This is a genomic window from Paraburkholderia sp. 31.1 (assembly GCF_014397645.1).
GTDB classification, from domain to species: domain Bacteria; phylum Pseudomonadota; class Gammaproteobacteria; order Burkholderiales; family Burkholderiaceae; genus Paraburkholderia; species Paraburkholderia tuberum.
Genome location: NZ_VZQN01000006.1, coordinates 170,494 through 216,295, shown reverse-complemented (window position 1 = coordinate 216,295; position 45,802 = coordinate 170,494). Strand labels below are relative to the sequence as shown.

Below are 45,802 nucleotides of genomic sequence, written 5' to 3'. Positions count from 1 at the left end.
TCTTTGGAATGAGACGGTGTTTGCCTGGTAACAACCATCGTATCAATCCCTGGATCAGCCCCCTCCCTTTCTCTTCAAGCACTTACCCGCGTCTTCTCCTCCATGTAGGCTTAAGTAAGTGCCATTCGCTCTAAGTCTTCATCGACCAGCACGGGAGCGAACGTGGCCGACCCTGATCATCCTGGTAGCAAGCCGAGGACGGCGCACATCATCGCCGCGCAGGCGAGCCCGTGCGACGAGCTCGTCATCCGCACGCAGCCCGTCACGACCGGCCGCCCGTGCCAGCGCAAGCGCCTCGCGCTGGCTGCGACGATCGGTGGTTCGAGCATGGCGTTCATCGATGGCTCCGTCGTCAACGTCGCGCTGCCGGCCATTCAGAGCGAACTCGGCGCGAGCGTCGCGGCGATGCAGTGGGTCGTCAACGCGTATCTGCTGTTTCTCGGCTCCCTCGTGCTGGTCGGCGGATCGATGGGCGACAAGCTCGGCCGGCGCACGGTGTTCATCGCGGGCGTCGCGCTTTTCACGCTGGCGTCGGCCGCTTGCGGGTTTGCACCGAATACGTTTGCGCTGGTCGCCGCGCGCGCGGTTCAAGGCATCGGCGCGTCACTGCTGGTACCCAGCAGTCTCGCGATCATCGGCGCGGTGTTCGACGACGCAGCGCGCGGACGGGCAATCGGCACCTGGGCGGGCGTCGGCGCGATCACGTCGGCCGTGGGGCCGGTGGCGGGCGGCTGGCTCGTCGACGCGTGGTCGTGGCGCGCGATCTTCTTCCTGAACGTCCCGCTCGCGGCGCTGACGATCGCGCTCGCCATATCGGCGGTGCCCAACAGCCACGGGGCCGATGCGCCTGGACAGCTCGACTGGCCCGGCGCACTGAGCGCAGCCACGGGCCTCGCCGCGCTGACGTTCGGCCTGACCGAAGCATCGGCGCGTGGCTTCGCGCATCCGCTCGTATTCTGTGCGATTGGCGCCGGCGTGCTGATGCTCGCCGCATTCGTGACCATTGAGGCGCGCAGCCCCAACCCGATGATGCCGCTCGACCTGTTTCGCTCGCGCGACTTCGCCGGCGCCAACCTCGTCACACTGCTGCTTTACTTCGGCCTTGGCGGCACGTTCTTCTTCCTGCCGTTCACGTTGATCCGCGCGCATGGCTACACCGCGACCGAAGCGGGGGCGGCGCTGTTGCCGGTGCCTTTCATCATCGGTTTGCTCTCGCGCTTCACTGGCGGTGTGACTAGCCGCTTCGGTTCGCGCACGCTGCTGACCGTTGGCCCGGGCGTCGCCGGAGTCGGGTTCACGTTGCTGGCGCTGCCGTTCGTGCGCGGCAGCTATTGGGCTGAATTCTTCCCTGCGCTCGTCGTGCTTGGGCTCGGCATGACGATCACCGTCGCGCCGCTTACCACGACCGTGATGGGCGCGGTGCCGAGCGACCGCACAGGCGTGGCGTCCGGCATCAATAACGCCGTTGCGCGCGTGGCGGGCCTGCTGGCGATTGCGGTGCTCGGCATCGTATTCGTGTGGTCGCACCACGCGGCGCTATCGGCGCGCCTCGACGAACTGCATGTGCCGCAAGATACGCGCCAGATCGGGCAATTGCTGGCGCCGGTCGAGCACGCGGGAGGGGCGGCGGGCGACTCGCATACGCCGAGCGAGACATCCGTGGCGCGCGCGCAAGCCGATGCGATGACCGACGCGCTGCGGGCCGTCGCGCTCGTCTGCGCCGCGTGTGCGTTCGCCGGAGCGGGGCTTGCGATGGCCACCATCCAGCCGCTGAAACGGCCGGCGGTGGCGCGCCCGGAGTGAGATACGAAACTCAGTGGTGAACAGGCCGCGCCGGGGACCCCGTCGGCCGGATCACCGCGGCCGCTCGCGCCTCGATTCTTGCCGCCGACGAAGTCGGCTGATGTGGCGCGCTGTCGTACCCGTTCATTTGTTCATCGACGACGAAATCCGCGACTCTCATCGCGTCCATCGAGTTGCCGTCCACGTCGTTCCACTCGCGAATCGCGCGATTGACCTTGGTTAGTGCGGTGACAGCAAGCAGTATGGCGTCGGTCTCGGTGATCTTGCCTTCGAGATCATCTACGAGGTAGTCCGCAACACGTAGAGCCGCGCCGATCAGATTACTGTCGTCGCTCAAGTCCGTCAGTACCGCATGAACCACTGCGAGGCAAGCATCTTTGCGTGCAAGTGCGATGTCTGTCATGAGGTTCTCCATAGTCCAGGTGCAAACACAATTTATTCCGGGTGCTCCCTGCATGTCGAATGCGCCCACCGCGAAGCCGCCACCGCGTTGCCTTTACCAGCGCTGATGGACGTGCGGCGCGATATGGCGCTGATAGACATCCCGGACCCGTTGCATTACCTCGTCGGACAGCGGCGCGAGGCTCGCGGCCGAGGCGTTCGACGCCGCCTGGGCCGCGTTTTTACTGCCCGGGATGATGACGGAGACGGCATCCTCCATCAGGATCCAGCGCAGAGCGAGCTGCGCCATGGAGGCGTTCGCGGGTACCAGGCCGCGCAGTTCATCGACCGCTTGCAACGCGACGTCGTAGGGCACGCCGGAGAACGTTTCGCCGACGTCGAACGCCTCGCCATGCCGATTGAATGCACGATGGTCGTCTGATGCAAAAGTCGAATCCGCGGACATCTTGCCCGTGAGCATGCCGCTGGCCAGAGGCACTCGCGCGATGACCGCAACGTCTTTCTTTTGCGCTTGCCTGAAGAACAGATCGGATGGACGCTGACGGAACATGTTGTAGATGATCTGCACCGAAACCACGTTCGGATATTCGATCGCCTTCAGCGCCTCTTCCACCTTTTCGACCGACACGCCGTAGTAGCGGATCTTGCCGGCGGCGACGAAGTCGTCCATTGCGTCGAACACCTCGGGACGGTAGTAAACCTCCGTCGGCGGGCAATGCAGCTGGACCAGGTCGAGCGTGTCGACGCCGAGATTCGAGCGACTCCGGTCGATGAAAGCTTCGAGCTCGCGCTTGTTCAGATAGCCGCTGGTCACATGCGGGTCGAGTCGGCGCCCGAGCTTGGTGGCGACAATCGGACGTTCGCTGCCTCGTTGCCGCAGCACGTCGCGGATGATCCGTTCGGAGCGACCATCGCCGTAGACATCGGCCGTGTCGATGAACGTGACACCGCTATCGAGCGCGGCATTTAGCGCGGCCTTGGCGTCATCTTCCGCAACACTGCCCCACGAGCCGCCGATCGCCCATGCCCCAAAACCGATTTCCGACACATTCCAGCCGGTACGACCAAATTTTCTCGTCGAAAGCGTCATTTGGATGCTCATCCTCTGTTTTTTTTGCGAAGTTGCGTCGCAGGTGGCTCATGACCCTTGCGGGAGCGCCGGCGACCTTTGTACATAGTGTAGCAAGCGGACAGGGCCGTTGAAGTAGGGTATGCGTCCGGGCGGAATCGATGATCGCCCGCGCGATGCGATGAAGTATGATTTCCACGGCATCGAAGCGGCTGCTCCGACAACAGGACGTGGAACCCGGATAAAGGTGGCGTAATGACAACCAACGCAGGTTCTGACGGCATCGCGAACGACGGGCTCAGCGGCACTCGCGCGAGTGCACGGATTCCGGCCATCGCACCATCGCGAACCGCGCTTGTCGTCATGCACTACCAGACCGACATTCTCGGACTGTTTCCGTCGGTCGCGCCCGCCTTGCTCGCCAATACGCGCAGCTTATGCGACGCGGCCCGGGCCAAAGGCGTCAGCGTCTATTTCGCCAACCTCAGGTTCAGTCCGGGCTATCCGGAAGTCAGCCCGTTGAACAGGAATGGACAGGGAATCAAAAGTCTCGGCCTCTTCCTCGCAGACCGGATCGCGCCAGAGTTGGGCCAGCAGGCCAACGAACCGCTCGTCATCGCGCATCGTGCGAGCGTGTTCTTCGGCACCGATCTGGAGGCGAAGCTTTCGGAGCAAGGTATCGATTCGCTGATCATGGTCGGCATCGCGTCGACCGGAGTCGTGCTCTCCTCGGTCGCGTACGCCAGCGACGCGGACTTCCGCCTGTATACGGTGAAGGATTGCTGTTACGACCCGGACCAGGTGGTCCACGAGCATCTGTTTTCTACCGCATTCGATTCACGCACAACGGTGCTGTCACTGGCGGACGCGTTACTGCTGCTCGCGTAGACCAATATCGCCAGTTCGATTACGTCTTTCCCCGGCGTTCCGTTGGTTTCGCTACGAACAAACCCCGCTATCGCACCAGCGCTTTCGGGCCGCCCGGCGTGACCGAGTAACCGTCGTTCAACGTCTGCAGGAATGCGATGACGTCGCGAATCTCGGCCTCGTTCAGCGCGGGCTTGCCGCCGAGCTTCCGGTCCATCGGCGCATCCGCGAAGTCGACGTTGTTGCGATAGCGGCGCGGCAGATCGTCGAATTTGTCGACCTTGCCGTTGGCCCCCTTCGGATACCACTTTGCCGGATTGGTATCGCGCTCGACGTAGAAGCGCATCACGTCCTCAAGCTTATGAAAGCGGCCGTTGTGGAAAAACACCGAGCGCGTCGCAACGTTGCGCAGCGTCGGTGACTTGAACATGCCGCAGAAGCCGGTTTCCTTCGCCAGATCCGAGCGATAGGGGCCGCACAGCCCAAGGTCGAAATACGTCGGATCGCGATTGGCCGGAATTTCCGGGTTGCGCGGCACCCCGAGCGCAATGAACGAAAAGTCGGCGAATTGCGCCGGCCGTCCGCCGGGCCCAGGCGCGTCCAGATGGCATTTTGCGCAATTGCCCTTGTCGGGGTTGTTGAACAGCGCGTAGCCGCGCAGTTCCTGCGCCGTGAAGTCCGCATTGCCCGACATCGCCGCATCGAACTTGCTCGTGTACGGATGGAAGCTCATGTCTTCGGCCTGAAACGCTTCGAGTGCTTCGCCGATGTGCGCGAATGCCTTGTCCGTCTGCGAGAAGACCTGGGCGCCGAAGACTTTTCTGAAGGTGTCGGCATAAGCGCTGTGCCGCAGCTTCGCGACGACTTCGGCCGCGCTGCGGTTGGCCATCTCGTTCGGATTGAGCAGCGGCATCGACGCCTGATCGTGCAACGATGCGGCGGCGCCGTCGCGCATGAAGCCGCCCGTCGGTCCTTCGTCCTCGGTATCTTCCGAGGCGGGCGTATAGAAGTGCCGGCTGAACAACGGCGTGAAGCTCAGATAGCGCAGCGACGGCACCGAACGCGTACCCGGCTGGCGCATGTCGGCGCCGCCCAGTTGCACGGCAAGGCCGTTCGGTGGACCGTAGGCGTGCTCGGGACTATGGCAGCTCGCGCATGACATCTTTCCCGAGGCCGATAGCGACGCGTCGAAGAATATCTGTTTGCCAAGTTCGGCCCGCTGGCTCAACGCGGCAGAGCTCGCGGGGTAGCGAACCCATCTTTGCACCGAGACTTTGGCGGCCGCCTTGGGCACCGCTTTCGATGCCGCGGCAAAGCCGCCCGCGGCGGCCGTCAGTCCATTGCTCGACGGTGCGTGTGCCGTGGCTGAAAAGCTCGCACCCAGCGTGAAGGCGGCGAAGGCGGCAATCGTTGCAGCGCCCAATCCACTCGCCACTTTGAAGCAATCTCGAATCATCTGCATGCGTGCGTCGTTTCAACGGAAGACGGTGGAGCGAAGGCCCCACCGTTTTTTCGATGCTCTCGTCGATCAGAAATTGAACATCGCCATCAGGTCGCCGATCGAAGTCGTGTTGATCGGCAGATACGGGCTTTGCGTCGAGGTGACCGGATTCGGCAGACGGTCGCGGCTACGCGTCGACAGCGGCTGCAGGCGCCAGTTGCGTTCGATGAATTTGAGCACCGACGCATGATCGTAGTACGTGTGGTCGACCATCCCCTTGCGGGCATACGGCGACACCACGAGCATCGGAATGCGCGGACCGTCGCCGAAGAAATCGAGGTTCTGGATCGCGCCGGTGTCGAAGTGGCCGCCGCCTTCGTCGGTGGTGATCAGGATCGCCGTATGCGCCCACAGCGTCGGATTGGCCTGAACGTTGGCGATCACGGTCTTCAGGAACGCCTCATAGGTGGCCGGTGCCGAATAGCCGGGGTGACCGCTGTCGAGGTTCTTCGGCACGACGAACGACACCGCGGGCAGCGTGCTGTTCTTGATGTCGTTGGCGAACGTCGTCAGATCGGTCAGGTTCGCCTTCAGCGCGGGCGTGCCCATCACCTTGCTCGACGCGACCAGCGGGTCGCCGATGACGTTGTACTGCGCCGACTGTGCAAGCGCCGCCGCCTGCGCCGCCGGCAACCCGTCCGCGAGTTCCAGCAGCTGGGTTTCAGCTGTAAGGTCGCTGGTGGTGCGCCCGCCCGTATACCACTTCCACGACACGCCCTTGGCGGCCAGCGCCTCGGCGATGGTGGGCACGGTCTGCGGCGGGTAGTTGTAGTTGTTCGGACCGATCGGCTGGACGTTGCCGTTCAGGTCATAACCGGGGTTGTAGTTGTTGACGAGATAGTACTTGCCCGCGTCGCAATTGCTTGCGACCTTCTTCGCGGCGAGGAAATTGAGAATGGCTGACACGCCGGCCTGGCTCGCATCGGAACAGTTCACGTAGGAGCCGCCTTCGTAGCCGTCCTGGGTGTAGAAGTTCGCCGTTTGCGCCATCGGGTCAGGATTTTCGATCTGGTTGGCCGGCGGTGTTGCGACCGTGCCGGCCGTGTTGAAGTACGGCTCGTCGGCCGTCGCGATCGAGAAGAAGTTCGCGCCGGTGCCGCCCATGATCGACTGGTGATAGTTGTCGCTAACCGCGTAGGTTTGCGCGAGTGACTGGAAATACGGCGCATCGCCGGTCGACATGTTCATGAAGCCCATCAGTTCGCCGCCCTGCGACGGATTCTGCGGCGTGATGCCGGTCGTATCGCCACCCTGGCCGACCGTGGTGGCCACCCACGTGAACATGTCGTGCTTGCTGTTGTCGCCGCCGGTCTGCTGCCACATCTGGAAGAAGCGATGGACCGGGTCGCCGGTCATCGCGTAGAGCGTCAGCAAGGGCGCGACGGCCGTGACCTGCTGCGCGTACGGTACGTACCTGGTGATCTGGAACGGGCCGTTAGGCAGCGTGGCAGGGAAGCGCGTGTCGGCCGTGCCGCCGCCGGTCGTGAAGGTCTGGAGGTTTTCGATGCCGATCTGTTCCGGCTGCGGCAGAGTCGCGTACGCCGGGCCGCGCGTCGGGTTGATCGTGTAGGCCGTTTGCGTCGTGCCCTGGTTCTGGGCAGCCTGCGCGAAGTTCGGACCCGGCGTGCCGTCCGCGTTGATGATGCCTTCCGACAGCAGGTTCTTGACCGTCTGGCCGTCCGGCGCGACGTAGCCGCCGAACAGGCCGTCGAAAGTCTGGTTCTCGCCGACCACGACGATGACGTGCTGAATCGGCGTCGTGGTCGCGCTGTTGCTCAACGCGAGCGCCGAGCTCACGGCGGCGGCCGGCATCGCGCCGGAGACCGCGCCGGTGGGCGGGATCGAAACCTGCGCGCGGCTGGCGTCGACACCGGCGGCGACCGTGCCGGCGTGCACCGTGAAGCGCGCGATATCGAACAGGTTATCGAGCGGGTTACTCGCATTCGCCTGATAGGGCGTGCCGATCGGGTCCGCGACGGTATTGACCGGCACGCTGAACGCGCTGAACAGTGGCTGCAACGCGCCCGCGACGGCCGCGTCGGCCTGGGCGATGCTGCTCGCGGAGATCTTCGCCGACGCGATCTGCGCGCTGGTCGGCCCGCCATCGGGCACGATCCCCAGCACGCGCTGCGTGAGCAGCGACGTCAGCGGATTCAGATTGGCGACCACGGACACGGCCGCACCCGACGACGCGGGCGCGGGATCGATGACCGCGGACAGGGTGGCCGGCGTGCCGTCCGCATCGTTGAATGGCGCGGTCAGAACGAACGGCGCCTTGCCCGTCATCGACACGGTGAACTTGCCGGTCGCGTCGGTGAGGCTCGACTGCGTGCTCTTCCCGTCGCTGTCCGTCACCGTGACGGTGACGCCGACGATGGGCGCGCCGGCGGCGGCGATGCCCGTCGCGGTGACGCTGGTGCTGGTATTCGCGCTGGCACTCGAGCCGGTGGCGGGCGAGCTGACATTGTCGGGGCCGCAAGCGGCGAGCGAAAGCATGACTCCCAAACCGGCGAGTGTCGAGGCGCTTCTTTTCATGGTCGTTGGGTCGTGTGGGTTGTCGGTCGTCGTTTTTTTTCTGTGCCGCAAGACGCAAGACCGCTCGACGTCGCGGGCCTGAATGGCGCCGCGATCTTCCCAACGCCATATGACAAGGCCGTGATGACGTCCCGCGGCTCGATCGACGGTTCTCTCTAATTTGCTACGACGGCGCGGTCGATATGGCTCGACCGGCGACGCCCTGCTTGTGCAAGCGGGCCGACTTCCTGCATGCGAGCATGATTCACGCCTCGTGCATGCCGTATTCGGCGATCACGATGAGTTACTCGCCACATCGGCATATGATTTGCTGGCTGATACTGGAAGAGAAACCAACCGGATGACAAAACGTGGCGCCGAAAACAACGGGCATCGCCCCGCTCCAGATGTTCGAAAGCGTCGTCATCCGGTTGTACGACGGCGGCGTCCTGTCGCCGGCCGTGCTCGAACGTGTGATCGGCGCCTTCGCGCAAGCGGATGTCGACTGGCATGACACGGTGGAGGGCCGCTCCGTCGACGGTCGTTCACTGCACGAAATCGTCGCGCTGACGATGCTGCCGGGACAACCTGTCCGATCGGCATCGGCATCGTTCATGACTGTGATCGAACACATCGCGGGCGTCGCGCCGGATACGGACGAGAAAGCAGCGCAGCCAAAAACCGCGCGACGCAAAAAAACCGCGCCGCCCGTGGATGAAACGGACGCGGAGTCGGAGTCCGAATCGCAAGAACTGCTTGCGCAATTGTCGGGCGACGGACGATCCAGCAAGCGCCGCCGCGCGACCGAACAGGATCGGCCGGCGGGTTCGCGCGGCTATAACCCGTTCGTCAACGCACGGCCTCCGCGTTCGAAGAAGCCGTGACGCTGGTTGCCTTCGTCGACAGGAACGGTCGTTGGCCCGACGCGATTCCCCCCTGCCGTACACTATCCGCTGGCCGCATCGCCCGCTGCCCGCCAGCTCCAACCCATGCCCACTTCACTCAGTCCCGCCAACTGGCTAATCGCCCGCCGCGACGCCGAAACCGGCATCGAGAGCCTGCGCGCGCATTTCGGCGGCCACGCCTACGATCCGCACGATCACGACGACATGTTGATCGGCTATACCGAGCAGGGCGTGCAACGCTTCCAGTGTCATCGGTCGTTGCACACGAGCGTGCCGGGCCGCGCGATCCTGATCGAGCCCGGCGCGCTGCACGACGGTCACGCGCCAGAGGCGGCCGGCTTCACCTACGCGATGCTGTATCTGCCGCAAGCCTGGGTCGAGCGCGCGGCGCGGCGGCTCGATCTGCCGGGACTGGCCGGCGTCGAGGCGGCGTTCGGCCATACGCTGGTCGACGACTGTGCGCTCATCGATGCGATCGGCCAGGCCTTCGCCGCGATCTACGGCAACGAGGGCAGGCTCGCGCGCGACCAGACGCTCGATCGTCTGCTGCTGCAACTCGGCGCCCAGCTACGCGATGCGCCGCTGACCGGCGACCCCGCCGCGTCACCTGCGATCACGCGGGTGCGCGATCTGTTGCACGAACACATGGACGGCAATCTCGGGCTCGACGAACTCGCCGAAGTTGCCGGCATCGACCGGTTCAGGTTGACGCGTCTGTTTCAGCGCGCGTTTGGCACCTCGCCGCACGCGTATCTGGTGCGCTTGCGCCTGCGCGCCGCGCGGCGCCTGCTCGCGACCGGCCGCACGCCCGCGCAGGTCGCCGCCGAAGTCGGCTTCGCGGATCAGAGCCATCTCGGCCGCTGGTTTCGTCGGGCGTACCGCATGACGCCGGCGGCGTACCGGCAGATGTGCACAAACGTTCCAGACTGATCGCGCGGCATCGTCGATCATGAGCGGCTCAACGAGGAGTCATCATGTTCGATACCAAAGTGGCGCTGATCGTGCGCAGCGATCTCGCGGTCTGGCAGAAGCTCAATGTGGTCGCGTTTCTCGCTACCGGTGTCGCGGCCGCGGCGCCCGATGCGCTGGGCGAGCCCTACGAGGATGCCGCCGGGCACCGCTACGGCCGCATGCTCGGCCAGCCGATGACGGTGTTCGCCGCCGACCGGTTCGGTCTGCAGGGCGCGCATCGGCAGGCGCTGTCGCGCGAGCTCGGAATCGTGCCGTATGTGCACGCGATGTTTTCGACGGGGCATGACGCGGCGAATCGCGCAGTCTTTCGCGCCGAGGACGCGGCGAATCTCGATCTCGTCGGTCTCGCACTGCACGGACCGAAGAAAGCCGTCGATAAGGCCGTGAAAGGTTTGGCCTTGCACGAATGAGTCAACGAGTGCGCGAGCCGCTCGATTGTCGACGGTACTCGCGCCGAACTCTAAAAGAAAAACGTTTGCCGCGCCGGACGCGAATTGCGTTTAAACAAAAAAGGCTTATTCGGCGAATGCACGGGGCATATCCAAAGGGCATGGATCAGAAAGGCACAAGTAACGCACCCCCTCAATAGCGGATCGTGCCGCCATCGTGGCAATGCGATTGCAAGTCGTTGTCGAGAAACGAATTGTCGGCGATTGCCCCCGCGCGCTCGCCAACTCGTTTCAAATGGTTCTTTGCAAAAACGGCTTTCTACAGCACGGACATGCTCGCAAGAAATCCTTGCATATACGTTTCATCCTGAATTTGAACTCAGTCAGAATTGAACGTGTTGATGTTACACTGCAACCCGCTGGAGCCATTCTGGCAAAGGGCTTTGGTGTTTCCAGCTCAACTGTGGTTTGAAACGCGTCCACGACTTGTCGCCGGTGTCGTGCGTGCGGCAGCCATTCACTGGACTTCTCCAACACCCTGCTGCGTTCCCGGATTCCTCAGGTACTAATACCGTGTACTCTCAAACGCAAATCGACCCGGTGATCAGCTTCCGCAACTCGCAGCGCGAGCACGTGCGTGGGACGATCATTAACCTCCAGAGAAAGTCTTTGGTCATGGAGGTCTATAACCCCTATTCCATCGTGCAGGTCAGCGAGGTGTTAAGCGAGCTGAGCGTGCGCATGGGCACCAAGAATGCCTATCTCGGCAAGGCGGTGGTGGTGAGTCTGGTGAACACCGGTCTGACCGCGGTGGTTTCGCTGGCACTCATCGACGAATGGCGCGAGCTTAGCGTTCTGCCCAATGAAGCGAAGTCGGTCGGCCGGGAAGCAGAACTCTTTATTAGCGACTGGGACGCGCGCTTCAATATCCGGCGCGACTATCAGATCGTCGTGAACGAGATGCGCGCATTCCTGTCGGAAGTGTCGCGCTGGGTCGAGCAGGTCGACCTGACCGAGAGCTTGCCGAAGACCGAAGAAGGCAGGCTGCGCGAGGACCTGTTCTACGAGCTCGCCACGCCGATCATGCTCAAGATCAAGTTCTTCCTCGACCGCCTGGAGGAGGAGGCCGAGCGCGTCGACGCCGAGACCGCACCCGTGCATCGCACGTATGCGCAAGCGGCACTGCATCCGTTGCTGCTGCGCGCGCCATTCGTCTACCGCACGTTCACCAAGCCGCTCGGCTATGCCGGCGACTACGAGATGGTCAACCAGATCCTCAGCGATCCGCAGCAGGGACCGACCACATACTTCCAGATCGTCAATACCGCGTTCCTGCACGCGGCGGTCGCAACTGCGCACCGCAACCGCATCACGCTGCTGATCGACTTTCTGACGCGTCAGGCCGAAGCGGCGCGCGCTGCCGGCAGGCCGTTGCGCATCCTCAACGTCGGTTGCGGGCCCGCTTTCGAGATCCAGCGCTTCGTGCGCGAATATCCGCATCCGGAGCTGCTGTCGTTCGAGCTGGTCGACTTCAGCGAGGAAACGCTGGCGTTTACGAAGGACGCGATCGAAAGCTCGGCGAATGCCGCGGGCCATAAAGCCTCGGTGCAAATGGTGCATCAGTCGGTGCACGATCTGCTCAAGCGTAAAATTTCAACGGACCCCTCCGCGCGCGAATTCGACGCGGTGTACTGCGCGGGTCTGTTCGACTATCTGTCGGACAAGGTCTGCGCGCGTCTCCTGAGTTACTTCGCCGCTCGCACGCGAGCTGGCGGCCAGTTGCTGGTCACCAACGTCCATTCGGCGAATCCGGAGAAGTACGGGATGGAGCATCTGCTCGAGTGGTATCTGATTTATCGGAACGAAAGCGGCATGAGCTCGCTGCTTCCCGCCAACTCCACTGACCAGAAGCTCTACGTCGACGAGACCGGGGTGAATGTGTTCGCGGAAGCCACGATCCTTTGAAACCGTGTCGACATCCCTGTTCATGACTACCAGTCCCCTGCAGAGCGGCTATCAAACCGAGCTGGCCGACTTTCGCGTCACGTTCAGCCGGGGCGGCGCGTGCACAGCGATTGCGCTCGTGCTGCTCGGCGTGGGGCTGGATTACGCGCAGTATCCGCAGTATCAGACGTCGTTCGCGCTCGCGCGCCTGCTCGTGTCGTTGATGATCGGCGGCATCATCGCCTTGCTCGACACCAGCATGGGGCGGCGGCTTACTCCATGGCTGACGCTGTCCTGGCTGCTGCTGCCGCAGGCGATGATTTCATGGATGATCTGGCGCACCGATGGTGTTCTGTCGCCCTACTACATGGGCCTGAATCTGGCCATCTTCGCGTCCGGCATTGCGTTGCCATTCGGTCTGTGGCAAAACCTCGTGTTCGGCGTGCTGTCCTGTTTTCTGTATCTGCTGGCCTGCCTGTTGCCTCCGCATGACGGCGTGCCGCTCGGCACGATGACCGTCAATGTTCTGCTCCTTCTGTTCGCCGCTGCCGCAAGTGCCGTCTACACGTTTTTCAACGAACGCGTGCGCTTCATGCTGTTTCGCCTGAAGGCCCAGGTGTCCGAGAAAAACGCGGAGGTCTCCGCGAAGAACGCCGAACTCGAAGTGATCAATCGGCAGTTGCTCGACATCAAGGGCCAACTGCTGCAGCAGGAAAAAATGGCGGCGATCGGTACGCTCGCGGCCGGCCTGCTGCATGAAGTGAACAACCCGGTGAACTTCTGTCTGATGGCAATCGAGGTTGCGCTGGAAGAGCCGATCTCGAAGAAGGAGCCGACGCTGCAGGAATGTCTGGTCGATGCGCGGCAGGGCATGCAGCGGATCCAGCACATCGTGTCGGACCTGAAGACGTTCGCGTATCGCAAGCCCGGCGCCGAGGCGGAGCTGGGCACGCCGTTCCTGTTCGAAAAGGCGCTCGATTCGGCGATCCGGCTCGTCGGGCATGAATTGCGCGGCGTCACCGTCACGCGCGAGCTGCCCGCGGATACGCTGGTGCAGGGCGACGAGGCGGCCATCATCGGCGTGCTGATCAACCTGCTGTCGAATGCGGTGCTGGCGATGCGCAAGGCGGGCACGCCCGCGCCGGCGATTCACGTCAACGTCAGATGGACCGAAGACCGCCTGCATGTGACGGTAAAAGACAACGGGCCGGGCATCGCGCCGGAGCATCTCGCGCGCGTGTTCGAGCCATTTTTTACCACCCGCGAAGTGGGACAGGGCCTGGGCCTCGGGCTGTCGATCAGCTATGCGGTGATCGAGCGTCATGGCGGCCTGCTGTTTGCCGAGAGCGAGCAGGGAAGTTGGGCTTCATTCAGTTTCGATCTGTCGCCCGCACCCTGAGAAATACCATGAATGACATCCGACAGACACAGCCCACTCTTCTCTACGTCGATGACGAAGAGTTGGCCTGCAAATATTTCGCGCGCACCGTAGGTGCCGATTACGAGGTCCTGCTCGCGACGAGCAGCGACGAGGCGATCGCTATCCTCGAGCAGGACAACGCCCGCATCGCGGTGCTGGTCACGGACTTCCGCATGCCGGGGCGTGACGGTGGCGACCTGCTGCGCCAGGTGGCGCTGGAATATCCGCACATCGTGCGGATTCTGGTCACTGCTTATGCAGACGTCGAGATGTTATTGCAGACGGTCAACACCGGCGAGGTGTTCCGCATCCTCGAAAAGCCGCTGAAGCCGGCGGCAGTGCGCGATACGCTGCAACTGGCGTTTGATCGTTACCACGAACGCACGATGCAGAATCAGCGCCTGATCGCCATCGACGAAACCCTGGCGTTCATCGCGCACGAACTGAACACGCCGCTCGCGGCGATCGCGCTGAACGCGCACAGCATCGAAGATCGCATCGACGCGGAGCGCGATGCGGAAGGCGAAATTCTCGGCGCCGCGAAATCGATGCGCGAGAGCGCGCAGTACTGCATGGCGGTGGTGTCGTCCTTCTGGCGCTCGGTGCACAACGGGCGGCGCCGGCAACTGGAGGGCGACGAGGCGCGCATCGAGAGTACCGCGCATGGGCTGATCTCGGCGTTGCTCGATACGTATCCGTTTACGACCGCGCAGCGCTCGTGGGTGCAGGTCGACGTCGACAGCGACTTTGCCGTGCTCACGCAGCCGAATTGCGTGGCGCTCGTGCTGTCGTCACTGTTGTCCAACGCGTTGCGCGCGCTCGCGGATGTGCCGTCGCCGTCGGTGCGCTTTACCGTGACAACGGAACCCCACCCGAGCATCGGCATCTGCGACAACGGGCCGGGAATTCCGCCCGAGATCAAAGACCGCCTGTTGACGGACCCAATTACAACGCACGCGAAATCCGGGGGGAACGGCTTGGGCCTGATTCTATGCAACCGTGTCATGCAGTCCTGTGGCGGCGGACTCAGGATCGAGTCCACGTCGTGGGGAGGCACCACCGTCGTGCTGGATTTCCCCCATATCAAAGGTCAAACGCACAGGAGTTGTTGATGAACGAAGCAAAAGCCACAGAGGAGTTGGCGCCGGCGATCATCTTCGTCGATGACGAAGCTACCGCCGTAAAGTACTTCCAGCGTGCCATCGGAAGCCTGGCGCCGGTCCTGACTGGCGGCTCGGTGGAAGAGGGCAAGGCGCTGCTCGACGAGCACGGCGACAGGGTGGGGGTGCTGGTCTCCGACCAGCGTATGCCGGGCGAGTTCGGCAACGAGCTGCTGCGCTATGCGAGCGAGCGCTTTCCGCATGTCGTGCGAATTCTGACCACCGCGTATTCGGAAATCGATCAGACCGTCGCGGCCGTCAACCTCGGTCATATCCATCGCTACATCAAGAAGCCTTGGGACATCACGGCGCTGCGCATGGAGCTGAAGCAGGCGCTCGAGCTTGCCGAGCTGCGCAAGGAGCGCGACACGCTGGTGCGCGAGAAGCTGGGCGTGCTGCAAAAGCAGGTGGTCGCCACTCGCATCGGTCTGGTGCGTTCGCTGTCGGCCACGCTGATCGGGCCCGAGCGCTTTCAGCCGGTCGAGACGTATCTCGCCGCAGCGGTACTCGCCGACGTGCCGAACTCCGAGCCGGACTGGCTGCTGCAGGACTACTCCGATCTGATCGCAGCCGAGAGTGCCCGCAGCGGCGCGTTCGGTCATACGGTGGCCGCGCACCTCGCCACGCTGCGTAACCGTCACGGCAGCGCGAGCGTGACCGCGAGCGACGCACTGACGACGCTGGTCGGGGTATTTTCCGAGGCAGGCATCAATGTGCGCCGCGAAGGCGATGGTCTCGTGTGCGACCAGCCGGCCACACTCGCGGAGTTTCTCGCGGAGCCGGGCAACAACGCGGTGTCGAGCGGGCACGCGGTATGGCTGGCGAGCCTTCTGTGGCTCGACGGCAATGACGTTGCACTGCAGCCGGCAAGTGAAGGCAATGCGATCGCGTTCCGGCCGGCGCAGCGCGGTAGCGAGTTCACCGCCGATCGCCTCGCCACGTGGATCGAGCAGTTCTGATTACCTTGCTTCGAGGGCGCGGCGTCTGACGCGCCCATCCTGCTACCGGCTTCGCGCTGCAGCCCGCCGCGGCTAGCAGCGCGACGCTGCAAGCGTTGCCTGTCAGGCCTGACTTCTCAAGCCTGAACGCGCGGCGCGAAGCGCCGCGTGCGAATCCATTTGGTCGCCACCCACTTGTCGCCCGTGCGCAGCGGCGTGCTCGCGTGCAGCGAGCTCGGATCGCACAGCCCGTAGCGGTTGCCGTATTCGAAGTAGAGCGCGTGCCCGCGCTGCGGTGCGACCGACCAGCCAAGCTGCGGAAACACCGTCTCACCGCCGCCTTCGACATCTTTCAGATACATCAGCAGCGTGCCCATGCGCTGGCCGCTGCGCGCGATCGACTCGCGATTCGCTTCATTGCTCGTCATCAGATAGTCGACGTGCGGCGTCGATTCCGCGCCTTCCTCATAGTGCAGCATTTGCAGGCCTTCGCCGTTCTCGACCGGGGTTGCCGTGAGTTCCGCGATGCGCGCCTCGATGCGCGCGATCAACGGCGTCTCGCCCAAACGGAAAAACATCCCGTGACTGCTGCGATGACCGGCGATCACATCGCGGCCGGTCACTGGATCGACGACGGCCGACCGGTCGAGCCGCGGCTGTGCGAGCGCGATCAACTGCTCGCATTCATCGGCACTCAGGAAATTGGCGATGTGCACGGCGGCCGGTCGTTGCAGCCGCGACAGCACGCGCACCTTGCGCTCGCCGAGTTGGATCAGCGGAGCGTCGGGCACGCGCAGCGGCTCGGGCTGGTAGCTGAGCGGCGCGCTGCCGACTTCGAGCTTGTCGCCGGGCAGCGCCATACCGTACAGGAACGCCGATGCGACCGCATCGACCATCGCCGACGCGAGCTCGGCCGCGTTGTCGCGGTTCACCAGTTCGTTGACGATCGCTTGGGGCGCGACGCCGCGCGAAAGGTTGGCGGCGATCCAGTCGCGGACTTCGGCTGGGAAATTGACGGTGATGGACATCGGGGCGAGGTTGTGGGGTGTCGTGACAGTCGCGGCGCGCGCGACGCTGGCTCGCGATGATAGCGGACGATCGTGACGATTCTGGACGCACGGCCCGGTTGTCAGTTGGCTGTCGTCTGTTACCGCATATTGCGATGTCCCGCCGCGCCCATAACTCTGCCCATGCGGGTATCCGCCCCCACGTGCCCCCCGATCGATGCCCCGGACTCTTCCAGCGGCCAACATGTTGCGCCCCTGTAACTCAAGGCCGGCGCAAGCCGGTTACATTCACGCATGCCCGTATTCAAGCCCTCGCCCCACTTCCTTACGTCTTCATAACAACACGTCCGGAGGCGTTCGACTGATGACAACGCGCGTGAACCATGGCACTTTTGCGCAGTCCCGTCAGCGGACGAGCTTCCAACCGAGTATCGACACCAATATCCGTTCCCGGAGATCAACATGAGCGAAACCGTGTCCCCGCCGCCAAAGCGCTCCCGACGCGGGCTCATCGTCTTCGCGGTTGTCGTGCTCATGCTGGTCGCGCTCGTCGTGGTTCATCTGATGACGCGCAAGAAGCCGGTGCGCGAGAACGCGGCGATCGTCGTCACCGTCGCGCAGGCGACGCTCGGTTCGATGCCGGTCACACTGAGCGAGCTCGGCACCGTCACGCCGATCGCAACCGTGACCGTGCTGCCGCAGCTGAGCGGCTATCTGACCGAAGTCGGCTATCACGAAGGCCAGGAGGTGCAAAAAGGCCAGTTCCTCGCGCAGATCGATCCGCGCCAGTATCAGATCAGCAAGCAGCAGGCGGAAGCGACGCTCGCGAAAGACCGCGCGTCGCTCGCGCAGGCGCGCGCCGATCTCGAGCGCTATACGCAGTTGAACGAACGCAAGTCGATCGCGCAGCAGACCTTCGCGGATCAGCAATTCCTCGTGCAGCAGGACGAAGCGGCGGTGAAGGTCGACCTCGCCAACATCGCCCAATTCGATCTCGACCTCGCCTATTGCCGCATCACCGCGCCGATCGCGGGCAAGGTCGGCTTGCGGCTCGTCGATCCGGGCAACTATGTGACCGCGTCGTCGTCGACGGGCATCGTCGTCATCACGACCGTGAAGCCGACCACGGTGCAGTTCACGGTGCCGCAGGATTCGCTCGCGTCGATCGTGCAGCGTCTGGCCACCGGCGCGAAGCTGCCGGTCACCGCGTATTCGAGCGATAACTCGCGCGAGATCGCGACCGGCACGCTGTACGCGGTCAGCAACCAGATGGCGACCGCGACCGGCACCGTCACCCTGCGCGCGACCTTCGCGAACGACGACGAAACGCTGTTCCCGAACGAGTTCGTCAACGTGAAGCTGCTCGTCAACACGATGCAGAACGCGGTGCTCGTGCCGACCGCCGCGGTACAGTCCGGCGCGCCGGGCGACTTCGTCTATCTGGTCAATCCGGACAGCACGGTGTCCGTGCACAAGGTCAAGCTCGGACCGAGCGACGGCAAGAACACGGTGATCGTGTCGGGACTCGCGGCCGGCAACCCGGTCGTGACGGACGGCATGGATCGACTGAACGACGGCGCGAAGATCCAGCCGGCGCATCCGAAGTCCGCCGCCGGCCCGAAAGCGCCCGCCGCCGCGTCCGAAGCCGCGCCGGCGTCGAGCGCGGCGGCATCGCCTGCGCCGGCCGCGTCCGAAGCCGCCTCGTCGTAACGGACCCCCGCGCCGATGAACATTTCCCGCCTGTTCATTCTTCGCCCGGTCGCGACGCTGCTGCTGATGATCGCGCTCGTGCTCGTCGGTCTGATCGCGATGCGCGTGCTGCCGGTGTCGTCGCTGCCGAACGTCGACTATCCGACGATTCAGGTGCAGACCTTTTATCCGGGCGCGAGCCCGACGGTGATGGCGACCACCGTGACCGCGCCGCTCGAGGTGCAGCTCGGCGAGATTCCGGGCCTGCAGCAGATGACCTCGTACAGTTCGGACGGGGCGTCGGTGATCACGTTGCAGTTCGATCTGTCGCTGAACCTCGACATCGCCGAGCAGAACGTGCAGCAGGCGATCAACGCGGCGAACAGCTATCTGCCGTCTGGCTTGCCGGCGCCGCCGACCTACGCAAAGGTCAATCCCGCCGACCAGCCCATTCTGACGCTCGCGGTCACCTCGAAGTCGATGTCGCTGACGCAACTGGAGGACGTCGCGAACAACCGCCTCGGCACGAAGATCTCGGAAGTGGCGGGCGTCGGCGTCGTGACGACGAGCGGCGGCAACGTGCCCGCGATCCGCGTCGAAGCCGACCCGCACAAGCTCGCCGCCTATGGTCTGAACATCGACGATCTGCGCACGCTGCTCAGCTATGTGAACGTGAGCCAGCCGAAGGGCAATTTCGACGGCCCCGATCTCGACTACACGATCAACGGCAATGATCAGATCACCGATCCGAAGGACTACCTCGACACCGTAATCGCCTACCAGAACGGCTCGCCCGTATTCATGCGCGACGTCGCGCGCGTAAGCCAGGCCGCCCAGGACGTCGAGCGCGGCGCCTGGTACAACGGCTCGCCCGCGATCGTGCTGAACGTGCAGCGCCAGCCGGGCGCGAACGTGATCCAGACGGTCAACCAGATCATGAAGGAGCTGCCGCAGCTCGAATCGACGCTGCCGGCCGGCATGAAAGTGACCGTGGTGTCGGACAGCACCGGCGTGATCCGCGCGTCGGTCGCGGACGCCGCGTTCGAACTGATTCTCGCGATCGTGCTGGTCGTCGCGGTGATCTTCGTGTTCCTGCGCAACGTGCCCGCCACGCTGATTCCGAGCATCTCGGTGCCGGTCTCGCTGATCGGCACGCTCGCGGTGATGTACCAGCTCAACTACTCGATCGACAACTTGTCGCTGATGGCGTTGATCATCGCGACCGGCTTCGTGGTCGACGACTCGATCGTGATGATCGAGAACATCGTGCGCTATCTGGAGGAGGGCATGGCGCCGCTCGAAGCCGCCCTCGAAGGCGCGGGGCAGATCGGCTTCACGATTCTGTCGCTGACTATTTCGCTGATCGCGGTGCTGATTCCGCTGTTGTTCATGGGCGGCGTGATCGGGCGGCTGTTCAGCGAGTTCGCGGTGACGCTCGCGGTCACGATCGTGATTTCGGCGGTCGTGTCGCTGACGGTGGTGCCGATGCTGTGCGCGCGGATGCTGCGCGCGCAGGCCGAGCGCCATCCGAGCCGCTTCGAGCGCATCAGCGAGGGCCTGTTCGACAAGACGCTCGCCGCCTACGAGCGCGGCCTGCGCTGGGTGCTCGATCATCAGACGCTGACGCTGATGGTCGCGATCGCCACCGTGGTGCTGACCGGCATCCTGTATGTGGTGATTCCGAAGGGACTGTTTCCGGTGCAGGACGTCGGCGTGATCCAGGGCATCAGTGTCGCCGACAACTCGGTGTCGTACGCGGCGATGGTGCAGCGCCAGAGCGCGCTCGCCGAGGCGGTCCTGAAAGACCCGGACGTGGTCTCGCTGACGTCGTACGTGGGCATCGACGGCACCAATGCGACGCTGAACAACGGTCGCTTCCTGATCAATCTGCGCGAGCGCGACCAGCGCTCGGACACCGCCCAGGAAATCGCGCGCCGGCTCGCGCAGGAAGTCGCGCACGTGCCCGGCGTGAAGCTGTTCATGCAGCCTGCGCAGGACCTGACGCTCGACACGACCGTGTCGCCGAACCAGTACAGCTTCGTGTTGCGCGGACCGAGCCAGCAGGCGTTCCAGAAGTACGTGCCGGAACTCGTCGCGCGCCTGAAGCAGATTCCGTCGCTGTCGGACGTGCAGAGCGATCTCAATAGCGACGGCCTCAGCGTGAACGTCGAAGTGAACCGGCAACTGGCCGCGCGCTTCGGCATCACGCCCGCGACGATCGACAACGCGTTGTACGACGCGCTCGGCCAGCGCATCGTGTCGACGATCTTCGAGCAGTCGGCCCAGTACCGCGTGATTCTGGTCGCGAAGCCGGAAACGATGCCGACCGTGCAGTCGATCGGCAATCTGTATCTGCCGAGCCAGACCAGCAGCACGGGTCAGGTGCCGCTTTCCGGCATCGCGAAGATCCAGATCGCGAAGGCGCCGCTCGTGATCAGCCATCTCGCGCAGTTTCCGTCGGTGACGGTGTCGTTCAATCTCGCGAAGGGCGCATCGTTGAGCACCGCGGTCAAGGAGATTCACCAGGCCGAGCAGTCGATCGAGCTGCCGCCGTCGATCACGTCGTCGCTGCAAGGCGCGACCGCGGCGTTCGAGGATTCGCTCTCCAGCGAGGTCTATCTGCTGATCGCGGCGCTCGTTGCCGTGTATATCGTGCTCGGCGTGCTGTACGAGAGCTTCATCCATCCGGTCACGATCCTGTCGACACTGCCGTCGGCCGGTATCGGCGCGCTGCTCTCGCTGATGCTCGCGGGTATGGATCTCGACGTGATCGGCATCATCGGCATCGTGCTCTTGATCGGCATCGTCAAGAAGAACGCGATCATGATGGTCGACTTCGCGCTCGATGCCGAACGCAATCATGGCAAGGCGCCGCGCGATGCGATCTTCGAGGCGTCGCTGCTGCGTTTCCGGCCGATCCTGATGACGACGTTCGCCGCGATGCTCGGCGCACTGCCGATGCTGCTCGGCACCGGCACCGGTTCGGAACTGCGCCGGCCGCTCGGTCTCGCGATCATCGGCGGCCTGACGCTGAGCCAGGTGCTGACGCTGTTCACGACGCCGGTGATCTATCTGTTCTTCGACCGTATGGCCACGCGCGTGAACCGCTGGCGCGCCGAGCGCGCTAAGCGCAACGGCGGCGACGAGCCGGGCGGGCGTCCGCCGGAAGGCGGCGCGGAGGGTACGCGGTGAACATCCCGGCGATCTTCATCCGGCGGCCGGTCGCGACGACGCTGCTCGCGATCGCGATCCTGATCTCCGGCACGCTCGCGTATTTCCGCATGCCGGTCGCGCCGCTGCCGAACATCGCGTTTCCGGTGATCGTCGTGCAGGCCAACATGGCCGGCGCGAGCCCGAATATCATGGCGTCGACGGTGGCCGAGCCGCTCGAGCGGCGGCTCGCAACCATCGCCGACGTCGCGGAGCTGACCTCGATCAGCTATGTCGGCTCGTCGTTGATCATCGTCGAGTTCGGCCTGAAGCGCGACATCAACGGCGCCGCGCGCGACGTCGAGGCGGCGATCCAGGCCGCGCGCGCCGATCTGCCCACCACGCTGCGCAGCAATCCGAGCTACCGCCAGTACAACCCGGCCGAGGCGCCGATCATGGTGCTGTCGCTGACCTCGGACACGCTGACCAAAGCGCAGCTCTACGACTCCGCCGATTCAGTGATCCAGCAGCAGTTGTCGCAGGTGCAGGGCGTCGGCCAGATCACGCTCGGCGGCGGCGCGTTGCCGAGCGTGCGCGTCGAGTTGCAGCCGGGCAAGCTCAATAGCTACGGGATCGGCATGGAAGACGTGCGCGCGGCGATCAGTGCGGCCAATGCCGACAGCGCGAAGGGGCATATCGACGTCGGCGATCAGCGCTACGTGGTCACCTCGAACGATCAGATCACGCACGCGGCGCCGTATCGCGATCTGGTGGTCGCGTATCGCGACGGCGCGCCGGTGCAGTTGCGCGACGTCGCCCAGGTGCGCGACTCGAACGAAAACATCCGCAACGCGGGGCTCTTCAACGGCAAGTCGGCGATTCTCGTGATCGTCTATCCGATGCCGGGCAGCAACGTGGTCAGCACCGTGCAGCAGATACGCAACGTGCTGCCCGCGATCGAAGCGACGTTGCCGAGCAACGTGCACGTCGATGTCGCGATCGATCGTTCGCAGTCGGTCACCTCGTCGGTCAGCGATACCGAGCGCACGCTGTTCATCGCGGTGCTGCTGGTGGTCGGCGTCGTGTTCATCTTCCTGCAGTCGCCGCGCGCGACGCTGGTGCCGGCGGTCGCGTTGCCGCTGTCGATCGTCGGTACCTTTGGGCCGATGTATCTGCTCGGCTATAGCATCGACAATCTGTCGCTGATGGCGCTGACCATCGGCACCGGCTTCGTCGTCGACGACGCGGTCGTCGTGCTCGAAAACGTCGTGCGATACATCGAGCAGGGGTTGAGTCCGAAAGAGGCCGCGCTGAAGGGTGCGGGCGAAGTCGGCTTCACGGTGATCTCGATGAGCCTGTCGCTGATCGCGGTGTTTCTGCCGATCATCCTGTTTCCGGGCATCGTCGGACTGATGTTCCATGAGTTCGCGATCACGCTGTCGATCGCGATCCTGATTTCGCTGGTGATCTCGTTGACGGTCACGCCCGCGATGTGCGCGTACGTGCTGAGCCGCGACAACGCAGGTCATTCGAAAGCGCGTTGGGCGCGGTGGATCGAGCGGCAGTTCGATCGCTTCAAGCACGTCTACGCACGCACGCTGATGGCCGTGCTCGATCATTCGCTGCTGGTGATCCTGTTGCTGTTCGCGCTGCTGGTCGGCAACGTGTTCATGCTGAAGCTGGTGCCGGCCACCTTCTTCCCCGAGCAGGACACCGGCATCGTGATCGGGCAGATCATCGCCGACCAGAGCATTTCGTTCACGGCGATGCAGAAGAAGCTCGCGCAGTTGCAGTCGATCGTGCAAAGGGATCCGGCGGTGCAGTCCGTCGCGGGCTTTACCGGCGGGCGCGCGCTCAATACCGCCAATGTGTTCATCGAGCTGAAGCCGCTGTCGCAGCGGCACGCAACGGCCACCCAGGTCGTCAACCGGCTGCGGCCGAAGCTCGACGAAGTGTCGGGCGCGCGGCTCTTTCTGCAGGCGCAGCAGGATTTGCGCATCGGCGGGCGGCAATCGGCGGCCGAGTACCAGTACACGCTGACGAGCGACGATTCCGCCGCGCTGTTTGCGTGGACGCCGAAGCTCGTCGCCGCGTTGTCGAAGCAGCGCGGGCGGCTGCTCGACGTGAACTCCGACTTGCAGCAGAACGGCCTGCAGAGCTACCTGACGATCAATCGCGCGACCGCCGCGCGCTACGGCTTTGCGGCGAATCAGATCGACAACGTGCTGTACGACGCGTTCGGCCAGCGCACCGTGTCGACGATCTACAACCCGCTGAACCAGTACTTCGTCGTGATGGAGGTCGCGCCTGAGTACTGGCAGTATCCAGAGACGCTGAACCGGATCTATCTGAGCACGTCCGCCGGCAATCCGACCGGCACGGCCGCGACACAGATGCCGCACGGCACGGTATCGGCAACGACTACCGCGACCACGACCGGCACGTCGTCGAACACGAACTCGCGCAACTCGGACGCGCAGTCGAACGCGACCAACAACAGCATCGCCAACAGCAAGGGCGGCAGTTCGACCGGTAGCGCGGACAGCACGGCTGCCGAAACGATGGTGCCGCTGTCGGTGCTGACCTCGTATAGGAACAGCCATACGTCGACGCAGGTGAACCACCAGAGCGGGCTCGTCGCCGCGACGATCTCGTTCAACCTGCCGGCCGGCGGGTCGCTGAGCCAGGCGGGCGCGGCGATCAACGAAACGATCCGCGAGATCGGCATGCCCGCGAGCATCCACGGCTCGTTCGCAGGCGCGGCGGCGGCCTATTCGCAGTCGATGGGCGTGGTGCCGCTGCTGATTCTCGCGGCGCTCGGCGTCGTCTACATCGTGCTCGGCGTGCTGTACGAGAGCTCGATCCACCCGCTGACGATTCTGTCGACGCTGCCATCCGCGGGCATCGGCGCGACGCTCGCGCTGCTGATCTTCGGCACGCCGTTTTCGGTGATCGCGATGATCGGCATCATCCTGCTGATCGGTATCGTCAAGAAGAACGGCATCATGATGGTCGACGTCGCGATCCAGTTGCAGCGCCAGCAACAGATGCCCGCGCGCGACGCAATCCACGCGGCCGCGCTGATCCGGCTGCGGCCGATCATGATGACGACATTCGCGGCCGTGCTCGGCGCGGTGCCGCTCGCGGTCGGCATGGGCCAGGGCGGCTCGCTGCGTCAGCCGCTCGGTATCACGGTGATGGGCGGGCTGATCCTGAGCCAGATGTTTACGCTCTATACGACGCCGGTGATTTATCTGTATCTCGACCGTCTGCGTGCACGGCTGGTCAGATGGTCCGCGGGGCTGCGCTGGAACCGCGACGCGAAGCCGGGACAAGCGGATACGAAGGCATGACGATGAAGATTTCGACTGAACGAATGACAGGATCTCGCGCCGGGTTGCCGAGCATCGCGACGCTCGCCGTCGCGCTGCTGGCGCTGTTCAACGCCGGCTGCATGGTCGGCCCGGACTATCACCGGCCGCAGGTCAGCGTGCCCGCCACGTACTCGGAACTGCCGGGCTGGACCCAGGCCGAGCCGAACGCGACCGGCCCGAAGGGCACATGGTGGAGCGCGTTCAACGATCCGTTGATCGACGAACTCGAACCGCTCGTCGCGGTGTCGAACCAGACCGTGCGCGTGGACTACGCGAACTACCAGCAAGCGCTCGCCGAAGTGCGCGCCGCGCACGCGGCCCTGTTTCCGACCATCGGCGCTACCGGTTCGGCGACGCGCGAACGCGCGAGCAGCGGTTCGGTCAGTGCATCGGGAAGCTTCGTCAACGGTACGGCGACGCGCATCGTCAATTCGGGCTCGCTGGAAGGCAACGTGAGCTGGGCGCCGGATCTGTGGGGCCAGGTGCGCCGCACCGTCGAGGAAAACGCCGCGAGCGCGCAGTCGAGCGAAGCGACGCTCGCGAATGCGACGCTCTCCGAGCAGGTCGCGCTCGCGACCGCGATCATCGAGCTACGCACCAGCGACGCGAACATCGACCTGCTGCAGCAAACGGTCGTCGCGTATCAGCACTATCTCGACGTCGTCACCGAGCAGGATCGCGCGGGCACGATTGCGCCGAGCGACGTGATCACCGCGCGCAGCCAGTTGAATACCGCGAAGTCCGATCTGATCGCGCTCGGCGTCGCGCGCGCGCAGAACGCGCATGCGATCGCGGTGCTGGTCGGCAAGAACCCGGAAGAGCTGTCGATCACGCATAGCACCGCGATGCCGGCGCTGCCGTCGGCGCCGGTCGGCCTGCCGTCGACGCTGCTCGAACGCCGCCCCGACATCGCCGCCGCCGAGCGCAAGATGGCCGCGCAGAATGCGGCGATCGGCGTCGAGGTGGCCGCGTATTACCCGGACATCTCGCTGTCGGCCGTGGCCGGATTCACACAGTCGCCGCTGTCCGGTCTGCTGAAGGCCGCGAACTACGTGTGGTCGCTCGGCGGCAGCGCGACCGAGACGCTGTTCGACGGCGGCCTGCGCAGCGCGGATGTCGACGCGGCGAAGGCGGCCTACGACTCGGCCGTTGCCAACTATCGCGGCACGGTGCTGGGCGCGTTCCAGAACGTCGAGGACGATCTGTCCGGCCTGCGCATTCTCGCCGAGCAGGCGCTCGTGCTCGAAACGGCGGTGCGCGACGCGGACCGTGGCGCGGAGATCGCGTTCAACGAATACCAGGCGGGCACCGTCGATTACACGACGGTCGCGATTGCGCAAGCGACGCAATTGACGACGCGGCAGACCGCGCTGAACGTGCAGGAATCGCGCTTGCTGCACGCGGCGTCGTTGTTTGGCGATCTGGGCGGCGGGTGGTCGACCGATGAGCTGCATGATCCGCGGCATCCGGCGGCGGCTTCTTCGGCTGCCTCGGCACCTTCTTCCTCTTCCTCGCCTTCGGCTGCGTCTGCTTCATCGGCTACGTCATCGGCGACGTCATCGGCGACGTCTGCGGCTATCATGCCGGGCGCGCGGCAAGTGCGGCACGATCGAAACGACTAAGGACGAGCATTGGCCAAAGGCATCCACGGGCAAGACGTCAGCGACCCGGTATCGACACCCGAAGACGACGCGCCACACCACGCACCACCGCCGCGCGAAGTGACCTCGCTCGGCCTCTTTCTGATCTTCGCCCGCATCGGTCTGACGAGTTTCGGCGGCGGACTGAGCGGCTGGTTCATGCGCGAGTTCGTGCACGACCGCCACTGGATGAGCGAGGACGAATTTCTCAACGGCCTCGCGTTGTCGCAGGCGCTGCCCGGTGTCAACGTGAAGAATCTGGCGATCTGGATCGGCTACCGGCTGCTCGGCTGGCGCGGCGCTGTTGCGGGATTCTGCGGCATCATTTTTCCGGCGGCCGTCGTGATCATTCTGCTCGGCGCGTTCTTCTCGGCGATCGCATCGTTTCCGCTCACGCATATCGCGCTCGCTGGCGCCGCGGCCGGCGCGATCGGGCTGTCGCTGTCGATGGCGATCACCGCCGCACGCCGGCTGCCGCGCCGCGTGTTTCCGTATCTGGTGCTGCTCGCGACGTTCGTGGCCGCCGCGGTGTTTCGCGTGTCGCTGGTGTGGACCGTGCTGATCGCCGGCGCGTTGAGCGTCGGCTATGAATACGTGCGCGAGGCGCGCCAGCCCTGATCGGCTTTTATCGCCGCTAGTCAAACTCCACAAAAGCTTCTGCCGTGTTCAGAATTCTTATCGCCCTGTTTTCGGTGTTCGCGCCGCTGTCGATCGTCACCGTCGGTGGCGGGCAAGGGATCATCCCCGAATTGCAGCGCCAGGTCGTCGACGTGCATCACTGGATGACCCATGCGCAATTTCTCAGCGACTTCGCGATCGCGCGGCTCGCGCCCGGTCCTGGCTCGCTGCTCGCGACGCTGATTGGCTATCAGGTCGGCGGACTCGGTGGCGCGCTCGTCGCGACCGTCGCGCTATTTGGGCCGACTGCGTTTCTGATGTATGGCGTCGTGCACGTATGGAACCGGCACGAAGGCGCGCGCTGGCTGAATGCGTTGCAGGCCGGGTTGCGGCCGGTGGCTGCCGGGTTGATTCTCGCGGCCGTCTATGTACTGCTCAAGGAGCTCGAAGGCGGGTGGATTGCGTGGCTCACCGCGGCCATCGCGACCGTGCTCGTGATGACGACGCGTATCAATGCGTTGGTGCTGATCGCGGGCGGCGCGGTTGTGTTTGTGGTGGCGCATTTTGCGGGGTTGCTGTAGCGCGCCACCGGTACTGCTTCCTAGTTGTGTGTAATTCGCCTGATCGTACTGGTCACGAGATCCACGTAGAACAGGTCGCCATTCTGGCCCGCCTTCAGATCCACCGGTCCTCCCTGCAGACCCCTTGCGAAAGTCTGGGGCACATTGTTCGGAGGTTGCATGGTCCAGATGCATTGCCGCAGAAGATCACCAAAGTACAGTGCGTTTTTGAATTGAGCGGGGTAGGTTGTGCTCGTATCGTCGGTAAACCCGATCGCAGAGATGACACTGCCGTTCTGGTCCGGCCCTCCGCCGTTCCGCTTGCCGCCGCAGGTTCTTCCACGACTGTCATCGGCTGAAATGTAGCTCGTGTGAGCGTACGCATAAAACGGCGCCGTGGCACCCGCGAACTTTCCGCAGTAGCCCGTGTTTTGATAGTCGGGCTCGGGAGCCGCAGCGAAGTTGGCGCCAGGGCTCCATCCTTCGTAGCACGGCCAGCCGAAGTCTTGGCCGTCGACAGTGACATGATCGATTGCCTCCCAACTGTTCCAGCCCACATTGCCGATATACAGCTCGTCCGTACTACCAGGCAGGCGGGCGAACCGGAACGGATTGCGTAAGCCTTGCGCAACCAGGGCAACGCTTTGAGTTGTCGAACCCGGGTTCGTGATCCGGAGAACAGCGCCGTCCCTATATGGAGACACGCCTTGACTGCGAAACGCGCCCTGCGGCAGATTCGTGCCATCGCCGCACGCGGTATCCAACTGTCCGTAGTCCACCTGATCGAAGCTCGCGCCGTCGCCAGCGCTAACGTACAGCGTTCTGTTGTCAACTCCGAAGACTAGTCCGCCAATACTGTGAGACGTGTAGAAAAAACACCACGTTTGATTGCCTGACCCTGCGGGAGGGAGGATCTTCGTTTCGGTGGTGCCCGCTCCCGCCGTTGTCAGCAGCGAAAGCTGGCCGTGAGTCAGAACGTTTCCGCTACAGGCCCCTGTAGTTGGAGGCGTCGTGTAAAGCACGTAAATTTTGCGGTCGTTCCGAGGATCGACCGCAATCCCGAGAAGTCCCCGGTCGACATCGTTGCAGACTTCATTGCTGAGGTCGGCAATCAACGTACAGGTAGGCGTCGCCAGGTCGCAATTCCAAACCCTGCCGCCTTTTTCGGCGATGAAGACCCTGGTCTGGCTTGCGTTGAAACTGATTGCCGTCGGCTGATTGAGACAACCGCTGTATAAAATCCGCTCTGTAAATCCCTTTGGAAGCACCGGCTGCGGCCTGGTCGTGGAGACGGGCTGACATATGACCGATTGCCCAATGGCGACGGAGGTCGGTACACCAGGGTTGCTGGGAGGATTGGCGTGCGCCGGATCGGCGAAACATGCCAACCCCAGCAGCGCTGCCAGTATGACGATCACGCGGGTCTGAGTTGCCCGCCAGAAAACACGGGGCGACACCTTATCCTCCTGTTCGCGAGTTGAATACAAAAACACCAGCAGACGTACGACCGGAGCATCGACCGCTGTATGTGCATTGCGATTCGCGAATTGTGAATGGTTGAATGATAGGACTCACACCCGCGAATGGTGGCCAATTCTCTGCCGCCGCACGCCACCTCGCGCAAGCCGCATAACGTCCACTCACGCGTTTTCCATGTTGAACTGGCGACGCTGGAATAGGTGGCCTCGTTCAACCGTCATCCTTGGATGGCGCCGCTTGGCGAGATCCTGCCCCACATTTTTTCGCGTTAAATGCCCTAGGACATTAATTTCCTCCCCCGTTTCTGCCGCACTATGGGAGATCAAGCGAGACGACGCCGACTCCTCACGGAGCCTGCATCCACCACGACATAGGAGCAGCGGTGATCGAGCAGTGGCGCGAGGCCGTGCGCGCGGTGCACGGCGTGGAATCGAAATACAAGCGACTGGTCAAGGCGATTGCCGGCGACATCGAGAACACGTCGCTGCCGCCGGGCGCGCGCCTGCCGCCGCAGCGCGACGTCGCCGCCGAACTCGCGATCAGCGTGCAGACCGTGACCAACGCGTACAAGGAACTGGAGCGGCAAGGCCTGATCCGCTGCGAGGTCGGGCGCGGCAGCTTCGTCGCGGCGCGCGTCACCGAAACGATGTCGAGCTACATGCTCGATACGGCCGAGCGTTCGGTGGTCGACTTTTCGATCGCGCGCATCATTCACACGTCCGAGCATGACGCGATGTGGCGCAAGGTCTGCGCGACGCTGTCGACGCTCGACGATCAGCCGTGGATTCGCGCGTTCCGGCCGATCGCGGGCTTCGAGCATCATCGTCAGGCGGGTATTGCATGGCTCGCGTCGCTCGGCATGCCGGCTTCGGCCGATACGCTGCTCGTCACGAACGGCGCCGCCCACGGCATTTTTCTCGCGCTCGCTTCGCTGGTGGGGCCGGGCGACACCGTGCTGTGCGAAAGCCTGACGGATCACGGCGTGATAGGTTCGGCCAACGTGCTCGGCTTCACGCTGAAGGGCCTCGAGATCGACGAGTACGGCATTCACCCCGAGCATTTCGAGGAGATGTGCGACAGCGAGCGCATCTCGGCGCTCGTCTGCACACCGACGCTGAACAATCCGACCGTCGCGTTGATGCCCGATTCGCGGCGTCGCGCGATTGCGAAAATCGCCGAACGCTATGGCGTATACGTGATCGAGGACGACGTGTACGGGCCGTTGCCGGCCAAACATTCCACGCCCATTTCGAGCCTGATTCCAGATCTTTCGTTCTACTGCACGAGTTTTACGAAGTCGGTGATGGCCGGCTTGCGCATCGGTTATATGACGACGCCGCGCCGGCTTGCGCTGCGCGCCGAGAGCGTGCTGCGCGTGAGCAGTTGGATGGCGACGCCGCCGATGGCCGAGGTCGCCGCGCGCTGGGTTGTCGACGGCACGGCCGCGCGGCTCGTCGAAATTCAGCGCGAGCGGCTCGGGCGGCGTCAGTCGCAATTGCAGCAGACGCTCGGTAAATATGTCCTGGGCGCGCATCCGCAGGCGCTTTCGGCGTGGCTGCGGGTGCCTGATCACTGGCGCACCGATCGGCTGGTGCGCGAACTGCGCAACCGCGACATCGCAGTGACGTCGCCCGATCCGTTTCTCGTGCGCGACGCCGACCGGCCCAACGCGGTGCGGGTTTGCGTCGGCGCCGAGGTCAGCGAAGACACCTATAAAGCCGCGCTCGAAACGATGCGCGACGTGTTCGAGCAGTACCCGCAGGTGCACGATTTCACCTGATCGCGCCGGTGCGCGAATTGCGTAACGCGCTGACCGAAATGAACTAGGACAATAAAAATCCTTTTTTAGAACACTAGACTGGGCTGCATGGAAAGCGATGCGGTCGCGAGTCACTGCGTTTATCTGCGATAGCCGTGCCCGCATCGAATAGCGAATCGACCTCTTTGATGCAGGGCCTGGTGCATGTCCGTTCCATCGTCAACCGTTCCATTGTCAGCCAATCTTTCGTTAGCCGACATTTACCGCGCGCGCAGCCGTATCGACGGTCGCGTATGCCGTACGCCGCTCGTCGAATCGCCGAGCCTGTCGGCGCACGCGGGCACGCCGGTTTATCTGAAACTCGAAACCGTGCAGCCGACCGGCAGCTTCAAGCTGCGCGGCGCGACTAATGCGCTGGCGCAGTTGGCCGAGCAGGGCTGTACTCGCGTGGTGACCGCATCGACCGGTAATCATGGCCGCGCGCTCGCGCATGCGGCGCGCGCGCTCGGTATGGACGCGACCGTGTGTCTGTCGCGCCTCGTGCCCGCCAACAAGGTCGACGCGGTACGGGCGCTCGGCGCGCACGTGCGCATTACCGGCCAAAGTCAGGACGAGGCCGAGCACGAAGCATTGCGGCTCGCGCGCGAAGAAGGCTATGCGTACGTGCCGCCATTCGACGATCCGCGCGTGATCGCCGGACAGGGCACGATCGGGCTCGAAATCGTCGAGGCCTTGCCCGATGTCGCGAACATCGTCGTGCCGTTGTCGGGCGGCGGGCTGTTTGCCGGCATCGCGCTCGCGGCGAAAAGCACCAATCCCGCGATTGGCTTGACAGGCGTCACGATGGCGCGCGGCGCCGCGATGCATGCGAGTCTCGCGGCCGGACGGCCGGTGCTGGTCGAGGAAGTCGACACGCTCGCCGATTCGCTCGGCGGTGGCATCGGACTCGAAAACCGCTATACGTATGCGCTGACGCGCGATCTGATCGACGAGACGGTGCTGCTCGACGAGGCGTCGATCGCGCGCGGCATCGCGCATGCGTATCGGCAGGAACGGCTCGTCGTCGAAGGCGCGGCGGCGGTGGGGATTGCCGCGGTGCTCGATCGCGCGCTGCCCGCTGAACGCATCGCGCGCGGGCCGCTCGTGCTCGTCGTGACGGGCGCGAACATCGATATGAATCTGCATCGGCGGATCATCGGCAACGAATCCTCGCAAGCCGCGCCGTCACCGAACTCACACACCCCGTCATGACCTCGATCACGCTCCTTGGCGAAGCCGAGCTTCGCAAACTCGTGCCGCTCGATCTCGCGGCCATCGATCAGATCGAAGCCGCCTTTGTCGCGCTCGCGACCGAGGCGGTCGCGATGCCGCCGATCCTGCGGCTCGATCTGCCCGCGCATAACGGCGAAGTCGACGTGAAGACCGCGTGGCTGCCGCGCCTCGACAGCTTCGCGATCAAGGTCAGTCCAGGTTTCTTCGACAACCCGTCGCTCGGTCTGCCGAGCCTGAATGGTCTGATGCTGGTGTTGTCGGCGAAGACCGGGCTGACCGAAGCGGTGCTGCTCGACAACGGATATCTGACCGCGATACGCACGGCGGCCGCCGGCGCGGTCGCGGCGCGCTGGCTCGCGAAAGCGCACACGCCGCAGGTCGCAGTGATCGGCGCGGGCGAGCAGGCGCGTCTGCAACTGCGGGCCTTGATGCTGGTGCGCCGCGTCGAACACACACGCGTCTGGGCGCGCGACGCGGCGAGCGCGCTGCGTTTCTCCGCGGAAGTGAACGACACGCTCGGCGTGCGATGCGATGTCGCGGCCAGCGTTCATGACGCGCTCGCCGAAGCGGACGTCGCGATTACCACCACGCCGAGCCGCACGCCGCTGATCGACGCCGCCGATCTGCATCCGGGCCTGCACATCACCGCGATGGGCTCGGACGCCGAGCACAAGAACGAAATCGCGCCGGCCGCGCTGGCGGCGGCGCGCTACGTGTGCGACCGCGCGCAGCAAACGCGCGTGCTCGGCGAACTGCATCACGCGCTCGCCGCGGGCACGATGCGTGACGATGCGGCGATCGTCGAATTGGGCCAGGTGATCGCGAAACAGGCCGCGGGCCGCACGAGCGACGCCGACGTGACGATCTGCGATCTGACCGGAACCGGCGCGCAGGACACCGCTATCGCCGCGCTCGCATTGCAGCGCGCGCGTGCCGGGAAGGCGGGAACCACATTTGGCAACGACGCGCCGCTTAAATGACGCGCGATGAACGGCAATACGCCGCGCAAGCGGCTCACGAAGGAGTAGCACAGATGCGGGCATCCCCGATTCAACCGACGGTCGATTTCAACGCCGACGGCGAACAGCACGGTTTCCTGAAACTGCCTCATTCGCACGACGTCTCCGCATGGGGCGCGGAGATGATCCCCATCACCGTGATCCGCAACGGCGAGGGACCGACCGCGCTGCTAACGGGCGGCAATCACGGTGACGAATACGAAGGGCCGATTGCGCTGTCGAAGCTCGCCGCCACGTTGAAGGCGAGTGACGTACGCGGGCGCGTGATCATCGTGCCGTTCATGAATTTTCCGGCGTTTCGCGCGGGCACGCGCACGTCGCCGATCGATCACGGCAATCTGAATCGCAGCTTTCCGGGCAAGCCGGACGGCAACGTGACCGAGAAGATCGCCGATTATTTTCAGCGCTATCTGCTGCCGCTCGCCGACTATGTGCTCGATCTGCACGCGGGTGGCCGCACGCTCGACTTCGTGCCGTTCGCCGCGATTCACGTGCTGCCCGACGCGACGCAGCAGGCGCGCTGCGAGGCAGCGATGCGCGCATTCGGCGCGCCGTACTCGATGCGGATGCTAGAACTCGATAGCGTCGGCCTTTACGACACGGCCGTCGAGGAAGCGGGCAAGGTGTTCGTGTCGACCGAACTCGGGGGGGGCGGCACGGCGAGCGTGCACAGCGTGGCGATTACGGAGCGCGGTGTGCGCGGCTTTCTGCAGCATGCGGGAATCATCAGGCAAGACGAAGCAATGGGTCACTCGAGCGCGAGGGCGAGCGCTCCGCGCACGACGACGCTGCTCGATATGCCCGACGGCACCTGCTACACGACGAGCGAGCACGATGGCCTGCTCGAACTGTGCAAGGACCTCGGCGACATGGTCGACGGCGGCGAGGTGATCGCGCGGATTTACGACGCGAAGCGCACCGGCGCCGCGCCGATCGAATATCGCGCGCGACGCGGCGGCATGCTGGCCGCGCGGCATTTTCCGGGGCTCGTGCGGATTGGCGACACGGTTGCGGTGGTCGCCGACGTGCTCGAACGGGGCATACCGGTAACGGTCTGAACACGCGATGAAATTCGACCGCTACGATCTCGCGATTTTGCGCATTCTCGCGAGCGATGGACGCATCACGAAGTCGCGCCTCGCCGAAGAAATCAATCTGTCGATTTCGCCGGCATGGGAGCGCGTGAAGCGCCTCGAAGAAGAGGGCGTGATTCGCGGGTATCGCGCGGATATCGATTGGGTGCGCGCGTTCAAAGGCAGCCGCGTGGTGGTCGAGGTCACGCTCGCGCGTCATACCGCGCCGGACATGCGGCGCTTCGAGGAGCGCATCGCGGCCGCGCCCGAAGTCGTGCAATGCCTCGCGACGGGTGGCGGTGTCGACTATGTGATGCAGGTGCTGTCACGCGATATCGACCACTATCAGCGCTTCATCGATACGTTGCTCACCGACGAATTGGGCATCGAAAAGTACTTCACGTATATCGTCACGAAGGTGGTGAAAAGCGGGGCCGAAGGCTTGCCCGAATGGGCGGAGCAGTCGATTGGCGAGAACGGCTGAGTGGCGCGCTACTTGCGATCGACTTACGACGAAAAGCCCCACCCGAAAAAACGATAACCATGTGGCGAATTGCAGAAAAAACGTAGCCTTCGAGAAGCGACAACAAAAAAAACCGCAGTGCCGCCGGACCTACAGTGATAGCAGACATCGCACACAGGAGGTCGTCATGTTGCTGGGTCATCCGGTCTTATTCAAATCGCTGTGCTACGTGGATGGACGCTGGGTTCATAGCGCGAGCGCCGCGAGCGTCGCGGTGCAGAATCCCGCGAATCAGGAAGTGCTCGGCCATGTGCCGATGCTCGACGCGGCGCAGATCACCGCCGCGGTCGATGCCGCGCAGCGCGCGTTCGACGCGTGGCGCTGGGTGCCGGTCGCCAAACGCTCGGCGCTGCTGTTGCGCTGGCATGAACTGATTCTGCGTCATCAGCAGGATCTCGCCGCGATTCTGTCGCTCGAACAGGGCAAGCCGCTTGCTGAAGCGCGCGGCGAAATTGCGTATGGCGCGAGCTTCGTCGAATGGTTCGCGCATGAGGTGCGGCGCCTGAATGGGCGCACGATTCCGACCCATATCGATGGCGCTCATCTGGGCACGATCATCGAGCCGGTCGGCGTGGCCGCGCTGATCACGCCGTGGAATTTCCCGTGCGCGATGCTCACCCGCAAGGCCGCTGCCGCGCTCGCCGCCGGTTGCACGGTGGTCGCGAAGCCCGCACACGAGACGCCGTTCTCCGCGCTCGCGCTCGCGCAACTCGCCGAAGAAGCGGGCTTTCCGGCCGGCGTGTTCAACGTCGTGCTCGGCGAGCCGCAAATGGCGATGGAAACACTGGTTTCAGATAGCCGCGTGCGCTCGGTCAGCTTCACCGGCTCGACGCGTGTCGGCGCCCTAGTGATGCAAACGGCCGCGCGGGCAGGCATCAAGAAGACCGCGCTCGAACTGGGCGGCAACGCGCCTTTCATCGTGACCGAAGATGCGGACCTCGAACAGGCCGTGCGCGTCGCGGTCGCGGCGAAGTTCCAGACCTCGGGCCAGGACTGTTGCGCGGCAAACCGGATCTTCGTCGCGCGTTCGTTGTATGAAGCGTTCGTCGCGCGATATAGCGATGCCGTGAAGGCGTTGAAAGTGGGGGGCGCATTCGACCCGAACGTGGACGTCGGCCCGCTGATGCACCAGGCCGCGTTCGACACGACCGTGCAGCGCGTCGCCGACGCGCGTGAGAAGGGTGCGCGCGTCACGGTAGGCGGTGCGGCGCACGAGCGCGGCGGCTGGTTCTTCGAGCCGACCGTGGTCGCCGATGCGGCGCCCGGCATGCGCATTTACGACGAAGAAAATTTCGCGCCGATCTCGGCGGTCACGCCGTTCGATTCGCTCGACGAAGTGGTCGAACGCGCGAACGACACCGAGTATGGACTCGCCGCCTACGTGTGCGCGAAAGATCTGAACACCGTGTTTCAACTGATCCGCCGACTCGACTTCGCGATGGTGTCCATCAACGGCGCGAAATTCACCGGCGCACCGATTCCGTTCGGCGGCATCAAGTCGTCGGGGCTTGGACGCGAAGGCGGCGTCGAAGGCTTCGAGCCGTTCGTCGAGACACGTTATTTCTGCCTTGGCCAGCTTGGCTTGCCGGTCAGCGACAGCGCCCCCGCTCGTGCCGCTGCACATGCGATGGCGACGGACGCAATGGCCTGAACCTACCGATTCATTCATCCAGACATCACACGAAGGAGCGACCCATGACTCAATTCGATCAACTGCTGAGCGCCGATCGCGCGCACTTCATGCATCCGTCGACGCACGCGCACGATCACACGAGCGGCGCGCTGCCGGGCCGGATCGTGACCGGCGCGAAAGGTATCCGCATCGAGGACCATCAAGGCAAGACTTTTATCGATGCATTTGCCGGCCTTTATTGCGTGAACATCGGCTACGGCCGCACCGAAGTGGCCGAAGCGATTTACGAGCAGGCTAAGAAGCTCGCGTATTACCACACGTATGTCGGCCACTCGACCGATACGATCATCGAGCTGTCGTCGCGCATCATCGACTGGTCGCCGCAAGGCATGAAGAAGGTGTACTACGGCATGTCCGGCTCGGACGCGAACGAAACGCAGATCAAGCTCGTTTGGTACTACAACAACGTGAAGGGCCGGCCGAACAAGAAGAAGATCATTTCGCGCGAGCGCGGCTATCACGGCTCGGGCATCGTCACCGGTAGTCTGACCGGTCTGCCGAGCTTCCATCAGTTCTTCGATCTGCCGATCGAACGCGTCAAGCATACCGTGTGTCCGCACTGGTATCGTCGCGCGCCGGCCGGCATGAACGAAACGCAGTTCGTCGCGTACTGCGTCGACGAACTCGAAAAACTGATCGCGCGCGAAGGCGCCGATACGATCGCGGCCTTCATCGGCGAACCGGTGATGGGCACGGGCGGCATCGTACCGCCGCCGGCCGGTTACTGGCCCGCGATCCAGCAGGTGCTGAAGAAGCACGACATCCTGTTGATCTGCGACGAAGTGGTGTGCGGTTTCGGCCGGCTCGGCTCGAAGATGGGTGCGCAGCACTACGGCATTCAACCCGATCTGATCACTGTCGCGAAGGGTTTGACGAGTGCTTACGCGCCGCTGTCCGGCGTGATCGTCAGCGAAGGCGTATGGGACGTGATCGATAAGGCATCGCAGGAATCGGGTGCGTTGGGGCATGGCTGGACCTATTCGGGCCATCCGATCTGCGCGGCGGCGGCGCTCGCCAACCTCGAGATTCTCGAACGCGAGAACCTGATGCAGAATGCGGCGCAGACTGGCGCTTATCTGCTGGCGCAATTGCATGCGGCGTTCGACTCGCATCCGCTCGTCGGCGAAGTGCGCGGCGTGGGCATGCTGGCCGCGCTGGAGTTCATGGCCGACAAGGATGTCCGCACGCCGTTCGATGCGGCGCTGAAGGTCGGGCCGCGTGTGTCGGCTGCCGCGATGCAGCGCGGACTGATCGCGCGGGCGATGCCGCACGGCGACATTCTCGGCTTCGCGCCGCCGCTGGTGACGTCGCGCGGCGACGTGGACGAGATCGTGAAGCTGACACGCGAGGCGGTGGATGAGGTGGCGTCGCAGGTGTTTGCGCCGGCTGCTTCGCTTTGATCAAGTGAGGTGAAAGAGAACCCCGGCTGCTGTCTTGTCATGCGGTCGGGGTTTTTATTTGCTTCGTGCGGTAGTGGCGCCATAGCTTGACGATCGTCACGTAGGCAAGCGTTGCCACGATCAATTCAATAGTCATCCACACTACGAAATATAGCATCCGAAGCACGCTACCATGCGAGCGCCTCGCTTTCCGTCCACGGATAGGGGTATGGGTGGACATAATGGATCGACAGAACGAAAAGGCCGAAAAATAGCGCGACCTGAGATCGCAAGAACAGCTACTTCGGCGCGGAAAGATTCAGTCGCGCGGCCAGATCCGGATGCGCTTCGCCTAGACATCGAAGTGCCAGCGCTCCAAGCTTGCGGGCCGATTCGTCATCCAATGGAGTTTCCGGTGCTTCAGGAATATCGAGGAACATCGCCCGATCCAGGGTTGATTGAATGGCACGACGCGACACGTTGCTCATTTTGAGCGTATTCGTGTCGTCGTCGTAGATAAAGACGACAGCAAGGTCTCGGACCATCAATAGCCTCTGCACTGGTTGTATGTTTCAAAAGCACGTTGCTCGCACGCAAAGCGAGTTCTCAAATCGCCGCCGTATGTTTTTGACAGCATCTTGCACGCGATCATATTGCGCTCATATTCCATCTCGCACTCGATCTCTTGCCGTTCGCTCACACCGCGTGCACCAAGGATCGTCACATCTCCGACTGTCGACGTGTCAGAATACTCGAACGGCTGGGCATTGCCCAGATTCTGCGGCACGCGCGGGCTGCTGCCATATTGCGAGCGTGCCATGCTAACGTCGTCCGCTTGTTGCGCGCGCCCGCGACAATCGCACGCCCATGCGTAACCAAGGGCTTTGGCCATTGCGTAACCGGTCGAATACGACCGAAGCCTATCCTGCGGAAACCATCGGGGTAGCAAGCCGGACTCAGAGATCAACGAAACGCGGCAACAGGTGCTGATCGGCGAGGCGGATTTCGATATCGTTTGCCGCCTTGACATGCTCCCGGTTGTTCACGTCAAAGACTTCATCCGTCACGCTTACGATGATCGTGCCTTGTTGTCCGCCGTCGCGCATGACCTGAATCAGGGCGCGCGCTTCTGGCACCTGGGCCAGCGTGAGAACGTGCGGCAGGTAGAGCATCCAGCTTACGCCTGGGCGGTCGTCGAAAACAGCTTCAGTAGCGTACTTACGCGGTCCAAACGTCACATAAAGCGACTCATAAATTCCTACCGTTCTCGCTATAACTTCAGCAACGGATTTGTAATCGCCCAATCTAGATGAGTGACAATTTTTCTCACTCATCTCCAGATCAATCATTTGGGAAATTTCCCCCCCGCCATCGAACGAAACGTAAGCGGTGGCTCCTTCTTCCTCTGATTCGGTGCCATTCCAAATTCCGATCGATTTTGTCGCGCTCTGACTTACATTTTTGTATTCATTGGACAATGCGAGAATCGCGGCCTTAGATGGCTCATTGTTCTCGTAGACGTTGCACTGCAACGCCTCCACGATCGTATCAGCTTGAATATACCAATTAGCCAAGGTGCTGTCTTTTTGTGAGATTAAATCAACAAGAAGTCGCAGCCGGCGAATGTGAAATTCAAAGGCCGAAGAGGAAACGGCGCCGCTATCACGATGTTGTGCGAATAGATTCATGATTGAATCAAGGTTGATTGACAGACGGCACTCCGGCGATCCGAAGCGTCGAAAGCATATATTGCCTCGTCTTTGGGGTCTGGAAATACCACATTAGCCTTGCCGGAGGATTGGCGCGCACTTTAGCCCCTTGGTCTATTATCTGGTCCGCCATTTTCTTGAAGCCCGCGAAAAACGGCTTTGGCTTATCATTCCCTCCGATAAATTGGTCATAGTTCCCCTTGGCTTCCTGCAAGAGACATTGGGAGGGCTGAAACCCATCGAAGTCTGTGCCGAGCCAACTCCACTCCATGCTCCAGCCCTGGCTGGTCTCCTTGCCATTTCCGTCCGCGACTATCCCATACTCAAACGCTGTTATGCGGGCCTGGTAACGTCGCGGCTTGGGATTCATATTGTGGTTTCGCCGCACTTTTTCACCGCTCTTTTCAGGCGGGCACTTGCACGGTCTTTCTCGTTCGCGGCTCCGGTCACGCGGCAGTTCGCCCCATCCGCCGTCTGCACCCGCGCCAGTGCCGCTGCTGCCCGCAGGACCAGCAGACGGTGCGGTGGTGGGGACCGGAACAGGCATAGGCATTGCCTGCGCCATTGCGTTTGCTGCGCGTGCGAGCGTCGCCGGGAATGGAATACCCATCAGCGTTTCTCCTTCATTTCCTGTTGTCTTTTACCCGTCGCCTGTAGCAGCATTTCGAATTGCTGTTCAGCCGGAACGCCTGATTTGTGCAGCCATGCCGTGACCGCCGGAAGCGAGTAAAACCCCGGCGTGGTGGCTTCCGCATACAGGAAATCGACTATCGGCACGTCACGCGTAAAGCGGAGTACCTTGGTTTGCGCGAAGGCCGCATTAAGCCGGTCGCGCAAGGTCGGATCATTGGCCAGCGCGGGATAGTCTCGCACGATATGACCACGGATAAAGTCCACATAGTTACGGTCTTCGTAGTCTTTCAGAAGCGCCCATTGTCCTTCAGTAAATTCCATTGTCGTTGATGGTGAACCGTCGTCCTTCGTTGAGGTAGTGCCACGCGTCGGCAGACCTGAAAAGCTCGCGCTCGCTCTTACCGTGGCATACCACATTGAGCGCATGCAACACCCTGGGGTCCCAGAAGCGCAGCAGGGCGGATCGTCCGTCCGGTATTCGGATACTCAGGTGTGGGCGCAGCTTTGCGGCCTGCCTTTCCAGGGTCTCTGAGGTGATCAGCCAGATCACGCCAGGGCGGGCCTGTTCGAGTTCGCGCAGCTCCGCAAGATGATCGGGCGTCGTCTTCGGATCAAACAGCCACGGCCCCGCGTGTGCGAGTGCCATGTCGCTCGTGCCCGCGAACAGCGAAACCGTCCTATCGTTTTCGGGCATCAGTTGCTGGCCGGTATGCTGCTGGTACTGGATACCGTCCACCAGCGCCAGCACGTGGCCACTGAAGTGCCGTTCCCCGTTCTTGCGAAGCTGTTCATTGACCGAGGCGGGGATCATCAGCGCTCCAGGGTCATCGCGCCTTGCCCGGCAGCGTGGATCATGCATTCGAGACAGATGGACGACTGCGGAAGCACCGACCGGGGCGTTGCGCCGTCGAGCGATATCGGGCCTTTTTTCTGCACGGCATCAGGGGCGCGTCCGCGACAATCGCATGCCCATGCGTAACCCAGGGCTTCGGCCATCTCGTAACCGGTTGCACAGGACTTCAGACTATCGAACGGAAACCACTCGCCGGTTTCGGCGTTCAGCGCCATTGCCGACGGCATTGTCGGGAAGTTTGAGTAGATTGAATAGGTGATGCGGCAAAGCTGGCACTCTTCCTTGTCCCCGGTTTCATCCTGTTTCCGTTGTTCCATTTGACCTCTGCTGATTGTTCAGAACACAGTCGAGGAATTAACCATCAAAATCACGACAAGGTCAACGGTTTTAAATTGAGATAAAGCCGCTTTGACAGGTTTTCACAATTCCAGTACTTGCCAAGCGCGAAAAAAAAGCCCGCCTTGCTGGGCGGGCTCGCATGTTCCGATTGCACCGGGAGTTACCGAAAACTAATCCGCGGCCTCCTCGCCATAATGCCGATCCGGAATCACAACGATATTCCCCACAAAGCGCTTCTCCATAAACCGCGTCTGCGCGTCGTGAAACTTCGACAACGGATAAGTCGCCGCGAGTACCGGCCGGATCGTACCGTTCTGAATATAGTCGAGCACGCGTTTGAACGCACCGCGCGTGCCCTGCGACGATCCATTCAACTGCAACTGCTTGAGATACATCGTGCGCAGATCGAGCTGCACGACCGGACCTGCGATCGCCCCCGCAGTCGTATATCGCCCCTCGGGCCGCAGTACGTTCAGCAGCTTGCCGAACAGCGCCCCGCCAACCAGATCCGCAACCACGTCGATGGGCCGGCCCTCGGTCATCCGTTCAGCGTCCGCGACGAAATCGCTACTATCGCGCAGCATCGCGCCTTGCGCGCCGAGCGCTAGCACGGCCTCTTCCTTACCCTTGCTGACGACCGCATACGGAATCGCGCCGCGCGCGCGGCATAGCTGGATGATGGCCGAGCCGACGCCGCCGGACGCGCCGGTAATCAGCACCGTTTCGCCGTGCTTGACGGCCGCGCGTTCGATCATCTGCTCGCCGGTGTGATAAGCGCACCAGAACGTGGCGAGTTCGGCGTCGGAATAGGTGCAGTCGACCCGATGCGCGTTTTCCGCGGGCACGGCCGTGTATTCGGCGTAGCCGCCGTCGCGGCCGTGGCCGATGTAGTCGATATCGGCGAGGCTGTCGTCGTCGCGGTTGTAGATCGACGCGTCGACGATCACGCGCTCGCCGATACGCGCGTCGCTGACGCCGCGACCCACCGCGACCACGCGTCCGACGATATCCGCGCCCTGAATGCGCGGAAACGTCAGCGTCGAGCGGCCGCGTCGCCACGTCGACACCGCTTGCGGATCGTCGTCGGTGCCGTAGGCGCCCTGGCGGACCCACACGTCGGTATTGTTGAGACCGCATGCGGTGACGTCGATCAGTACCTCGCCAGCCGCGCACGAGGGAACCGGCACGTCGTCGCGATAGACCAGTTTGTCGAGGCCACCGTGCGCGGTCAGCACGACGGCCTTCATCGTTTTCGGAAGCATGTTTCCCCTTTCGTTGAAACGGGCGTCGTGCTTCGCGAGTTCACGCGGGCACGACGCCCGCGCAATCACGGTTTGACGAACAGCTTACGTGGCGTCCTGCAAAAGGTCTCGACGCCGGTCCGCGTAATCAGAATGCTCTCGGTGATTTCGAGGCCCCAGTCGTCGAGCCACAGGCCCGGCATGAAGTGAAACGTCATGCCGGGTTCGAGGACCGTCTTGTCCCCAGGGCGCAGGCTCATCGTGCGCTCGCCCCAGTCCGGCGGATAGCTCGCGCCGATCGGATAGCCGCAGCGGCTGTTCTTCTCGATGCCGTATTTATGCAGCACCGCGAAAAATGCATTGGCGATGTCCTCGCAGGTATTGCCGGGTTTCGCCGCGGCGAGCCCGGCCTCGATCCCTTCGACCACCGCGCGTTCGCCTTCGATGAAATGCTTCGGCGGCTTGCCCAGGTAGACGGTGCGCGACTGCGGGCAGTGATAACGCTTGAAGCAGCCGGCAATTTCGAAGAACGTGCCGGCGTCCTTCGCGAACGGCGTGTCGTCCCAGGTCAAATGCGGGGCGGCCGCGTCGGCGCCGGTCGGCAGCAGCGGCACGATCGCCGGATAGTCGCCGCCATAACCATCGATGCCGGTAATGCCTGCCGAGTAGATCTCCGCGACGAGGTCGTTCTTGCGCATACCCGGTTCGATTCGCTCGACGATGTGCGCGTGCATCTTCTCGACGATGCGCGCGGCCACGCGCATGTACTCGATCTCGCGCGCGGATTTGACCGCGCGTTGCCAGTTGACGAGGCCGGTTGCGTCCTGCCATTTCGCGTCCGGCAAATGCGCGACGAGCGAGCGATAAGCGGCGGCGCTGAAATAGTAGTTGTCCATTTCGACGCCGATCTTCGCGTTGGCCCAGCCGCGTGCGGCGATCACGTCGCGCGCGAGGTAGTCCATCGGATGACGCGCGGTGGATTGCACGTAATGATCCGGATAGCCGACGATCTGATCGTGCTGCATAAAGACGGTGCGCTTGGCACCGTTCGCGTCCTGACCGCGGCCGAACCAGACCGGCTCGCCATCCAGCGCGAGCAGCACGCACTGATGCACGTAAAACGACCAGCCGTCGTAGCCGGTGAGCCAGGCCATATTGGTCGGGTCCGACACGATCAATAGTTCGATGCCGGCCGCCTGCATGGCCTTGCGCGTCTTGGCAAGACGCGCGGCGTACTCGTCGCGTTCGAACGGCAGGCGCACGACGGGCGCCGCGATTCGCGATTCGTGTTGCGTCGTATCTGACATCTTCCCCTCTCTCTGAGCGTGACGTCGTTGCGGAAAGTGGCGCCCGGTGCAAGTGAAGGGGGCGTCCACGGGTATCTCTCGCCGCAGTCTAATGCCGCGAAAAAACGCCGCTGAATGTGCTAGTTCAATGTTCGTGACGTTATCGACGGACGCTGCGTGTTTGTTGCAGTGCACGCTGCGCCGCCCTTGTCCGCGCGTAGAAAAGAATTGTTCTAGAGCAATCTGGATCGCAAATATGGCTGCGTATTCTGGTTCGCATTAAACGTGCGATGAACGGGATCGAATCGATATGAACACGGCGCGAGTCACCGATCTGTTGAGCGCTTCAGGCATCGCCCCGGCAAGTCTTTCCTCCGAGGAGCGCGCGGTCGCCTCCGCAAGCACGCCGGCGCGCCGAGACGAAAGCCCGGCGAGCAAGCCATTGATCCGGCTCGACCGGATCACGAAACGATATGGCGCGCTGACCGTGCTCGACGAACTGTTGCTCGACGTGATGCCCGGCGAGAAGCTCGCGCTGATCGGTCCGTCGGGATCGGGCAAGACGACGATCCTGCGCATCCTGATGACGCTGGAAACGATCGACGGCGGCCATATCGAAGTGGACGGCGAACAGTTGTTCCATATGCCGCGCGGCGGCCAGATGGTGCCCGCGAACGAACGGCATCTGCAGAAGATGCGCGAGAAGATCGGCATGGTATTTCAGCACTTCAATCTGTTTCCGCACAAGAGCGTGCTCGACAACGTGACGCTCGCGCCGATGCTGACGAAGGGCGAGAGCCGTGAATCGGCGGAGAGGCGCGCGCTCGACCTTTGCGGCGAGAACGAGGCGAGGCCACGGCAGGGTCATTTGATGACGCTGCCGTCGCTGATGCGCTGGGAGCGCTGCGTGACGCCAATCATGTTGTTTTTCCCGAACGCGCGCGACGCGTCGCCGACGCACGCGTACGGATTACCGCATCCGTTGCAGGCTTTATGGAAAACCCCGATGCCTGCATCGTCCTAGAACATCGTTGCAGGCGCGGGTCGTCGGTATCGTGGATTCGGGCGACGTTGCCTGTGTCGCATAGAAACATCCCAGGAGAAGACATGCACTACGTACATTCATGGACCGCGCAGAGCGCGCAACCGCAGGCGCGCAGCTTGCTGCGACGCGCAATCGCGGCGTCGGCACTCGGAAACGCGACCGAGTGGTTCGACTACGGTATTTACGCCTACGGCCTGAGCTATATTTCGGCCGCGTTGTTTCCCGGCAGCACCGCGCAGGCCACGTTGTTCGCGCTCGCGACGTTCGCCATTTCGTTTCTCGTACGTCCGCTTGGCGGCCTGTTCTGGGGGCCGCTCGGCGATCGCCTCGGCCGCAAGCACGTCCTCGCGTTGACGATCATCCTGATGTCGGTCGCAACGCTGCTGGTCGGACTCGTGCCGACTTACGCGAGCATCGGCTGGTGGGCACCGGTTATCCTCGTCGTTCTGCGGATGATCCAGGGCTTTTCGACGGGCGGCGAATATGGCGGCGCGGCGACTTTCATGGCCGAGTACGCGCCGGACAATAAGCGCGGCTTTTGTGGCAGCTTCCTTGAATTCGCGACGCTGTCGGGTTT

General features: G+C 63.3%; 39 protein-coding genes (1 of these 39 cut by a window edge). 24 read left to right on the top strand and 15 right to left on the bottom strand.

Annotated elements, in window-relative coordinates; all coding sequences use genetic code 11:
• Positions 1-162 precede the first annotated feature (162 nt).
• Positions 163-1,803, top strand: coding sequence for an MFS transporter (locus F6X37_RS06255; protein WP_187610682.1), 1,641 nt, complete (start codon positions 163-165; stop codon positions 1,801-1,803).
• 10 nt (positions 1,804-1,813) lie between these two features.
• Here the strand turns inward: F6X37_RS06255 and F6X37_RS06250 are convergent, their stop codons facing one another.
• On the bottom strand, positions 1,814-2,218 hold the full coding sequence (locus F6X37_RS06250) for a hypothetical protein (protein WP_244168790.1): 405 nt from the start codon (positions 2,216-2,218) through the stop codon (positions 1,814-1,816).
• An 81-nt stretch (positions 2,219-2,299) separates the two neighbouring features.
• Positions 2,300-3,295 carry an aldo/keto reductase gene (locus tag F6X37_RS06245; protein ID WP_187610681.1) on the bottom strand — a complete coding sequence of 332 codons (996 nt, stop codon included), beginning with the start codon at positions 3,293-3,295 and terminating at the stop codon, positions 2,300-2,302.
• A 234-nt stretch (positions 3,296-3,529) separates the two neighbouring features.
• Between F6X37_RS06245 and F6X37_RS06240 the strand changes: the two genes are divergently transcribed.
• Positions 3,530-4,162, top strand: coding sequence for an isochorismatase family cysteine hydrolase (locus F6X37_RS06240; RefSeq protein ID WP_187610680.1), 633 nt, complete (start codon positions 3,530-3,532; stop codon positions 4,160-4,162).
• Between the two features lie 67 nt (positions 4,163-4,229).
• Here the strand turns inward: F6X37_RS06240 and F6X37_RS06235 are convergent, their stop codons facing one another.
• Both F6X37_RS06235 and F6X37_RS06230 read right to left on the bottom strand, forming a co-directional pair.
• Positions 4,230-5,603 (bottom strand): cytochrome-c peroxidase, encoded by a 1,374-nt coding sequence (locus tag F6X37_RS06235; protein ID WP_187610679.1) that lies wholly within the window; start codon positions 5,601-5,603, stop codon positions 4,230-4,232.
• 66 nt (positions 5,604-5,669) lie between these two features.
• Complete coding sequence (locus tag F6X37_RS06230; protein WP_262419817.1) at positions 5,670-8,177, bottom strand: alkaline phosphatase family protein; 2,508 nt, start codon at positions 8,175-8,177, stop codon at positions 5,670-5,672.
• A 350-nt stretch (positions 8,178-8,527) separates the two neighbouring features.
• Between F6X37_RS06230 and F6X37_RS06225 the strand changes: the two genes are divergently transcribed.
• The 7 genes from F6X37_RS06225 to F6X37_RS06195 all read left to right on the top strand — a co-directional run bounded on the left by F6X37_RS06225 (position 8,528) and on the right by F6X37_RS06195 (position 15,905).
• Positions 8,528-9,040, top strand: a complete 513-nt coding sequence (locus F6X37_RS06225) for a hypothetical protein (RefSeq protein ID WP_187610678.1) — start codon at positions 8,528-8,530, stop codon at positions 9,038-9,040.
• Between the two features lie 105 nt (positions 9,041-9,145).
• Entirely contained in the window at positions 9,146-9,991 is an 846-nt protein-coding gene (locus tag F6X37_RS06220) for an AraC family transcriptional regulator (protein WP_187610677.1), read from the top strand.
• A 44-nt stretch (positions 9,992-10,035) separates the two neighbouring features.
• The gene (locus tag F6X37_RS06215) at positions 10,036-10,443 is read left to right on the top strand and encodes a DUF2000 domain-containing protein (protein ID WP_187610676.1); all 408 of its coding nucleotides are present in this window, start codon (positions 10,036-10,038) and stop codon (positions 10,441-10,443) included.
• Between the two features lie 552 nt (positions 10,444-10,995).
• Positions 10,996-12,387, top strand: coding sequence for a class I SAM-dependent methyltransferase (locus F6X37_RS06210; RefSeq protein WP_090807735.1), 1,392 nt, complete (start codon positions 10,996-10,998; stop codon positions 12,385-12,387).
• Positions 12,388-12,409: 22 nt separating this feature from the next.
• On the top strand, positions 12,410-13,765 hold the full coding sequence (locus F6X37_RS06205; RefSeq protein WP_187610675.1) for a sensor histidine kinase: 1,356 nt from the start codon (positions 12,410-12,412) through the stop codon (positions 13,763-13,765).
• An 8-nt stretch (positions 13,766-13,773) separates the two neighbouring features.
• Positions 13,774-14,898, top strand: a complete 1,125-nt coding sequence (locus tag F6X37_RS06200; protein WP_090807730.1) for a hybrid sensor histidine kinase/response regulator — start codon at positions 13,774-13,776, stop codon at positions 14,896-14,898.
• Entirely contained in the window at positions 14,898-15,905 is a 1,008-nt protein-coding gene (locus F6X37_RS06195; protein WP_187610674.1) for a response regulator, read from the top strand. Before F6X37_RS06200 ends, F6X37_RS06195 begins: the two co-directional genes overlap by 1 nt.
• Positions 15,906-16,021: 116 nt before the next feature.
• Here F6X37_RS06195 and F6X37_RS06190 read toward each other — a convergent pair whose 3' ends face one another.
• Complete coding sequence (locus F6X37_RS06190; RefSeq protein ID WP_187610673.1) at positions 16,022-16,912, bottom strand: 2OG-Fe(II) oxygenase; 891 nt, start codon at positions 16,910-16,912, stop codon at positions 16,022-16,024.
• Positions 16,913-17,353: 441 nt separating this feature from the next.
• Between F6X37_RS06190 and F6X37_RS06185 the strand changes: the two genes are divergently transcribed.
• The 6 genes from F6X37_RS06185 to F6X37_RS06160 are packed head-to-tail and all read left to right on the top strand — an operon-like array spanning position 17,354 to position 27,943.
• On the top strand, positions 17,354-18,601 hold the full coding sequence (locus F6X37_RS06185; protein ID WP_187610672.1) for an efflux RND transporter periplasmic adaptor subunit: 1,248 nt from the start codon (positions 17,354-17,356) through the stop codon (positions 18,599-18,601).
• Between the two features lie 15 nt (positions 18,602-18,616).
• Complete coding sequence (locus F6X37_RS06180) at positions 18,617-21,772, top strand: efflux RND transporter permease subunit (protein ID WP_187610671.1); 3,156 nt, start codon at positions 18,617-18,619, stop codon at positions 21,770-21,772.
• Positions 21,769-25,083, top strand: a complete 3,315-nt coding sequence (locus tag F6X37_RS06175) for an efflux RND transporter permease subunit (protein WP_090807720.1) — start codon at positions 21,769-21,771, stop codon at positions 25,081-25,083. Before F6X37_RS06180 ends, F6X37_RS06175 begins: the two co-directional genes overlap by 4 nt.
• Positions 25,080-26,726, top strand: coding sequence for an efflux transporter outer membrane subunit (locus F6X37_RS06170; RefSeq protein WP_187610670.1), 1,647 nt, complete (start codon positions 25,080-25,082; stop codon positions 26,724-26,726). Before F6X37_RS06175 ends, F6X37_RS06170 begins: the two co-directional genes overlap by 4 nt.
• A 9-nt stretch (positions 26,727-26,735) precedes the next feature.
• Positions 26,736-27,362: a chromate transporter gene (locus F6X37_RS06165; protein ID WP_187610669.1), complete on the top strand. Its 627-nt coding sequence runs from the start codon at positions 26,736-26,738 to the stop codon at positions 27,360-27,362.
• 44 nt (positions 27,363-27,406) lie between these two features.
• Positions 27,407-27,943 (top strand): chromate transporter, encoded by a 537-nt coding sequence (locus F6X37_RS06160; protein ID WP_187610668.1) that lies wholly within the window; start codon positions 27,407-27,409, stop codon positions 27,941-27,943.
• A gap of 20 nt (positions 27,944-27,963) precedes the next feature.
• Here F6X37_RS06160 and F6X37_RS06155 read toward each other — a convergent pair whose 3' ends face one another.
• Positions 27,964-29,340 carry a PQQ-dependent sugar dehydrogenase gene (locus F6X37_RS06155; protein WP_187610667.1) on the bottom strand — a complete coding sequence of 459 codons (1,377 nt, stop codon included), beginning with the start codon at positions 29,338-29,340 and terminating at the stop codon, positions 27,964-27,966.
• Between the two features lie 443 nt (positions 29,341-29,783).
• Between F6X37_RS06155 and F6X37_RS06150 the strand changes: the two genes are divergently transcribed.
• From F6X37_RS06150 to F6X37_RS06120, 7 genes are all read left to right on the top strand, one after another.
• The gene (locus F6X37_RS06150) at positions 29,784-31,181 is read left to right on the top strand and encodes a PLP-dependent aminotransferase family protein (protein ID WP_090810280.1); all 1,398 of its coding nucleotides are present in this window, start codon (positions 29,784-29,786) and stop codon (positions 31,179-31,181) included.
• 183 nt (positions 31,182-31,364) lie between these two features.
• Positions 31,365-32,411 (top strand): hydroxyectoine utilization dehydratase EutB, encoded by a 1,047-nt coding sequence (gene eutB / locus F6X37_RS06145; protein ID WP_187610666.1) that lies wholly within the window; start codon positions 31,365-31,367, stop codon positions 32,409-32,411.
• A complete protein-coding gene (locus F6X37_RS06140; RefSeq protein ID WP_187610665.1) occupies positions 32,408-33,412 on the top strand; it encodes a cyclodeaminase in 1,005 nt (334 codons plus the stop codon). Before eutB ends, F6X37_RS06140 begins: the two co-directional genes overlap by 4 nt.
• A gap of 53 nt (positions 33,413-33,465) precedes the next feature.
• On the top strand, positions 33,466-34,509 hold the full coding sequence (gene doeB / locus F6X37_RS06135; protein ID WP_187610664.1) for a N(2)-acetyl-L-2,4-diaminobutanoate deacetylase DoeB: 1,044 nt from the start codon (positions 33,466-33,468) through the stop codon (positions 34,507-34,509).
• A gap of 7 nt (positions 34,510-34,516) precedes the next feature.
• Positions 34,517-35,008 carry an Lrp/AsnC family transcriptional regulator gene (locus F6X37_RS06130; protein WP_187610663.1) on the top strand — a complete coding sequence of 164 codons (492 nt, stop codon included), beginning with the start codon at positions 34,517-34,519 and terminating at the stop codon, positions 35,006-35,008.
• 166 nt (positions 35,009-35,174) lie between these two features.
• Entirely contained in the window at positions 35,175-36,698 is a 1,524-nt protein-coding gene (locus F6X37_RS06125) for an NAD-dependent succinate-semialdehyde dehydrogenase (RefSeq protein ID WP_187610662.1), read from the top strand.
• 44 nt (positions 36,699-36,742) lie between these two features.
• Complete coding sequence (locus tag F6X37_RS06120; protein ID WP_187610661.1) at positions 36,743-38,140, top strand: aspartate aminotransferase family protein; 1,398 nt, start codon at positions 36,743-36,745, stop codon at positions 38,138-38,140.
• 278 nt (positions 38,141-38,418) lie between these two features.
• Here F6X37_RS06120 and F6X37_RS06115 read toward each other — a convergent pair whose 3' ends face one another.
• From F6X37_RS06115 to doeA, 9 genes are all read right to left on the bottom strand, one after another.
• Positions 38,419-38,664, bottom strand: a complete 246-nt coding sequence (locus tag F6X37_RS06115) for a hypothetical protein (protein WP_184040027.1) — start codon at positions 38,662-38,664, stop codon at positions 38,419-38,421.
• Entirely contained in the window at positions 38,664-38,939 is a 276-nt protein-coding gene (locus F6X37_RS06110) for a hypothetical protein (protein WP_184055003.1), read from the bottom strand. Before F6X37_RS06110 ends, F6X37_RS06115 begins: the two co-directional genes overlap by 1 nt.
• Positions 38,940-39,075: 136 nt before the next feature.
• Entirely contained in the window at positions 39,076-39,807 is a 732-nt protein-coding gene (locus F6X37_RS06105; RefSeq protein WP_187610660.1) for an immunity 52 family protein, read from the bottom strand.
• Between the two features lie 7 nt (positions 39,808-39,814).
• Positions 39,815-40,438 carry a restriction endonuclease fold toxin 5 domain-containing protein gene (locus tag F6X37_RS06100; RefSeq protein WP_262413558.1) on the bottom strand — a complete coding sequence of 208 codons (624 nt, stop codon included), beginning with the start codon at positions 40,436-40,438 and terminating at the stop codon, positions 39,815-39,817.
• Positions 40,438-40,782, bottom strand: a complete 345-nt coding sequence (locus F6X37_RS06095; protein ID WP_184056866.1) for a hypothetical protein — start codon at positions 40,780-40,782, stop codon at positions 40,438-40,440. Before F6X37_RS06095 ends, F6X37_RS06100 begins: the two co-directional genes overlap by 1 nt.
• Positions 40,769-41,272 carry a DUF4123 domain-containing protein gene (locus F6X37_RS06090; RefSeq protein ID WP_184040040.1) on the bottom strand — a complete coding sequence of 168 codons (504 nt, stop codon included), beginning with the start codon at positions 41,270-41,272 and terminating at the stop codon, positions 40,769-40,771. Before F6X37_RS06090 ends, F6X37_RS06095 begins: the two co-directional genes overlap by 14 nt.
• Positions 41,272-41,631: a hypothetical protein gene (locus tag F6X37_RS36700; RefSeq protein ID WP_262413556.1), complete on the bottom strand. Its 360-nt coding sequence runs from the start codon at positions 41,629-41,631 to the stop codon at positions 41,272-41,274. The genes F6X37_RS06090 and F6X37_RS36700 overlap by 1 nt, the downstream gene beginning before the upstream one ends.
• Positions 41,632-41,823: 192 nt before the next feature.
• Complete coding sequence (locus F6X37_RS06080; protein WP_187610659.1) at positions 41,824-42,915, bottom strand: alcohol dehydrogenase family protein; 1,092 nt, start codon at positions 42,913-42,915, stop codon at positions 41,824-41,826.
• A 65-nt stretch (positions 42,916-42,980) separates the two neighbouring features.
• The gene (gene doeA / locus F6X37_RS06075) at positions 42,981-44,201 is read right to left on the bottom strand and encodes an ectoine hydrolase DoeA (RefSeq protein ID WP_187610658.1); all 1,221 of its coding nucleotides are present in this window, start codon (positions 44,199-44,201) and stop codon (positions 42,981-42,983) included.
• Between the two features lie 289 nt (positions 44,202-44,490).
• Between doeA and F6X37_RS06070 the strand changes: the two genes are divergently transcribed.
• Together F6X37_RS06070 and F6X37_RS06065 are read left to right on the top strand one after the other, a co-directional pair.
• A complete protein-coding gene (locus F6X37_RS06070; protein ID WP_262419816.1) occupies positions 44,491-45,204 on the top strand; it encodes an ATP-binding cassette domain-containing protein in 714 nt (237 codons plus the stop codon).
• Between the two features lie 83 nt (positions 45,205-45,287).
• Positions 45,288-45,802, top strand: partial view of an MFS transporter gene (locus tag F6X37_RS06065; RefSeq protein ID WP_187610657.1) — the start only. The gene runs 835 nt beyond the window's last position; 515 of the gene's 1,350 nt are visible here — the first part of the coding sequence; it begins with the start codon at positions 45,288-45,290; the stop codon falls past the right edge of the window.

Excerpts from the sequence above, each read along its gene's own strand:
- F6X37_RS06080 (WP_187610659.1), bottom strand. The coding sequence starts at position 42,915 with ATGCTTCCGAAAACGATGAAGGCCGTCGTGCTGACCGCGCACGGTGGC.
- F6X37_RS06090 (WP_184040040.1), bottom strand. The coding sequence starts at position 41,272 with ATGATCCCCGCCTCGGTCAATGAACAGCTTCGCAAGAACGGGGAACGG.
- doeA (WP_187610658.1), bottom strand. The coding sequence starts at position 44,201 with ATGTCAGATACGACGCAACACGAATCGCGAATCGCGGCGCCCGTCGTG.
- F6X37_RS06220 (WP_187610677.1), top strand. The coding sequence starts at position 9,146 with ATGCCCACTTCACTCAGTCCCGCCAACTGGCTAATCGCCCGCCGCGAC.
- F6X37_RS06185 (WP_187610672.1), top strand. The coding sequence starts at position 17,354 with ATGAGCGAAACCGTGTCCCCGCCGCCAAAGCGCTCCCGACGCGGGCTC.
- F6X37_RS06120 (WP_187610661.1), top strand. The coding sequence starts at position 36,743 with ATGACTCAATTCGATCAACTGCTGAGCGCCGATCGCGCGCACTTCATG.
- eutB (WP_187610666.1), top strand. The coding sequence starts at position 31,365 with ATGTCCGTTCCATCGTCAACCGTTCCATTGTCAGCCAATCTTTCGTTA.
- F6X37_RS06200 (WP_090807730.1), top strand. The coding sequence starts at position 13,774 with ATGAATGACATCCGACAGACACAGCCCACTCTTCTCTACGTCGATGAC.
- F6X37_RS06105 (WP_187610660.1), bottom strand. The coding sequence starts at position 39,807 with ATGAATCTATTCGCACAACATCGTGATAGCGGCGCCGTTTCCTCTTCG.
- F6X37_RS06170 (WP_187610670.1), top strand. The coding sequence starts at position 25,080 with ATGACGATGAAGATTTCGACTGAACGAATGACAGGATCTCGCGCCGGG.
- F6X37_RS06115 (WP_184040027.1), bottom strand. The coding sequence starts at position 38,664 with ATGGTCCGAGACCTTGCTGTCGTCTTTATCTACGACGACGACACGAAT.
- F6X37_RS06125 (WP_187610662.1), top strand. The coding sequence starts at position 35,175 with ATGTTGCTGGGTCATCCGGTCTTATTCAAATCGCTGTGCTACGTGGAT.
- F6X37_RS06070 (WP_262419816.1), top strand. The coding sequence starts at position 44,491 with ATGAACACGGCGCGAGTCACCGATCTGTTGAGCGCTTCAGGCATCGCC.
- F6X37_RS06235 (WP_187610679.1), bottom strand. The coding sequence starts at position 5,603 with ATGCAGATGATTCGAGATTGCTTCAAAGTGGCGAGTGGATTGGGCGCT.
- F6X37_RS06140 (WP_187610665.1), top strand. The coding sequence starts at position 32,408 with ATGACCTCGATCACGCTCCTTGGCGAAGCCGAGCTTCGCAAACTCGTG.
- F6X37_RS06100 (WP_262413558.1), bottom strand. The coding sequence starts at position 40,438 with ATGGGTATTCCATTCCCGGCGACGCTCGCACGCGCAGCAAACGCAATG.
- F6X37_RS06130 (WP_187610663.1), top strand. The coding sequence starts at position 34,517 with ATGAAATTCGACCGCTACGATCTCGCGATTTTGCGCATTCTCGCGAGC.
- F6X37_RS06240 (WP_187610680.1), top strand. The coding sequence starts at position 3,530 with ATGACAACCAACGCAGGTTCTGACGGCATCGCGAACGACGGGCTCAGC.
- F6X37_RS06230 (WP_262419817.1), bottom strand. The coding sequence starts at position 8,177 with ATGAAAAGAAGCGCCTCGACACTCGCCGGTTTGGGAGTCATGCTTTCG.
- F6X37_RS06250 (WP_244168790.1), bottom strand. The coding sequence starts at position 2,218 with ATGGAGAACCTCATGACAGACATCGCACTTGCACGCAAAGATGCTTGC.
- F6X37_RS06215 (WP_187610676.1), top strand. The coding sequence starts at position 10,036 with ATGTTCGATACCAAAGTGGCGCTGATCGTGCGCAGCGATCTCGCGGTC.
- F6X37_RS06110 (WP_184055003.1), bottom strand. The coding sequence starts at position 38,939 with ATGGCACGCTCGCAATATGGCAGCAGCCCGCGCGTGCCGCAGAATCTG.
- F6X37_RS06205 (WP_187610675.1), top strand. The coding sequence starts at position 12,410 with ATGACTACCAGTCCCCTGCAGAGCGGCTATCAAACCGAGCTGGCCGAC.
- F6X37_RS06180 (WP_187610671.1), top strand. The coding sequence starts at position 18,617 with ATGAACATTTCCCGCCTGTTCATTCTTCGCCCGGTCGCGACGCTGCTG.
- F6X37_RS06195 (WP_187610674.1), top strand. The coding sequence starts at position 14,898 with ATGAACGAAGCAAAAGCCACAGAGGAGTTGGCGCCGGCGATCATCTTC.
- F6X37_RS06245 (WP_187610681.1), bottom strand. The coding sequence starts at position 3,295 with ATGACGCTTTCGACGAGAAAATTTGGTCGTACCGGCTGGAATGTGTCG.
- F6X37_RS36700 (WP_262413556.1), bottom strand. The coding sequence starts at position 41,631 with ATGGAACAACGGAAACAGGATGAAACCGGGGACAAGGAAGAGTGCCAG.
- F6X37_RS06190 (WP_187610673.1), bottom strand. The coding sequence starts at position 16,912 with ATGTCCATCACCGTCAATTTCCCAGCCGAAGTCCGCGACTGGATCGCC.
- F6X37_RS06095 (WP_184056866.1), bottom strand. The coding sequence starts at position 40,782 with ATGGAATTTACTGAAGGACAATGGGCGCTTCTGAAAGACTACGAAGAC.
- doeB (WP_187610664.1), top strand. The coding sequence starts at position 33,466 with ATGCGGGCATCCCCGATTCAACCGACGGTCGATTTCAACGCCGACGGC.